Source organism: Paracoccus methylovorus, assembly GCF_016919705.1.
Lineage (GTDB): Bacteria > Pseudomonadota > Alphaproteobacteria > Rhodobacterales > Rhodobacteraceae > Paracoccus > Paracoccus methylovorus.
In genome coordinates, this window is the sequence record NZ_CP070371.1 from 1005135 (window position 1) to 1061479 (window position 56345).

The window sequence follows — 56345 nt, forward strand, 5'->3', positions numbered from 1 at the left end:
GCCAGCAAGATCGAAACCGGCCAGCGGCACGATCAGGACCTCAGGCCGCAGCACCGGCGAATCGGCCAGCGGATGGCTGGTGCCAAAGCGTCCGGGCTCCAGCCGGCCATCATGAAGGCGGAACTCAAGCGGTCGGGCCGGGCCTGTCACCACAGGCAGGCAGACCGGCCCGTCATGCGCCGCCATGGCGGGGCGCGGGTCGGCCTCGTCCCGCATCGGCCAATAGCCTGCCAGCACCTTGCCGCGATGGGGCGCCAGCGCCGCGATCAGATGACGCGTCAGCGCGGCATCGTCGCCGCCCCGCCCGCGTGCCGCCAGCGCCTGCCGCCGCAATGCGGATTTCAGATCAGGATCCACGATGCCAGACCCAGAAATGCAAAAAATCCCATCATGTCCGTCATTGTGGTCACGAAGGTCCCCGAGGCCAGCGCCGGGTCAAGCCCCAGCTTGCTCAGCGTCAGCGGCACCAGAACCCCCCCCATCGCCGCCACCACCTGATTGGCGATCATCGCCATGCCCAGCACCAGACCGATATTCAGGTTGCCCAGGATGACGGCTCCGGCCAGCGTCAGGATCACCGCAAGCCCAAGGCCGTTGAGCAAGCCCGCCACCAGCTCACGCAGGATCACCCGTCGGGCGTTGGTGCTGGTCAGTTCGCGGGTGGCCAGCGCCCGAACCGCCACGGCCAGCGATTGCGTCCCGGCGATCCCGCCGGTCGAGGCCACGATGGGCATCAGCGCCGCAAGAATGACAAGCTGCGCCAGCGTCGATTCGAATTGCGAGATCACCAGCGCCGAAAGCGAGGCGGTGCACAGGTTGATCACCAGCCACGGCAGGCGTTGGCGCGCGGTTTGGAAAGGCCCGTCCGAGACGTGGCTGTCGTCCGAGACGCGCGCCATGCGCAGAAAGTCCTCTTCGTGCTCTTCGTCCAGCACCGACATGGCGTCGTCGATGGTGATGACCCCCACGAGCCGGTCATGGTCATCGACCACCGGGGCCGAGATCAGGTGATACTTGTTAAAGGCGTAAGCCACATCCCCCTCGTCCTGCCGGGCAGAGATGGTGCGGAAACTGTCCTCGGTTATATCGCGAAGCAGCATGTCACGGCGCGAGGCCAGCAGCTTGCCCAGCGTGACATAACCGGTCGGATGACGGCGCGGATCGACCAGCACGACATGATAGAACTGGTCGGGCAGCCGTTCGTCCGAACGCAGGAAGTCGATGGCCTCGCCCACGCTCCAGTGTTCGGGGGCAGTCACCACCTCGGACTGCATCAGGCGGCCTGCCGAATATTCCGGCCAGTTCAGCGAGCGTTCGACGGCGGCCCGGTCGGTTTCGTCCAGCGCCGCCAGAATGGCCTGCTGCTCGGGCGCCTCCATATCCTCGATCAGGTCCACGACGTCGTCGCTGTCCATCTCGCGGACGGCTTCGGTCAGCACCTCGTGCGGCAACTGCTCGATGACCTCATCGCGGATGGATTCGTCGATCTCGGACAGGATCTCGCCGTCGATCTCGCCGGAATAGAGTTGCAGGAACTCGCGCCGGCGCGCGGGCGGCAACTGCTCGATCAGGTCCGCGATATCGGCGGCATGCATCGGCTCCAGCAGCGCATCCAATGCCGGGCCGTCGCCATCGTCCAGGGCTTTGCCAATCATGCCGATATCCTGGCGCGAAAGCTGGAAATCGGTTTCGGGGGTATCCGTCTCGGCTTCGCGCGGCTCGGTCATCGGCTGGCTCCTCGGAGTTCGGGTCTTGCGACGAGGATTGCGGTCAGGGCAAGTCGGTCAGGGCACCATAGGTGTCTTGCCACCGGGTCTCAATCGCCCATCAGCAGGGCTAAGGCCTCGGCATGTAATTCGTGTGACCCGGCGGCAAGAATGGTGCCGCCGCCATGCGCGGGCCTTCCCTGCCAATCCGTCACCACACCACCTGCGGCCTGCACCACGGCAATGGGCGCGACCACGTCATAGGGCTGCAAGCCCGCCTCGATCACCAGATCGACATGGCCCGCAGCCAAAAGCGCGTAGGCATAGCAATCCAGCCCGTAACGGACCAGCCGCACCTGCGCCGAAACACGGGAAAAGGCTGCGTGTTCCGCGGAGCTGCCGACCTCGGGATAGGTGGTCATCAGCGTCGCCTCGGCCAGAGAGACGCCCTGCCGGGCCTTCAGCCGGTGGGTTCCTTCACGCGAGATCAGCCGGGCATGACCCAATCCGCCCTCGAAACGCTCATGCAGATGCGGTTGGTCCACGATGCCATAGATAGGCCCTTGCGCGTCGTTGAGCCCGATCAGCACGCCCCAACTCGGCGCCCCGGCCATGAAGGCGCGGGTGCCGTCGATCGGATCAAGAACCCATGTGAGTCCGCTTCGCCCCTGCTGGACGCCGTATTCTTCGCCCACGATACCATCCTCGGGGCGTTCGGCAGCCAGAATGGCACGCATCGCACGCTCACTGGCCCGGTCGGCCTCGGTCACAGGGTCGAAGCCGGTTGTAGCCTTGTTGTCGGGACGCAACGCCGGGCTGCGAAACAGCTTCAGTGTCTCGGTGCGCGCGGCATCAGCAAGACGATGCGCCACGGCGATGATCTGCTCGGCCCCTTCGACAGGATTGGTCTTGTTCTTGCTTGTCATGACCTGCCCCCATGCATCTGCTTTGGGCGCAGGTTTAGCCGCAGTGTCCCGCAAGCGAAAGCCCCGGAACGGCGGCCTGTCCGTCAGGCCGCGTCCGAGAGCACCCGCGCAAGCTCGAATATCTGGCGCCGCTGCGCCTCGGGCATGGCGTAATAGGCGCGCACCAGTTGCAGCGCTTCCTTGTCGGCCAGGATGTCGCCTTCGACCGTATTCTGCACATGGCCGTCCTCAAGCCCTTCGAAGAAGAAGCTGACCGGCACATCCACCGCCCGCGCGATGTCCCAAAGCCGCGAAGCCGAGACGCGATTCATCCCCGTCTCGTATTTCTGGATTTGCTGGAACTTGATTCCGACTTTCTCGGCCAGCTGCTGTTGCGTCATTCCGATCATCCATCGGCGATGACGAATACGCTTTCCGACATGGACATCCACGTTATGTTTCATGGTAACACCTCACTCAATCTAAAGGCGCGCTACACCAGATTGACGCAATTTTCGAGGTCGATAATGGCCACTTGTCCAAAAAGACAATCGGCCGCAAGCACCGGATTTCTCTGGCCGAACCCTTGGGAAAAACGGAAAAAAGCGGCGCAGACGGGGCGCGCAGAGGAACGAGGGAAACATGCAGACGACTTGGAAAATGATGCAAATCAACGCCGTTTCCGATTCCCCAATCGCGGGTGAGCTGGCACTGCCGGCTCCCGGCCCGGGCGAGGTGCTGGTGGGGATGCGGGCGGCGGCGCTGAACTTCGCCGATCTGCTGATGATGCAAGGCCGCTATCAAGAAACCCCGCCCCTGCCGTTCATCCCGGGACTTGAGGGCGCGGGCAAGGTGCTTGCCTCAGGCGAGGGCGTGACGCTGGCGCCCGGAACCCGCATAGCCGTGCAAAGCCAAGGCACCCTGACGCAAGCCAACCTGTTTCCCGCGAACAGGTGCTACCCGATCCCCGACGCGATGAATTATGAGGAAGCGGCGGGCTTTCTGATCGCCTATGGCACCAGTCATTTCGCGCTGACCCTGCGCGCTGGTCTGCGTCCGGGCGAAACCCTGGTAGTGCTGGGCGCCGCCGGCGGCGTCGGCCTGACGGCCGTCGAGATCGGCGCGGCGCTTGGCGCGCGCGTGGTCGCAGTTGCTCGCGGTGCCGAAAAGCTTGCGGTGGCGCGCGCGGCAGGTGCGACGGATTGCATCGACAGTCAGGGCTGTCCCGACCTGCGTGCCGCATTGCGGGATCTGGGCGGCGTGGACGTGGTCTATGATCCGGTGGGTGATGCGCCCGGCGAGGCAGCCTTTGGCGCGTTGCGTCCCGGCGGCCGCTTTCTGGTCATCGGCTTTGCCGGCGGCAAGCCCCCGGCCCTGCCGCTGAATCACGCCTTGGTCAAGAATATCGCCGTCCACGGGTTTTACTGGGGCGGCTATCACAAGCTGGACCCCGAATTGCTGCAGCAGGATATCGCCGCTCTTTTCGGGCTTTACGATCAGGGCCTTTTGCACCCGCACGCCGGGGTCACCCTGCCGCTGGACCGGCTGGCCGAGGGTTATGAGTTGCTCAGAAGCCGACGCTCGACCGGCAAGGTGATCATTAGCATATGAAATTTTCGTTAAATGCCGCAGAATCTGGCGTCTGCGCATTGAAATATCGACACCCTTCGCCGATATTTGCGTGGATGGTGGGCCGTCCGGGCCGCACCGCGATTTTCGACCGGGGAGAACCTATGCAAGACTATAATTCGATCCGCACGGCCGGGACCGCGACGCGCTCGGCTGCAGTGGACGAGGGCCTGCGCGCCTATATGAATAAAGTCTATGGCCTGATGGCCGTGGGCATGCTGGTCACCGCCGGCACCGCTTGGGGCATGGCCGGCCTGGCCCTGTCCGACACGCCCACGCAATGGGCGCTTGGCAACGGCCATTACCTGACCGAGTTCGGCAGGACCCTCTATCTGTCGCCGTTGAAATGGCTGGTGATGTTCGCGCCGCTGCTCATGGTCTTTGCCTTCGGCGCCGCGCTGAACCGGCTGTCGGTGCAGGGTGCGACGACGCTGTTTTACGCTTTCGCCGCCGTGATGGGCGTGTCGATCAGCTGGATCTTCGCGGCCTATACGACGTTTTCGATCGTGCAGACCTTCCTGATCACCGCGATCGCCTTTGCCGGGTTGTCGCTTTACGGCTACACGACCAAGCGTAGTCTGTCAGGCATGGGCACGTTCCTGATGATGGGTCTGATCGGCCTGATCATCGCGTCTATCGTGAACATCTTCCTGCAATCGGGCGCGATGCAGTTCGCCATCTCGGCAATCGGTGTCCTGATCTTTGCCGGCCTGACCGCCTATGACACGCAGAAAATCAAGAACACCTACCTGCAACTGGCGAATTCCGATCAGGACTTCCTGGGCAAGGCCGCGATCATGGGTGCGTTGCAGTTGTATCTGGACTTCCTGAACCTGTTCATGTTCCTGCTGCAGTTCCTTGGCAATCGCGAATAATCGCTAAGAACCAGAAAAGCACCAAGGCCGGGCATTTGCCCGGCCTTTTTGTTTTCTGCACCTTCCGCGACAATATGTCACTCAATAAGTAAAATACGGGATCAAATTGTTATTAACCCTGCAAAACATACCTTAAAACACATTGCCGCGCCTGCTGATTATCTTAACAATTAATTAACCAATACAATAGGAACAGAACGGTTCGGTTTTTGAACTTGTCATGATCTGCGCAAATTTTAATTAAACCCGCGTCGGCGCCATATGACCCGATATTGAGCGTAGAAACTCCCCGCAGGTTTATTCCGGCCCGCTGGATTTGATGATTTTCCATGCCTGTCCGGGATTCAGGCACACAAAGGCAATTGATACACACAGTTGATGGTGAGTGGTAAAATGGCTTCCAATCATTCCGGCCAAGATAACGGCATCGCTTCTACCGATTGCAGCTGCGGACCTGTCGGACCGAACTGCGAAAATATGATCTTCCTTGGGAAACTGCCCGATATGGATCCCATGGAACTTGTTCCCGGCGCAGAAAAGGCGGCTGCCGTCCTGGGCGGCACAAGCTTTGGCTCATCCACGGACCCGTTGGGGCAGAAACTGGGGTCAGGACCCATTGATTTCAGCCGCGCGGCATGATTCAGGCTCCGCAAGGAGACTGGATCATGAGCAACCTTTTCTGGCTGACGGATGCGCAGATGGCCCGCCTTCAGCCGTTTTTCCCGAAGAGCCACGGCAAGCCGCGCGTCGATGACCGGCGTGTTCTCAGCGGCATTATCTTCATCAATCGCAATGGCTTGCGGTGGTGCGATGCGCCCAAGGAGTATGGTCCACCGAAGACCCTCTATAATCGTTGGAAGCGCTGGGGCGAGAAAGGCGTCTTCGCCCGGATGATGGAAGGCCTGGCCTCCGAGGCGGCCGTTCCGAAGACGGTGATGATAGACGCGACCTATCTGAAGGCGCATCGCACGGCCTCCAGCCTGCGGGCGAAAAAAGGGGGCCCGGCGACCAGAGGGGCCGCCTGATCGGCCGCACCAAAGGCGGCATGAACACCAAACTGCACGCCGTCACCGACGCTGATGGGCGGCCGATCCGGTTCTTCATGACTGCAGGTCAGGTGAGCGACTACAGCGGTGCTGCGGCCCTGTTGGGCAGCTTGCCGGCGGCAGAATGGCTGCTGGGCGACCGTGGCTATGATGCCGATTGGTTCAGAGATGCGTTGAAAGACAAGGGGATTAAGCCCTGCATACCGGGACGGAAGTCCCGTGGAAAACCCGTCAAGTATGACAAGCGCCGCTACAAACGCCGCAACCGGATCGAGATCATGTTCGGGCGGCTGAAGGACTGGCGACGGGTCGCAACCCGTTACGACAGATGCCCGAAGGTCTTCCTCTCAGCCATCGCCCTCGCCGCAACCGTCATGTTCTGGCTATGAATCGAGAACGAGTCCTGACCCTGGTCAAGGTCAGCGGCATCGACACCAACCTCGACGGCACCATCGGGGTTAATGACGGGCTGCTTGGCCTGTTGTCGGAACCTATCCGCCACGATGCAGACGGCAACGGAAGCTCTGAAACCTATAAGGTCGATTCCACATTTATCGTCCACAACACCGCAGTAACCTTTCGCAACCCGGACGGCAGCCTTGAGACCCTGCACCTGCCGGTCCGAATCATGCAGGACACGGTCGGCAATACGTTTCTCATGCCCCCACCCAAGGACGCATCGGCAGCCGAGGTCGAGGCGATCACCGGCCGGCCCATCGTCACGGTCGAATTCCCGACCAACTGGCTGAATTACGATCTTTGTCACGACCGCATCTTTACCGACAGGCACTGCTTCAATTGCTTTGCGCGCGGAACCCTGATCGAAACCGGGCATGGCGCGGTTCCAATCGAGGAACTGGCACCCGGCATGTTGGTCATGACGCGCGACCACGGATTGCAGCCGGTCCGCTGGATCGGCTCGCGCTTCGTGGATGCCGAGGTGCTTGAGGCCAACCCGAACCTGCGGCCAATCCGGATTGCCGCCAGCGCGCTTGGCAAGGACTGTCCCCGGCGCGACCTGATCGTCTCGCCACAGCACCGTATCCTGGTACGTTCGAAAATCGCGCAAAAGATGTTCGGCGCGTCCGAGGTTCTGGTCGCGGCCAAGCAGCTTTTACAGATCACCGGTATCGATATTGCCGAGGATTTGCCGGAGGTTGAGTATTTCCACATTCTTTTCGACCAGCATGAAATCGTGCTTTCCGAAGGCGCCGAAACGGAATCGCTTTATACAGGTCCAGAGGCGCTCAAATCCGTGGGTCGTCCCGCCTTGGTGGAAATATTCGCGCTTTTCCCGGAACTGCGCGAACGACCGCAATACGAATTGCCGCCGGGTGCGCGACTGTTGGCCTCGGGCCGGATGGGCCGCAAACTGGCGGTGCGCCACGCCCAGCATCGAAAAGCTCTGGTGCAGTAAGCGCCTGCCCCCGGCAGGCATTCAGGGTCGGCCTTTGGCCGGCCCTTACTTGCAGGGACCACCATATAGTATCGCATATGGCCTATTGGGCCCGACAGAAATTCATTCAGGGGAAATTCGCGGGCGCCATCGCGTCTAATGCCGCGTCGCGCAGGCGCCGAAACCGCTTCTTGGCTCCGCCCGCCCGAAGGTGAAAATGTCCAGCCATGAAAATCCGGCTGGACCGTTTCCTTTCAGGCCATGCCCAAGGCGGCCTTGTACATATCCAGAATGGCCTCGTGCTCGGCCACCTCGTCACGATCCTTTTTCCTAAGGCTGACGATCGCCCTCAGGGCCTTCTGATCGTAGCCGCGCCCCTTGCTTTCGGCATAGACCTCTTTGATCTGCTCCGAGATGTCTTTCTTTTCCTGTTCCAGGCGTTCGATACGCTCCACGAACTGCCGAAGCTCGCCTGCGGCGACGCTATAGTCAGAACCGGTATTTTCATCAGTGCTCATGATCTTTCCCCCAAGAAGGCAAAAGTGTTTTCCAATACTCACGCCTCGGAACGACTGTTCTTGGCCAAGCCCCTGTTCGATCGCCCAGACAGCAGGTTGCGCGGCCCTGAGACCGCGCCCGAAACGGCGCGTGAACCTCGCCCGCCGGCCATGCCTGTGCATCGGCGGCGGGTCTAGGCGGTCTTGCGGCCGGGTGCAATCGCCGCTAGGCCGTCGCGGGCAAACGGAGACGGGGCATGACGATCTGGGATGGGCTGATCTGGGGCGGCGCGGCGTTGACGGCGCTGGGGCTTGTGGGGCTGGTATGGTGCATCGTGACCGCGGCGCGGGCCAAGGCGCGGATCACCGACGACGCCCAGATGCGCGAGGCGATGCGCAAGGTCGTGGCGGTGAACATGGCGGCGTTGGCCGCCTCGATGCTGGGGCTGATGCTGGTGGTCCTGGGCATCATGCTGGGCAAGTGACATGCGGGCGCTGATCCAACGGGTCTCGACGGCCGAGGTCACGGTCGAAGGCCGCAGCATCGGCAGCATCGGACCGGGGCTGTTGGTGCTGGTCTGCGCCATGCGCGGCGATCCCGACGATGCGGCCGAAAAACTGGCCGCCCGGATCGCGAAACTGCGCATTTTTCGCGACGAAGCGGATAAAATGAACCGCTCGGTCCAGGATATCGGTGGCGCAGTGCTGGTGGTCAGCCAGTTCACGCTCGCCGCCGATACCCGCACCGGAAACCGGCCCGGCTTTTCGACCGCCGAGGCGCCCGAACGCGGCGAGGCCCTGTATCTGCGCTTTGCTGAATCGCTGCGCGAATTGGGCCTTCCGGTCGAGACAGGGGCATTCGGGGCCGATATGAAAGTGTCTCTGGTCAACGACGGGCCGGTAACGATCTGGATGGATTCCGCCGATCGCGCTTGACTTTCGTCGGCCCAGCCCTCATTTGCGACAAGTTGCCGCCCGCTGCCGCGTGAGTAGCCGGCGCGTTTCGCGTCAGGTCGACAACGATTTTCCAGTTTCCCATTCACGCGGGGAGGCTGCGGGCATTACCGTATCACGCCCGCCCCTCGCAACTGCCGCGCGATCTGCGCGGCCCCTGCCATGCACGCCGATACGCGGGCGACCTGGCCGAAAGACGACATGACGAACGAGACCACCCGCCCGAGCCGTTCGGGAAATTTCCGCACCCAACAAGGCGGCAAGCCGCGCTTTCACAGCGACAAGCCCAAGCCCAACACCAGTCACCGCCGGATGCGCGCCGAGCCGGAAGAAAAATTCATCCGCCGTGCGATCCCGGATATCGACACCCCTTTTACCCGCATGGGGATCGACCCGCGCGTGGCGATCAACCTGGAGGGGTTGGGCATCGAGACCCCCTCGCCCATCCAGGAAAAATCCATCCCGGCCATCGTTGCCGGTCGCGATCTTCTGGGCCTTGCCCAGACCGGCACCGGCAAGACGGCGGCCTTCGGCCTGCCCATGCTGACCCGGCTGCTGAACATCGGCCGCAAGCCCGAGCCCAAAACCTGCCGCGCGTTGATTCTGGCGCCGACGCGTGAGCTTGCGACCCAGATCGCCGAGAACATCGACAATTACGCCGTCGGCACGCCGATCCGGCAATTCCGCGTCGTGGGCGGCGCCTCGATCAACGTGCAGGTCATGCGGATGGAACGCGGCGTGGATGTGCTGATCGCCACTCCGGGCCGGCTGATGGACCTGATCGAACGCGGCGCGATCGACCTGTCGCAAACGAAATATCTGGTGCTGGACGAGGCTGACCAGATGCTGGACATCGGTTTCATCCATACCCTGCGCCGTATCGCCAAGATGCTGCCGCGCGAACGGCAGACGCTGCTGTTCTCGGCCACCATGCCGAAGCTGATGGCGGAGCTGGCGGACAGCTATCTGAACGACCCGCTGCGCGTGGCGGTAAACCCGCCCGGTCAGGCCGCGGAAAAGATCGATCAAGGCGTGCATTTCGTTAATCAGGGTGACAAGGCAACGCTGCTGGCCGAGTATCTGTCCAAACATACGGACGAGCTTGCCATCGTCTTCGGCCGCACCAAGCACGGCTCGGAAAAGCTGTCGAAGCTGTTGGAGAAATGGGGCTTCAAGGTCGCCGCGATCCACGGCAACAAAAGCCAGGGCCAGCGCGAGCGGGCACTGAGCAGCTTCCGCGCCGGGGATACCAAGGTGCTAGTTGCCACGGACGTGGCGGCGCGGGGCCTCGACATCCCGCAGGTCGCGCATATCTATAACTACGATTTGCCGAACGTTGCGGAAAACTATGTCCACCGTATCGGTCGCACCGCGCGCGCCGGACGTGATGGCCGGGCCATCGCCTTCTGTTCGCCCACAGAAATCGGCGAGTTGCGCGCAATCGAAAAGGCGATGAAGGCCAAGATCCCGGTTGTCGGCGGCGAGGAGCCCTTCGAGGTGGCCAAGATCCGCGAGCGCGGCGGCCCAGCCGGTCGCGGCGCTGCCCAGCCCGCGCGCAAGCGCCCGGCACGACGGCCCTCGCGTGCGCCGAAAACCGCGCAGCCGGCCTGATACCGACGCAAACGTGAGCCGCCGCCCCTTCGCGGCGGCTTGCCACCTTTCGGACCGCGTGGCTATTTGCCCGCATGACCAAATTTTACTTTCATTCCCCAAAGATAAGCGCCGGCAAGAGCGGGCTTTTGTGGCAAACACCCGTTGAAGGTGGTGAACGTGGCATTGCCGCGCCGGCTTCGGTTCAGATCGCCAGTCATATTCCTCTGCGCCGGTGCGATGGGTGCGTAGCGACGCGAGAAAACCTATGAAGGCGGTGAATACCCCCCGCGCCTATGGTTGGGTCGCGCGCTTTTTCCACTGGACCGTCGCCGTCCTGATCCTTGCCGCCATCGCCATCGGGCTTTACGCAGGCGGCCTGCCGCAAGGTGGGCAATCCCAGATGGAGGCGATTTTCGCCGCTTATTCGGTGCATAAGACCTTGGGCATGGTGGCGCTGATTCTTGTCGCGTTGCGGCTGCTTTGGACGCTGACCCAGACAAAACCGCGCCCCCTGCATCCCCAGCGCCGGCTGGAGAATCTTGCCGCCGAGGTCATGCATGGGGCGCTGTGGATCGGCATGATCGTGATGCCATTAAGCGGCTGGCTGCTGCATTCGGCGGCGCCCGGCGGTTTTGCCCGCATCCTCTGGCCGTTTGGCCAGCGCCTGCCTTTTATCCCCGAGGATGCCGCTTTGTCCGGGCGTTTCGCGGATTTTCACGAGGCCGGCTGGTGGCTGTTGGCCGGGCTGGTCGTCCTGCATGTCGCCGGAGCGCTGAAACATGCGATCATCGACCGCGATGGCGCGATGAGCCGCATGGCCGGCAATCCCGACCGCGCGCCCGAACCACCTTCGGCTATGACCGGCATCATGTCGCATGTGTTGGCCGCGGTCGCAGCCTGCACAATCTGGGTGGGAGCGGCGTTCCTGCCAGGCGGGTCACCGGTGCAGGAAAACGCGCCCACAATCGCCGTATTGCCTCAAGATCCCGGCACCTCGGGTTGGATAGTGGAACAAGGGGTGCTGAATATCGAGGTCACGCAGGCCGGCAATGCGGTCACGGGGCAGTTCGACCAATGGCAGGCGGACATCGCCTATGATCCTGAAAACCGCTCGGGCCGGGTGACGGTGATCGTCGATATCGCCTCGCTTACGCTGGGCGCGGTTGGCGACGCGGCCAAGGGGCCGGATTTCCTGAACGCCGCCACCCATCCGACCGCGCGTTTCGAGGCCGATATCCTGCCCCCCGCGGCGCAAGGCGAACCCCATGTCGCCCATGGTCTTCTGACCATCGCCGGGCAGACCGTCGAAGCGGACCTGCCCTTTGAGTTGACCCTTGAAGGCAATCTGGCGCGCGCCACCGGCCGGATGGGGGTGGACCGTCGCGACTTTGCGATCGGAGCGAATTATACCGATGAAAGCACGGTGGGCTTTTCCGTCGTAATCGGTTTCGATCTCACCGCCAATCGTCAGTAAGGCAAAAGGGCCGCCTTGACAGGCGGTCCTTTTTCTTTGGGTATTTTGGCAACGAAGAAATCGAACTCAGCCGACCAGTTCAAGGCCCGAGAAGTAGAAGGCGATTTCTTCCTTGGCGGTTTCCGGCGCGTCCGAGCCATGGACCGAGTTCTCACCCACGGAAAGCGCGAATTCCTTGCGGATGGTGCCCTCATCGGCCTGGGCGGGGTTGGTGGCGCCCATGACTTCGCGGTTCTTGGCAATGGCGTTTTCGCCTTCGAGCACCTGCACGACGACCGGGCCCGAGGCCATGAAATCGACCAGTTCGCCGTAGAAGGGGCGATCTTTGTGGACGATGTAGAACTGGCCAGCCTGGGCGGGCGACAGCCAGATGCGCTTTTGCGCGACGATGCGCAGGCCGGCATCCTCGAACTTGGCATTGATCTTGCCGGTCAGGTTGCGCTTGGTGGCGTCGGGTTTGATGATCGAAAGGGTGCGTTCGATGGCCATGTGGTCGTCCTTTTTCATGTTCCGGCCGCAATGGCCAGGAAATCCGCGCCCGGTTAGCACGGGCGCGGGCGCTTGAAAAGCGGCGGCGGCATTGACGCCCGCCCCGGCTTGCGCCATGCGGGGCGGCATGCTGCGCATTGATGACATATCCTATTCCATCGCCGGTCGGCCGCTGTTCGAACATGCCTCGGCCACCATTCCCGCCGGACACAAGGTCGGGCTGGTCGGCCCGAACGGTGCCGGCAAGACGACGCTGTTCAGGCTGATCCGGGGCGAGCTTTCGCTGGACGGAGGCGCCATCAGCGTGCCCTCGCGCACCCGCATCGGCGGGGTGGCGCAAGAGGCGCCGGGCACGGCGACCTCGGTGCTGGACACGGTGCTTGCCGCCGATACCGAGCGCGCCTGCCTGATGGCCGAGGCCGAAAGCGCCGCCGATCCGGCACGCATCGCCGATATCCAGACCCGTCTGGCCGATATCGACGCCTGGTCGGCCGAGGCACGGGCCGCCACCATTCTGAAGGGGCTTGGCTTTTCGACCGAGGATCAGGCACGGCCGACCAGCGATTATTCCGGCGGCTGGCGCATGCGCGTTGCTTTGGCGGGTGTATTGTTTTCCCAGCCCGACCTGCTGCTGCTGGACGAGCCGACGAACTATCTGGATCTTGAGGGCGCGCTATGGCTGGAAAGCTATCTGGCGAAATATCCCCATACCGTCATCGTCATCAGCCATGACCGCGATCTGCTGAACCGCGCCGTCGGCCATATCCTGCATCTGGAGGATCGCAGGCTGGTGCTGTATTCCGGCGGCTATGACATCTTTGCCCGGACCCGTGCCGAGAAGCGCGCCTTGCAGGCCGCCGAGGCCAAGAAGCAGGAAACCCGTCGGGCACATCTGCAAAGTTTTGTCGATCGGTTCCGGGCCAAGGCGACCAAGGCCCGGCAGGCGCAGGCCCGTGTCAAGATGCTGGAACGCATGGAACCGATCACCGCCCCCGAAGAGGCAAAGTTCCATCGGTTCAGCTTTCCTCAGCCGGACCAGTTGTCGCCGCCCATCGTTTCGCTGGACGGGGTCTCGGTCGGCTACGACGGGCGCGCGGTCCTGCACCGGCTGAACCTGCGCATCGATCAGGACGACCGCATCGCGCTGTTGGGCCGCAACGGACAGGGCAAGTCGACACTTTCCAAACTGCTTGCCGAGCGGCTGGAGCCGATGGAGGGGCGCACCAACCGCTCGGGCAAGCTGCGCATCGGCTATTTCGCCCAGCATCAGGTCGATGAGTTGGAACTGGGCGACACGCCGCTGGATCACGTCCGCAGGCTGCGCCCGGACGAGCCGCCCGCCAGGCTGCGCGCCAGGCTGGCCGGTTTCGGATTGATGGAGGGGCAGGCCGAAACCAGGGTCGGCCAGCTTTCCGGCGGGCAGAAGGCGCGGCTCTCGCTGCTGCTTGCCACCATAGACGCGCCGCATCTGCTGATTCTGGACGAACCGACAAACCATCTGGACATCGAATCCCGCGAGGCGCTGACCCTGGCGCTGAACGACTATACCGGGGCCGTGGTTCTGGTCAGCCATGACATGCATCTGCTGAACCTGGTGGCCGACCGGTTGTGGCTGGTCGATCAGGGTGGGGTCAGCCCATGGCAGGGTGATCTGGACGACTATCGCCGGATGCTTCTGACCGGCGAGGACAAGCCCGAGCCGAAAACCGAGCCAAAGCCGGCCCCGAAACGCGCCCCCCGCGAAAAGGTTCTGGAGTTGCGCGCCGAGGCCCGGCGGGCCGAGGAACGGGTCGAAAAGCTGACCGCCATGCTGGGCAAGCTTGATACGATCATGGCCGATCCCTCGACCTATGACGATGCGCTGAAAGCCGAGCAATTGGGGCGCAAGCACGCCGAGGCCAGCGAGGCCATGCTGCGGGCCGAAACGCTGTGGATGGAGGCGCTGGACCGGCTGGAAAAGGCCGAGCGGTCGTGAGCGCAACAGCCGCGGATTATTGTTTAATAATCCGGCAGACTCCGCTTGCCCTGCGCAAGCGTTCTGACGCAGGGTCCCGACCAAATCGATAAGGATTCGCCATGACCCGGATTGCCGCGCTTGCGCTTCTCGCCGCCACCGCCCTGAGCTCGCCCGCAATGGCGCAGTCGCTGGAGCTGGGCCGCGGGCTGTCGTTCGATGCCGGGCTGGGCGTGAAATACAGCCCGGAATTCATGGGCTCGGACAATCTGGATGCCTCGCCCTGGTTCATCCTGCGCAGTGCCAATGCCGATCGTGGCAAGCCCGACGGGCTCTCGATCCTGCCCTCGCTGGACTATGTCGGCAAGCGAGATGCCAGTGACTATGACGATCTACGCGGCATGGATGACATCGACCGTGCTGGCGAGATCGGCATGAAACTGTCCTGGCGCATGGGCGAATTGACCAGCTATGGCGCCATTCGCAAGGGTTTTGGCGGGCATCACGGCGTGGTCGGCGAACTGGGCGCGAAATACCGCTTCGAGGCGACCGACAAGTTGACGCTCTGGACCGGGGCCGAACTGGGTCTGGGCAATCAGGATTTCACCGGCACCTACTTTGGGGTCACATCTGGCGAATCCACTGCCAGCGGCAAACCTGTCCATGACCCGGACGGCGGCGCCTATATCGCCCGTATCAGCGTCGAGGCGCGCTATGAATTCATGCCCGATACGGCATTGATGGGGCGGCTGACCTATGGCCGGCTGCTTGGAGATTCGGGAGATTCGCCCTTGGTCGAGACGCGTAGCCAGCCCTCGATCAGCATCGGGGTGGCGCGGCGGCTGAACTTCCGCTTCTAAGCGGCTCTGGACCCCGGATGGCATAAGTCCTATATCTTTGCCAAGATTTTACAGGACACGCCGTATGAGCACCGAAAACCTCACGGAAGGCGATCCGCTGATCGCCCCCTCGACAACCGATCATCCCCTTTACGAAAGCGTGGTCGAAGCCTGCAAAACGGTCTACGACCCCGAAATTCCGGTCAACATCTTTGATCTGGGCCTGATCTATACCATTGATATCAGCGATGAAAACTCCGTGCGCATCATCATGACCCTGACCGCGCCGGGATGCCCGGTCGCAGGCGAGATGCCCGGCTGGGTCGCCGATGCGGTCGAGCCGCTGCCCGGGATCAAGCAGGTCGATGTCGAGATGACCTTCCAGCCGCAATGGGGCATGGATATGATGTCCGAAGAGGCCCGCTTGGAGCTTGGCTTCATTTGACGGCGCGCGAGGACATGCTGGCCGGCCGGCCCTATAACCCCGGCGATGGCGAGTTGGTGGCGATGCGCAAGGCCGCACAGGGGTTGATGCGCGACTACAACGCCACGATCATCGGCGACAAGACCCGCGCCCGCGCCCTGACCCAGTTGCTGGGCACATGGAACGGCGCCGTGGTCCGCACCCCCTTTCATGTCGATTACGGCAAGCACATCCATTTCGGTCCGGGGTGCTTCGTGAATTACGGCTGTTTCTTCATGGATATCTGTGAAATCCGCATTGGCGCGCGCTGCCAGTTCGGCACCGCCGTGCAATTGCTGACCGAGGATCGGCCGCGCGACCGCAAAACCCGCGCCAAAGGTGTCGAATGGGGCAAACCCATTACCATTGGCGACGATGTCTGGGTCGGCGGCGGTGCCGTCATCCTGCCCGGCGTGACCGTGGGCGACGGGGCCATCATCGGCGCCGGTTCGGTGGTGACGCGCGACGTGGCTCCGGGTGCGACGGTCGTGGGCAACCCCGCACGCCCTCTGCCGCGCAAATCCTGATCGCCTAGAAGAACATCCGATGCCGCCCGCGGCTGACCAGATGCAGCCCGCCTTGGGTCACCGGCATCTCGGCCAGACGTTCCAGCGGCAGCCCCATCGCCACCAGCCGCAGCATGCGCAGGGTTATGCCATGGGTAACGATCAACGCCGGACCGGCCAGATCGTCCAGAAACGAACGCACTCTGACCTCAAGCCCGGAAAAATGCTCGCCACCCGGTGCGCGGTCATACCAGTACAAACCGGTATCGCGGAATATCGCGGGATGGGCCGCACGCAGTTCTTCCCAAAGTTGACCACTGAAACTGCCGATATCGATCTCGTGCAGGCGGTCATCAAAGGTGACGCCCTGTCCGGCAAAGACGATCTGCGCGGTTTGCCGGGCCCGGCCTGCAGTGCTGGCATAGTACGACATGCCTGTCAGGTCGCGCACCAACCAAGCCTGCCGTCGGGCCTGTGCTACGCCAAGCGGGGTCAGCGGCGAATCCAGCCGGCCCTGCATCCGCCCTTCGGCGTTCCAGACTGTCTGACCGTGCCGCATCAGATAAAGATCCGGCCAATCCGCCATCAGACCCATTTCGCCAGCGGCGGAAGACTCATCAGCACGGCCTCGGGATCATGGCCGGTGGCTAGACCGAATTTGGTCCCACGGTCATAGACCAGATTGTATTCGGCATAGAGACCGCGATGGATAAGCTGGGCATCCTTTTCGACCTCTCCCCACGGTTGACCCATGTGTTTTTCGGTAAGCGGCAAGAAGGCGGGCAGGAAAGCTTCACCCACCGCCTTGGTAAAGGCGAAATCGGCGCGCCAATCGCCGCTGTTCAGGTCGTCAAAAAAGATGCCGCCCACGCCACGCGCCCGGCCCCGATGCGGGACAAAGAAATACTCATCCGCCCAAGCCTTGAAACGGTCATAGTAATCCGCGCCATGCAGCCCGCAGGCCGTGCGGAGCGTTTCATGAAAATGCGCGGTGTCCTCGGCATATTCCAGGCAAGGGTTCAGGTCCGCGCCACCCCCGAACCACCACGCGCCGGGGGTCCAGAACATGCGCGTGTTCATATGCACGGCAGGCGCATGCGGATTCTGCATATGCGCGACCAGGCTGATGCCGCTGGCCCAGAAACGCGGGTCGGCCTCGATCCCGGGCACGCCGCGCGCCGCCATGGATTGCCGGGCGGCGGCGGATAGTTCGCCGTGCACCGCCGACCAGTTCACGCCGACTTTCTCAAAAACCCGCCCGCCGCGCATGACCGACATCAAACCGCCGCCGCCATCCTCGCCCCGCTTCGTTTCGCGGATATCAAACCGGCCGGGTGCAGCGCCGCCCGGGCCGCGATCCTCAAGCGCCTCGAAGGCGGTCACGATCCGATCACGCAATTCCCGAAACCAGACTGCGGCTTCTTGTCGCTCATCCTGCATTTCCATGGGTTTGCCTTTGCATTCGTGAATTGCCCCGCCCTTGGGACGGGCTTATGCTTTCAGCTGGAACAACTAGAGATACCGGTCATGACCCGCAACATCCTGCTTGCCCTGATGCCTGTTCTGGTTGTCGCCGCCTGCGGCACCCCGCAAGAACAATGTATCAGTCGCAATACCCGCGAATATCGCACCGTCTCGAACCTGCTGACCGAGGTCGAGGCCAATCTGGCGCGGGGTTATGCCTGGGAAGAGCGCATGGTGATGCGCACGCAATGGGAAGATTGCCGCTTTGCCTGGGTGGACAAGGACGGCAATCGCCGGCTGGGTTATCGCCCTTGCCTGCGTGATGTTGCCGATACCGAAAGGTTCCGCGTGCCGATCGACCCCGCGGCCGAAACGCGCAAGCGCGACAACCTTTTGGCCCGCAAACAGGCGCTGGCCCCGGCCGCCCGATCTGCGGTCGAAGCCTGCAAGGCGGCGCATCCCGAGGATTAAGGCTGGCTTTCAGTAAACACCCGGCGCCCGCGGGTCGCCCAGGCTGCGGCCCCCATCGACCCGCAGGATCTGCCCCGTGACAAAGCTTGACGCCTCGCTGGCCAAAAACTGAACCGTTGCCGCCAGTTCATCCGCGCCGGCGATCCGGCCCAAGGGCGTGGCCGCCACCATGCGGTCGCGCAGGCCCGGATCCTCGCGCAGCTTCAGCTGCAGGTTGTTCGACATAATGCTGGCAAAGGCCACGCCGTTCACGCGAATCCGCTTGGGAGCCAGCGCCGAGGCCAACGAGCGCGTGGCCTGCGCCTGCGCCGCGCTGGCGATGGAATAGGCCAGCATCTGCGGCTGCGGCCAGTCGGCGGCCAGCGAAGCGACGTTGACGATCGCACCGTGCTGCAAGGCATTTTCGTCCGCCTCTTCAGCTTGGGCAATCATGCGCTTGGCAACCATCTGCGAAAGCCGCAGCCCTGAACTCATGTTCTGGCGCAGCATATCGCCCAGCAATTCGTCATTCACCGTCAGCGGGTCGCAACCCTGCACCATGCGATGCGCATTGACCAGAATATCGACCCGGTCGAAGGCGTCGATGGTGGCAGAAACCAGATTCGCCAGCGTCAGTTTCTGGCTCAGGTCACCAGAAAAGGCCCGCACGGCCCCCTCTCCCACAGCCTGCTCGCCCAATTCGGTCATCAGCGCCGCTTCGTCGCTGTCGGCGAACATGACATTGGCACCCGCCTCTTCGAAATGGCGGGCGATGGCCAGACCGATACCCCGTGCGGCGCCGGTGACGATGGCGGTCTTGCCCTGGATGGACAGGCTCATCTTCTTCTGCCTTTCGGCTGAGGGCGGCCGGCAGCAGGCCGCCGCGCACCCGAAGCTGTCAGGATCTTGAAGCGTGAATCGCCACCCAGTTCCGAGACTTCGGCAAAGCATTCCCGCAAGGCCTGCTCATAGGGAAGGTGGCGGTTGGCAACCATCCACAGCCGCCCCGCCCCGGTCAGAAGCCCTGCCGCTGCGCGGATGAAACCAGCCCCCAGCCGCGGATCGGCCGCGCGTCCTTCGTGAAAGGGCGGGTTCATGACGATACCGTTCACCGGCTCGGGCAGGTGGAAATCCCGCGCATCCGCCCAGTGAAAATGCGCGCGCAGGTCGCGGACGTTGCGCCGCGCACACTCCAGCGCCGTCGCATCGGCTTCGACCAGATGCAACACCTCGACGCCGGGACGCTTGAGGATTTCGGCAGAAAGCCACCCCCAACCCGCGCCCAGATCGACGATCCGGGTGGGCAGCTTGTCCGGCAGCGCTGCCGCCAACGCCTGCGAAGCTGGGTCCGGCCCATCGGCCGAGAATACGCCCGGCCGCGTCACCATGCCCGGGGCGACCTCATGGTCGCGCGCCGCCCAGCCCTCGGGCAGCCAATCGGCAGGTGGAGGCGTGACGCGGAAAATCTTGCCATGGGCGCGGGACTGGATCTGATCGACGGCAGCCAGACCGCGCATCTCCTTTATCACCGCATCCACGCCGTCGGTCTTTTGCCCATCGATCCAAAGCGAAGCTCCGGGCGTCAGTGATGCAGCAGCCTGGGCGATGCGCGCCCGCGCCTCTGCCCGGGCCCGGGGCAAGAACACCACGGCGCCGTCAAACTTGCCCTCGGCCTGGGTCACGGTGTCATAACCCCGCGCCTTCAATGCCTGATAATCGGGAAAATAGCCCTGAACGATCTGCACTTGTGCAGGATCGAACGGGCCAAGATCGGTCGCAGCGCCTGCGCCGATCAGCAACATACGCCCTTCTGGCGGCGTGCCGCCAAAAATAAGTTCCAGCCGTGATCCAGCCAATTTCTACTCTTTTTCCATGGTGCATTGCAGCGGATGCTGCTGGCGGCGCGCCAGTTCCATGACCTGCGCCACCTTGGTTTCGGCAATTTCGTGCGAAAACACGCCGACGACGGCCAGTCCCCTGCGGTGGACCGTCAGCATGATCTCGATCGCCTGAGCGTGGTTCATATTGAACAAACGCTCAAGCACATGCACGACGAATTCCATTGGAGTGAAATCGTCGTTCAGCAGCAACACCTTATACATCGGAGGCCGCTGCGTGCGGGGTCTGGTCTTGACCCCCAGTTCGACCTCTTCGCGGTCCCCGGGTCGGTTGGTCATCTGCGGATTGGTCACAACGCTTGTAACAGGATATGGACGGTTCTGAGACCGAATATAGAGCCTTTCCCCGCGCTTGATAAGCCCTGCCCCCTCGTTGATGCCCGAAAGCGTGGACAACCTGCGGCAGATTGCGCCGCAGGCCTGCAAACTTGCGGTTCCCGAACGCCGGAATGCATGTTATTGTCATTTTATTAACGAAGGGTCTGCATAACGAATGGACCCTCAGAGGCAGAAGAGACCGGGACAGTGAGCAGATTCGCCAAAAACGTCCGTTTGGGACTGATGATTCTATTCGCTTGGGCGCTGCCCCTGGCGGTCGCCGCAGCCCCGTTTGCGGCCTTCGTCATGGACGCACGATCCGGGCAGGAAATCTATGCGCAGAACGCGGACACGCGGCTTCATCCGGCCTCGCTGACCAAGATGATGACGCTTTACATGGCCTTTACCGCAATCGAACGCGGGCAGGTCCGTCTGGACAGCAAGTTCCTGGTGTCCAGTCACGCGGCCTCGCAACCACCATCGCGGCTGGGGCTAAAGCCGGGCCAGCGGATCGAGCTGCGTTATCTGATCCGCGCGGCAGCGGTGAAATCCGCCAATGACGCGGCAACGGTGATCGGCGAGGGGCTGGCCGGATCCGAGCCAAAATTCGCCCAGCAGATGACCCAGATGGCCAAGGCGCTGGGGATGCGCAACACCAACTTCCGCAACGCAAACGGGCTCACGGCCGAAGGGCATTATTCCACGGCCCGCGACATGAGCACTCTTGGCCGCCGCCTGTTTTATGACTTCCCCCAGTATTATTCGATCTTCTCGCGCCGTTCGGCTGATGCCGGAGTTGCCACGGTTTCCAGCACCAACAAGCGTTTTCTCGACAGCTATGAAGGCGCGGATGGTATCAAGACCGGCTATACCCGCGCGGCAGGCTTCAACCTGACCGCCTCGGCCAAGCGCGGTTCCAAGCGGATCATCGCCACCGTTCTGGGCGGCACATCGACAGCGCATCGCAATCAGGTGATGGCCCAACTGCTGGATACCGGCTTCGGGAAGGCCCCCACCCGTGTGCGAGAGGTAAAACCAGCGCCACCGCAACTGGTGGCCGAAAAGAAAGTGGTGCGCCGCACCGTGCAGGTTGCGCGCGCAGAGCCTGCCCAGACAACATCCAATATTCAGCTTTCCGCTTCGGACCGACCCGTGGCGCGCGCCTCCACCGTCGCAGTGGTGACACCTGCCGCGATTTCGGCCGCAGTCTCGCGGGCACAGGCCGCCGCGGTGCCGGTCCCCGTCAGAAAAGGAGATACGCTTAGCGCCAGTGCCCGCCCGGCGCGCAAACCGGGCACTGGACAGCTTGCCAAGGCAGCGGTGGACCCAGAGTTGCTGGCGCATGCGGCCCGCCCCGAGGCACGTCCGGAAGAGGGTGACGCAGCAGAGACAATCTCTCCGCCGTTGAATGCCGCCCGCCCGGCGCCTGCACCACGTGGCGACCGGGCAGCCAGCCTGCCCGCCCCCGCCGGCTCGCCCTCGCTTTTCATCCAGTCAACCGAACCGCAGCAGGAAAGCATGGCCTTGCTCAACGCCCCTGCTCCGGCGCAACGGTCTGAGACCATCATCCTCGCCTCGCTTGAGCCGGAAGACGAAGCCGCTCCCGAGAATGTCGAGATCGTCGCGCGGGGATCGGGTTCGGGCGGGAAAAGCTGGGGGGTTTCGCTGGGATTGTTTCGGTCCCAGCGCGAGGCCGAGCAGATCCTGCTGAAAACCGCCCTTCAGGAAAGCGGCGCGCTTGGCAGTGCCCTGAGCCGCGTTGCCAATACCAAGCGCGGTTTCGAGGCGAACTTCGTCGGCATGAACCAGGAAACCGCTGAACTTGCCTGCGGCCGGATTTCGGCACGGCAGCAGACCTGCCGCATCATCGGTCCCTGAAGCGGTTCCCGACACCCATCGCCGTAGTCCGTCAGCAATGTCTTCGGCGTCATGCCATGCGACGTCATCCCCCATCACCTGGCGTGTAAACGGCAATCATTTGCCCGGCGGAACGCCGCATGCCGGTGCACCGTCTCAAGGTTCACCGGCATCACGCCACTATTCATTAGTCCGACACGCTAAAGCGGCCCCGGCCGCCGCTCCTCCGATAGCATGACGTTTGCTTCGACCTGTCCGACACCGGGCAGGGTCATAATGCGACGTCGCAGGATGCGCTCAAAATCAGCAATGTCGCGGGCATGGATACGTAGCCGATAGTCGAATTGGCCCAGCACATGTTGCACCGTCTGCACTTCGGGAATTGCAGTCACCGCGCGCTCGAAATCCTCCAGACTTACCCGGCCTTTTGCCGCCAGCCGGATGCCCAGAAACACCGTAACGCCAAAACCCAGTGCTGCTTCGTCCACCACCACGCGGCGGCCAGCGATGACGCCGGTTTCGGTCAGACGGCGGATGCGGCGCCAGGTGGCGGGCTGGGTCAGGCCAAGCCTTCGACCGATTTCAGCCGCACCCAGGGTCGCATCCCCTGCCAGGCACCGCAGAATAGCAAGATCTGTAGCATCCGGTGTCAGCGTAGTCACAACGGCAACTCCTGCAAATCTTTGATGGTCGAGATCAACATCAGCGCATCGCTGTCGGAAACATGCGGCAAAGTCAGGATGCTATCGCGATAGACCTGTTGCCAATGCGCCATGTCGCGGGCAATCACCGACAGCCGCAAGTCCACCGAACCTAAAAAGGTCTGGATCTCGGTCACCTCTGGCACGTCTCTGGCTGCAGCGATGAACTCATCGAAGGCGCGCGGGTGGGTCTTGTCCAATGTGAACCGCAGACTGACCTGCACCTCATAGCCCAGCTTTCGCCAGTCGATCTTTGCCTCGATGGCGCGGATAATACCGGTTTGCTGCAAACGCTCCAGCCTGCGCCAGAGGCTTGCAGGCGTCACCCCAGCCCGCTCCGCCAGTTGCGCGTTAGTAATCTCGGGATCAGCCAAAAGCTGGCGCAGAATGCGGCGATCTGTGGCATCAGGCATGAATATCTCGATTTATTGCCAATTATGACATGATCTTTTCTAAAGTGCCAGAGATTCCGCGAAAATTGCACAGAACTGAGATCCTGCTCCTGCTAATACTCTTGCATCGAAAATGAGGGAGACTCCGATGCGTGTCTATTATGATCGCGACTGCGATGTGAACCTGATCAAGGACAAAAAGATCGCCATGCTGGGCTATGGCAGCCAAGGCCATGCCCACGCGCTGAACCTGCGCGATTCCGGCGCGAAGAATGTCGTGGTCGCTCTGCGCGAAGGCTCGGCCTCGGCCAAGAAAGCCGAAGCCGAAGGGCTGAAGGTCATGGGCATCGCCGAAGCAGCCGCTTGGGCTGACCTCATCATGTTTACCATGCCCGACGAACTGCAGGCCGAGACCTATAAGAAATACGTCCATGACAACCTGCGCGAAGGTGCCGCAATCGCCTTTGCCCACGGGCTGAATGTGCATTTTGGTCTGATCGAGCCGAAACCGGGCGTCGATGTCATCATGATGGCGCCGAAAGGTCCCGGTCATACCGTGCGCGGCGAATACACCAAGGGCGGCGGCGTGCCCTGTCTGGTTGCGATCCATCAGGACGCGACCGGCAAGGCGATGGATCTGGCGCTCAGCTATTGCTCGGCCATCGGCGGCGGCCGCTCGGGCATCATCGAGACCAATTTCCGTCAGGAATGCGAAACCGACCTGTTCGGTGAGCAGGCCGTGCTGTGTGGTGGTCTGGTCGAACTGATCCGCATGGGCTTTGAAACCCTGGTCGAGGCTGGCTACGAGCCGGAAATGGCCTATTTCGAATGCCTGCACGAGGTGAAGCTGATCGTGGACCTGATCTACGAAGGCGGTATCGCCAACATGAACTACTCGATCTCGAACACCGCCGAATACGGCGAATATGTCAGCGGCCCGCGCATCCTGCCTTACGAGGAAACCAAGCGCCGCATGAAGGAAGTTCTGAGCGACATCCAGACCGGCAAGTTCGTGCGCGATTTCATGCAGGAAAACACCGTCGGCCAGCCCTTCTTCAAGGCGACCCGCCGCATGAACGACGAACATCAGATCGAAAAAGTCGGCGAAAAGCTGCGCGCCATGATGCCTTGGATCTCCAAGGGCAAGATGGTGGACAAAGAGCGCAACTAAGCGCGTCTCAAGGAAAGCCCCGCCATCGTGCGGGGCTTTTTCCTTGGCGACATGCACCACATCCTTTCATGAGGATACGCCCGCGAAATCATCCGCGGGGGTGGCGGATCACTCCTCCAGCACCTCCAGCACGCCGGGTATGACGCGCAAGGCCTGGCGGGCCGGTGTAGTCAGCGGCGCATCTTCGGTAATCTCGATATCCACCAGATCCGCACCATCCTTGAGCCGCAACGCGATGGGTCCGCGGGCACGGGCAGGCGCGTTGAATTCGGACTGGATACGCGCCAGCGCCTCGGCGATGGCGGGCACGGCATCCAGCCCCGCGATCTCGACCGCCAGACGGTTCGCGCCGGCATCGGCCACCGCCTGATCCAGCGGCATCACCGAACGCGCAAGCAGCTTGACCTGATCGCCAGACGGTTCCACCTGCACCTGCAATACCACGTTTTCGCCCGGTTCCAGATGCTGGCGATGCGCGTCCAGCGTGTCCGAGAACACCGTGACCTCGTAAAGCCCGGTCGGATCGGAAAGACCGACAAAGGCGAAACGGGTCCCGCGCGCCGATTTCTTCTCCTGCCGTTGCGACACCGTGCCCGCAAGCTGCGCCACCAGCGCACCTTCCTGAGCTGCCAGCGTCACCTCGGCCAAGGTCTGCACCCCTTTGCGGCGAAGCGCCGGCTGATAATCATCCAGCGGATGACCAGAGAGATAGAACCCCACCGCGGCATGTTCCTCAGCCAGCTTTTCCGTGGGCATCCAGACAGGCGCTGCGACCGGGCGCGGCGGGGGCAAATCCTCCCCCCCTCCGAAAAGCGAGGTCTGGCTGGAGGCCGCGGCTTCCTGCACCGCCGCCGACCAAGCCACCAACCCATCCAGCGCCTTCAATACCCTCGCCCGGTTTGAATCCAGCATGTCGAAGGCGCCGGCGCGGGCCAGCATTTCAAGCGGGCGCTTGCCCACGCGCCGCATATCAACGCGACGGGCAAAGTCGTGCATATCGACAAAGGGGCGTTCGCCACGTGCCTGGACAATCAGCTTCATCGCCTCGATACCGACGCCCTTCAGCGCACCCAGTGCATAGAGAACCTTGCCGTCCCGCACGCTGAAACTCGCATCGGACCGGTTCACGCAGGGCGGCACCGTCTCGATCCCCATCCGGTCGGCTTCGCGTTTGTAAACAGCAAGCTTGTCGGTCAGATGGATATCGCAGTTCATCACCGCAGCCATGAATTCGACCGGATGGTTCGCCTTCAGCCAGGCGGTCTGGTAGCTGACCACCGCATAGGCTGCCGCATGCGACTTGTTGAAGCCATAATTTGCGAATTTCTCTAGAAGGTCAAATACTTCCCCGGCCTTCTTCGCGTCGATTCCCTGTGCTTTGCACCCCTCGACGAACTTTGGTCGTTCTTTGGCCATTTCTTCGGCGATCTTCTTGCCCATGGCGCGGCGCAGTAGGTCGGCGCCGCCCAGAGAATAGCCCCCCATGACCTGAGCGATCTGCATCACCTGTTCCTGATAGACGATGATGCCCTGGGTTTCAGCCAGAATATCGTCAATAGAAGGGTGAATGGATTCAAGGGGTCGCAGGCCGTTCTTCACCTCGCAATAGGTGGGGATGTTTTCCATCGGGCCCGGGCGATAGAGCGCGACAAGCGCGACGATATCCTCGATGCAGGTGGGCTTCATGCGTCGCAGCGCGTCCATCATGCCCGAGCTTTCAACCTGGAACACCGCTACCGTCCGGGCGCTGGCGAACAGCTCGTAGCTTGCCTTGTCGTCCAGCGGGATGGCGTTGATCTGGTTTTCCGCTCCGCTGGCCGGCTCATAAAGCTGCTTTCCGTCGGCGGTGACATGCAAAGGGCGACCGCCCGCGTTGATCAGATCGACCGCGTTCTGGATGACCGTCAGAGTCTTGAGGCCGAGGAAGTCGAACTTGACCAGACCCGCCTGCTCGACCCATTTCATGTTGTACTGCGTTGCCGGCATGTCCGACGCCGGATCGCGGTAAAGCGGAACCAGCCGGTCCAACGGCCGGTCGCCGATCACCACACCCGCGGCGTGGGTCGAGGCGTTGCGCAGCAACCCTTCGATCTTTGCGGCATAATCCAGCAGGCGACCGACCACCTCTTCCTTGGCGGCTTCGCGCAGGCGCGGCTCATCCGTCAGCGCCTTGATGACGCTGACCGGCTTTACCCCTTCGACAGGGATCATCTTGGACAGCCGGTCCACCTGACCAAAGGGTAGTTGCAGCACGCGGCCCACGTCGCGCACCGCCGCCTTGGACAGCAGCGCACCGAAGGTGATGATCTGGCCCACCTTGTCGCGGCCATATTTCTCTTGCACGTATTGGATCACCTCTTCACGGCGATCCATGCAGAAATCGATGTCAAAGTCCGGCATCGAGACCCGTTCCGGGTTTAGAAACCGCTCGAAGAGCAGGCTGTAACGCATTGGGTCAAGGTCGGTAATCGTCAGTGCATAAGCAACCAGAGAGCCGGCGCCCGAACCCCGGCCCGGCCCGACGGGGATGCCGTGTTCCTTGGCCCATTTGATGAAATCGGCCACGATCAGGAAATAGCCGGGAAAACCCATCTGCTCAATGATGCCCAGTTCAAAGCGCAGCCGCTCTTCATACGCCTCGACCGTGGTCGAATGCGGGATCACCGCCAACCGCGTCCGCAGGCCGTCCCAGGCTTGCCGGCGCAACTCCTCGATCTCGTCATCGGCAAAGCGTGGCAGGATCGGCTTGCGCTTGCTGACGGCAAAGGCACAGCGGCGAGCGATTTCGACGGTGTTCTCGACCGCCTCGGGCAGGTCGGCGAACAGCGTCGCCATTTCGGCGGCGGATTTGAAGTAATGCTGCGGCGTCAGCCGGCGGCGCGGCGCGGTCTGATCGACATAGGCGCGTTCGGAAATGCAGATCAGCGCGTCATGCGCGTCGTAAAGGTCCGGTTTCGGGAAGTAGACGTCATTGGTCGCTACCAGCGGCAGCTCCAGCGCATAGGCGATGTCGATCATGCCGCCTTCCGAGCCCGCCTCATCCGGGACGGGCTGACCCTCGGCGTCGTGATGGCGCTGTAGTTCGACGTAAAGCCGGGTCGGAAAAGCCGCCGCCAATCTTTGCGTCAGATCGCGCGCCTCGGTGGTTCGACCTTGCAGCACCAATTGGCCGATCGGGCCGCCAGCGCCGCCGGTCAGGCAGATCAACCCTTCGGCATGGGCCTCCAACTCCTCGGGCGTCACATGCGGCAAGGCATGATCGTCGCGAAGATAAAGACAGGTCGAAAGCTCCATCAGGTTCAGCCAGCCAGCCTCGTTCTGGGCCAGCAGCACCACGGGACCCGTCGCGTCGGCCTGCAACGTCACCTGGCAGCCGACAATCGGCTGAACGCCTGTGTCCTGCGCCTTGACCGAGAACTCCAACGCTGCGAACAGCGCGTTGCTGTCTGTCAGCGCCACGGCAGGCATGCCGTTTTGTGCCGCAAGATCAGCAAGTTTCTTGACGGGCACCGCGCCTTCCAGCAACGAATGTTCAGAATGTGTGCGCAGATGAATGAATCGGGGGGATTTTTCCAGCATGCGCCCAATCTACGGACGACCTGCCCATCTGTGCAATTGCTCCTCGGCGGAAAACCGCTAATCTTGAAACAAAAAGCAGCGAGGCGCGCGACAGTGACCAATGTTTTCCGGGCCGAGGGCCTGGGCAAGACCTATCCCGGCGTGCGCGCCAACGACGACATCTCTTTCGCGGTCGAGGCCGGCGAAATCCATGCCCTGTTGGGCGAGAACGGCGCGGGCAAGTCAACGCTCGTCAAGACGATCTACGGTCTGGTGCGGCCGGACGAAGGGCGGATGTTCCTGCTGGGCGCCCCGCACGAGCCACAGGACCCGCGTGCGGCCCGGGCGGCCGGTGTGGCCATGGTGTTCCAGCATTTCTCGCTTTTCGATGCGATGACGGTTGCGGAAAACGTCGCGCTGGGAATGGAGAATCCGCCGCCGCGCGCCGAACTGTCGCGCCGAATCGCCGAACTGTCCCAAGGTTATGGCCTGCCCCTGAACCCAGCCCGCCGCATCGCCACGCTTTCGGCAGGCGAGCGGCAGCGGGTCGAGATCCTGCGCTGCCTGCTGCAAAACCCCCGGTTGCTCATCATGGATGAGCCAACCTCGGTACTGACCCCGCAAGAGGCCGAGATCCTGTTCGCCACCCTGCGCCAACTGGCCAAGGGTGGCACGTCGATTCTGTATATCAGCCACAAGCTTGAGGAAATCCGCAGCCATTGCGACCGCGCCACCATCCTGCGTCAGGGCAAGGTTGTCGGCACGGTGCATCCCAACGCCCATTCCGCCCGTGAACTGGCGGCGATGATGGTAGGGGCCGAGATGCGGGTGGTGGATCGTTCGGGCCGTAAGCCGGGCGTCCCGGTGTTGGAGATCCGCGACCTTTCGACCCCACCGGGCGGCGAAAGCGTGGCGCTGAAGAACATCGCGCTGACGCTGCGCAGGGGCGAGATCCTCGGCATCGGCGGCGTCGCCGGAAACGGGCAGGAGGAATTGCTTTCCGCACTCTCGGGCGAGACGATGACAGCCCCCGGCACCATCGCACTGGAGGGCCTCGACCTGTCCGGGCTTGGTCCCGAGGCACGGCGCAAGGCCGGGCTTCTGGCCGCGCCCGAGGATCGGCTGGGTCACGCCGCCGTGCCTGAATTCAGCCTGGCGGAAAACACGCTGCTGACCGCCGGCGCACGTCAGGGTCTGGTCCGCAGCGGCCTGATCGACCGCCGCGCGGCGACCGCTTTCGCGCAGCAGGTGATCAAGGCCTTCGACGTGCGCACTCCCGGCCCGGATACGACTGCCGGCGCGTTGTCGGGCGGGAACCTGCAAAAATTCGTCATCGGCCGCGAGGTGCTGGGCCGGCCGCATGTGCTGGTGGTGAACCAGCCGACCTGGGGCGTCGATGCCGGCGCTGCGGCGGCGATCCGGCAGGCGTTGCTGGACCTTGCCGCGCAGGGAGCGGGGCTGATCGTCATCAGTCAGGACCTCGACGAACTGCTGGAACTGTCGGATCGGTTCTGCGCCCTGAACGAAGGGCGGCTTTCCAGCCCCCGCCCGACCGAGGGGCTGACGGTGGAAGAGATCGGACTGATGCTGGGCGGCGCGCATGGCATGGAGGTGGCGCATGTTCCGGCTTGAACCCCGCGCCTCGGCACCGCTGATCTGGCAGGTGGTCACACCGATCCTCGCCGTCCTTGCCACCATGATCGTCGGCGGCGGGCTTTTCGCCGTCATGGGCTTCGACCCGGTAGCCGCGATCCGCACCATCTTCTGGGACCCGCTTTTCGGACCCGCCGCCAGCTATTCCCGGCCGCAACTGCTAGTCAAGGCCGGCCCGCTGATCCTGATCGCCTCGGGTCTGGCGCTGGGCTTCCGGGCGGGCATCTGGAACATCGGTGCCGAAGGGCAGTACATCATCGGCGCGATCTGCGGTGCGGCGGTCGCGCTGGCCGCCTATCCCATGGACGCCTTCTGGATATTCCCGGCGATGATCCTTGCCGGCGCGGCGGGCGGCTGGGCATGGGGCATGGTCCCCGCGCTGCTGCGCAACTGGTTCGGGGCCTCGGAAATCCTCGTCTCGCTGATGCTGGTCTATGTCGCGCAGCGCATCGCCGCATGGATGGCCTTTGGCCCGATGAAGAACCCCGAGGGCTTCAATTTTCCCGGTTCGCGCAATCTTCAACAATACGAGCCCGCGTCGAACCCGGAACTTTTCGCCAATTCCGGCCTGCATTGGGGCGGCGTCGCCGCAATTCTGGCGCTGGCGGCGATCTGGTTCATCATGTCGCGGCATGTGCTGGGCTTTCACATCCGCACCGCTGGCGCAGCGCCCCGCGCCGCCCGCTTTGCCGGGGTCCGCCCGGAAAGGCTGGTGGCGTTCTGTCTTGGCGTCTCGGGCGCTTTGGCGGGGCTTGCGGGTCTGTTCGAGGTCGCAGGCCCGGCCGGCCAGATCACCGAAAGCTTTGGTTCCGGTTATGGCTTCACGGCGATCATCGTCGCCTTCCTCGGGCGGCTGCATCCGCTGGGCATCCTGCTGGCGGGGCTGTTGCTGGCGCTGACCTATATCGGAGGCGAGCTGGCGCAGATGATGCTGAACCTGCCGGCCGCGACGGTCCAGGTATTTCAAGGGATGCTGCTGTTCTTTCTGCTCGGCTTTGACGTGCTGACCCGCTATCGCATCCGGAGGCGCACATGATCGATCCGATGTCCGTATTCATCCTGCTGCTGGGCGCCGCCACGCCAATCCTGTTCGCGGCACTTGGCGAATTGGTGGTCGAACGCGCGGGCGTGCTGAACCTGGGCGTCGAGGGCATGATGATCACCGGGGCACTGGCCGGCTTTGCCGCCGCCTATGCCACCGGCAGCCCCGCCGTGGGTTTCGCCGCCGCCGCCCTGGCCGGGGCAGCCGTGTCGATGAGCTTTGCCGTGTTGACGCAATTCCTGCTTTCGAACCAGGTGGCTACGGGGCTGGCGCTGACGCTTTTCGGGCTGGGCCTGACCGCGATGTTCGGCAAGCCTTATGAAGGGTTAAAGGCACCGGCCATGATGCCCGGCCCGTTGCGCCTCAACTGGATGATCTGGCTGGGGATCGCCTTGGTCCCGATCGTCTGGTGGTTTCTTGCCCGCACCCGTGCCGGGCTGATCCTGCGCGCCGTGGGTGAAAACCACGATGCCGCGCATGGTCTGGGCTATCCGGTCAGGTGGGTCCGCATCCTTGCCATCGGCTTCGGCGGCGCGCTGGCGGGAATGGGCGGGGCCTATATCTCAATCGCCACGGTGCTGCAATGGACCGAGGGGATGACCGCCGGCGCGGGCTGGATCGCATTGGCCATCGTGGTTTTCGCGCAATGGAACCCATGGGGCGTGCTGGCGGGCGCCTGGCTCTTTGGCGGCGTCACCGTATTGCAGTTGCGGCTGCAAGCGGCCGGCGTTGCGGTGCCGGTGCAACTGCTGTCCATGGCGCCCTATCTGGCCACCATCTTTGTGCTGGTGCTGATCTCGGCCCGCCAGAAATTTGGCCGCTCGGGGGGCGGCGCAGCGCCTGCCAGCCTCGGCCGGCCTTTCTATGCACTGAAATAAGACCCAACCCGCAAGGAGCATGACATGAAACGCAGAACCCTTCTTGGCAGCGCCGCGGCGCTCGTGGCCTGTTCGGCCCTGCCCGCCTTGGCGCAAGAGGAAAAACTGAAGGTGGGCTTCATCTACGTGGGCCCCGTGGGCGATGGCGGCTGGACCTATCAGCACGATCTGGCCCGTCAGGCGGTAGAGCGGGAATACGGCGACCGCGTCGAGACCACCTATATCGAATCCGTGCCCGAAGGGGCGGATGCCGAACGCGCCCTGACCCAGTTGGCACTGGCTGGCAACAAGCTGATCTTTGCCACCAGCTTCGGCTTCATGGATGCGGTGATGAACACCGCCAAGAAGTTCCCCGACGTGAAGTTCGAGCACGCCACCGGCTATAAACGCGCCGACAACGTCGCCACCTATGATGCCCGGTTTTACGAAGGGCGCGCGGTGCTGGGCACCATCGCCGGCCGCATGACCAAATCGAACAAGATCGGCTATATCGGCGCTTTCCCGATCCCCGAGGTCGTGCAGGGCATCAACTCGGCCTATCTTCACGCCAAAAAGGTGAACCCGGATGTCGAGATGAAGGTGGTCTGGGCCTATACTTGGTTCGACCCCGCGAAAGAGGCCGATGCCGCCGCGGCCCTGATCGCCGAGGGCGTCGATGTCTTCATGCAGCACACCGATTCCACCGCGCCGCTGGCCAAGGCGCAGGAAGCCGGCGCCTATGGCTTTGGTCAGGCATCCGACATGGCGAATTTCAAACCGACGCCGCGTATCTCTTCGATCATCGACAACTGGGAACCCTATTACATCCGGCGCGTCGGCGAGGTGCTGGACGGCACATGGGAATCGCATGGCGTCTGGCTTGGGATCGGTGACGGAGAGGTCGTGATCGGCGAAATCACCGATGCGGTGCCGGCTGAGGTCAAGGCAGAGGCCGAGGCGTTGCGCGACAAGATCGCCTCTGGCGAGCACCACCCCTTTACTGGGCCGCTGAACAAGCAGGACGGCTCGGTCTGGCTGGCCGAGGGGCAAACGGCCACCGACGAGGAGCTGTCCTCGATGAACTTCTATGTCGAGGGGATCACGGCGCCGATGCCGAAATAAGCCGCAGGCCGACAAAAAACCGGGGCCTTGGCCCCGGTTTCCTGTTCTAAGCAAAAACCTGCAGCATTTCGGCAATTCGTTGAATCGCAACGGTGTTGCAGATGTTTTTACGCATTTCCCGGCGCAAAACCGGCATGCAGTTTTGCGGGAAGCGCGTTATTCCAGATGGCTTTCCAAGAACCACAGGTCCTTGTCCGCCGTGCGTGACGCGCCGGTGAACAGATCGGCCGTATCGGCATCGCCCGCCTCATCCGTCGCATCAATGGCGGCGCGGACCTTTTCACCATAATCGCGCATGCGTTCGCACACCGCCTTGATGTGATCCTCGGCCTTGGTCAGATCCGTGGGGTATTCCTGCAGCGTGCTGGTCTTGGCGACCTTCTCGACCGTGCCGACAGCAACGCCATCCAGCACCTGCACGCGCTCGGCCATCATGTCCACATGCTCATCCAGCCGCGCCTTGACCGTGTCGAAAAGCTCATGCACCGCGATGAAATTACGTCCCTTGACGTTCCAATGCGCCTGCTTGATCGCCGCCGACAATGCCAAGGCATCGGCCAGACGGGCATTCAGCTCAGCAATCGCGGTCTTGCGGGCATTGTCGCTAAGCCCTTTGACATTCACAGCCATGAAACTCTCCTTCTTCGGGTTCGCAGAGGAAACCAAGGCAGTGCCGCGGCGGTTCCCCACAACGCTGGGTCAAACTGCCGCAGGCAAAGAAAAAGGGCGGCGCTTTCGTTGGAAAGCACCGCCCCGAAACCTCTCAGAGCAGGATCAGACTGCGCCCTGGATGAATTTCACCGCATCGCCAAAGGTCTGGATCGTTTCGGCGGCGTCGTCCGGGATTTCGATACCGAACTCTTCCTCGAACGCCATGACCAGCTCCACGGTATCCAGCGAATCGGCGCCAAGATCGTCGATGAACGAGGCGGTTTCCGTCACCTTCTCCTCATCGACACCCAGGTGCTCGACGACAATTTTCTTCACGCGATCAGCGATATCGCTCATGTCTCTTCCTCGTTTTCGCGGGCAATCCGCCCAGATGTTCCAGCGATTGCCGGTCACAGCCCAGGGCGGTACCCCTGCAGCCTTGCTTGCCGGATATAGCACGCAGACGTGATCTTGCAACCCGCATAAACTGCGATCAGATCATCGCCATGCCGCCGTTGACATGCAGCGTGGCACCTGTGACATAGCCCGACTCCGGGCTGGCCAGATACAGCACAGCCGCGGCGATTTCCTGGGCTGAGCCCATGCGGCCCGCAGGAATCTGCGCCAGGATCCGCCCCTTCTGCTCTTCGTTCAGCTTGTCGGTCATCGCCGTCTCGATAAAGCCCGGGGCCACGCAGTTCACCGTGATACCGCGCGATGCGACTTCATAGGCCAGGCTTTTCGACATGCCGACCAGCCCTGCCTTGGCAGCGGCGTAATTGCCCTGTCCCGGATTTCCGGTGGTGCCGACGATCGAGCTGATATTGACGATCCGTCCCCAGCGCGCCTTCATCATGCCGCGCAGTACCCCCCGGCACAACCGGAAGCTTGACGTCAAATTGACCTCCAGCACCTGTGCCCATTCCTCGTCGGACATGCGCATGAACAGGTTGTCGCGCGTGATCCCGGCATTGTTGACCAGAATATCGACCGAACCCATGGCCTCGACCGCCGCCTTGGGCAAAGCCTCGACGGCTGCCGCATCGCCAAGATTCGCCGTCACCACATGGGCGCGCGCACCAAGCTTGTCGGCCAGTTCCCGCAGCGGCGCCTCGCGCGTGCCCGACAAAGCCACCGTGGCACCGGCCGCATGCAGAGCCTCGGCCACCGCCCCGCCGATCCCGCCAGATGCCCCGGTTACAAGGGCATTCCTGCCCGTCAGATCAAACATGCCAAAGCCCTTCTTTCGTGTCCAAATATCCCGGGGGACGCCTCATCGGCCCGTCTTGGGGCCGGTGAGGCGGGGGGCAGCGCCCCCACCGCCCTCTCAGCCCCTCAGCGCCGCAATATCCGCAGGGGCACCGACATTGCGCACCACGACGTCCTTGGCAATGCGCTTGATCATGCCCGACAAGGCCTTGCCGGCGCCGATCTCCCAGAACTCATCGACACCGGCCGCCGCCAGAAACTCCACCGATTCACGCCAGCGCACAGCGCCGGTCACCTGCTCGACCAATAGCCGCCGGATCGCGCCGGGCTCGGTCACCGGCTCGGCACGGACGTTGGCGACCAGCGGCACCGCCGGCGCAGAGATCTCCACCGCCGCCAGCGCCTCGGCCATCACCGCCGCCGCCGGCTGCATAAGCGCCGAATGGAACGGGGCCGAAACCGGCAGCATCAAAGCCCGCTTGGCGCCGCGCTCCTTGGCCAGCACCGCTGCGCGCTCAACCGCCGCCTTGTGACCCGAGATCACCACTTGCGCCGGATCATTGTCATTGGCGGCCTGACAGACCTCGCCATCGGCCGCATCGCGGGCGATCTGGTCCACCGCGGCGAAATCAAGCCCCAGAATCGCCGCCATCGCGCCTTGCCCCACGGGCACCGCCTCTTGCATGGCCTGGCCGCGCAGGCTCAAAAGCCGTGCGGTGTCGGACAGGCTCAGCGCGCCTGCGGCGCAAAGCGCCGAATATTCCCCCAACGAATGACCGGCGACGAAATCCGCGTCCCCGATGCCGAAACCTTCCGCTTCCAGCGCCCGCAGGGCAGCGATGGAGGTCGCCATCAGTGCCGGCTGGGCATTCCGGGTCAGGGTCAAGGTCTCGATATCCCCGTTCCAGATCAGGTTGGACAGGCTTTCTCCCAGTGCCTCGTCCACCTCGGCAAAGACCTCGCGCGCCGCCGGATAAGCCTCGGCCAGCTCGCGCCCCATGCCGACGACCTGAGCGCCCTGCCCCGGAAATACGAATGCCCGCATCGCGGAATCCCCTTCTGTCTTATGTCTTTGTGACAGCCTTAGCTCGCGACGTTGCGTCCCGCAACCGCGCCGCTCAGCGTGGAATGACGATCTCGGCCCGCAATCCGCCCAGCCGTTCACCCTCTCCCAAGCGAAGCTGGCCGCCATGAGCGCGGGCGATGTCGGCGGCGATGGACAGGCCCAGACCCACGCCTTGCCCGCGGTTCTGGTTGCGCGCGGGGTCCAGTCGGGTAAAGGGCTTCAGCGCCTCTTCACGCTTGGCAGCCGGGATACCCGGACCGTCATCCTCGACCGAGATGCGGAAATAGCTGGGGCCCAATGCCGCCTCGACCTCGGCGCGGTCGCCATAGCGCACGGCGTTGCCGATCAGGTTCTCGACGGCGCGGCGCATGCTGTCACTGCGAAAAGTCGCCCGCCCTGTCTCGTCCCCCGCCACCGAGTGCAACATGACCCTCTGCCCGCCGCGTTGCGCATCCGCGACGATACCGCGCACGAAATCCAGCGCCGGCACCAGTTGGGGGGGCGCATCCTGCGCCGCATCGCGGGCATGATCCAGAAAGGCATCGACCATCGTGCCCATCGCCGCCACATCGCTTTCCAGTGCTGCGATCTCCTCGCGCTCGGGCGGATAATCGGGGCTGAGCATCGACAGCCCCAGCCGCAGCCGGGTCAGGGGTGTCCTCAGGTCGTGACTGACGCCCGAAAGCATCTGCTTGCGCTGTTCGTTCTGACGCTCGATGCGGGCGCGCATCTCAAGAAAGGCGGTGCCGGCGCTGCGGATCTCGATCGCGCCGCCGGGGCGATAGGGAATGATCCGGCCCTTGCCATATTCCTCGGCCGCGCGCGCCAGCCGCCTGATCGGGCGCAACTGGTTGCGCAAAAAGATCGTCGCAATCGCCGTCATCAGCAGCGAGGTGCCGATCATTAGAACCAAAAGCTGGTGCGGGTTCGAGGCACTGACGCGAAGGCGCGGAAAATCCAGCCGATAATCGCCCCACCGCCCCTGCAGCGTCACCCGTACCTCGCGTCGCTGGCTCAGGTCGACGGCGCGGACGGCCGGCACACGGTCGTGCAATTCGGAAATCACAAGGCGCCCCGACAGATCGAAAGGGGCACGCCAGTCGGCACCCGGATCGGCGGGCAGGGTCAGTTCCAATCCCAGTGGCCCGGCGACCTCGCGCGCCGATGCGCGCGCCGTCTCAATATCGGGGGCCGCCTCGATCCGCGCTGCGACCAGCGCAACCTCGCGCGCCATGCCCGAGGTCATCTGCCGCGTCACATCCTCGAAATGGCGTTGCAGGAACATGATGGTGACCACGACGGTCACCACCACGACCGGCAGGAACAGGATCAGCGCCGCCCGTCCGTAAAGCCCGCGCGGCATAACCCGTTTCAACCAGTCGAAATTCATGCCTCTTGCCCCATCCGGCCCTTGGAAACCGGGCCTCATGACGACTAGGTTAGCCTCATGACAAGCGCCAAGAAAGCCCTGCGGATCATCACCGCCGACAATCCCTCGCCCTTTACCGGGCCGGGCACCAATACTTTCCTGCTGGGACACGAACAGGTCGCGGTAATCGACCCCGGCCCCGACCTTGCCGCGCATCGCCACGCGATTCTGGCCGCTGCGGGTCCCGGCCGCATCAGCCATATTTTCGTGACGCATGCGCATCTGGATCATTCCGGCGGCGCCCTCGCGCTTTCGCTCGCGACAGGCGCCCCGGTTCTGGGCTTCGGACCGGCGGAATCGGGCCGCTCTGCGGTAATGGAGCGGCTGGCGCAGGAAGGCGCAATCGACGGTGGCGAGGGGCTGGACCGCGACTTTCTTCCCGATATTTCACTGGGCGACGGCGCGGTGGTCGAAACAGACGAGTGGCGGTTGAGTGCGTTGCATACGCCGGGCCATTTCGCCGGCCACCTGGCCTTTCTCCAGGACGAGACGATCTTTTGCGGCGATGTGGTGATGGGTTGGGCGTCGACCCTTATTTCACCGCCCGACGGCGATCTGGCGGATTATTTCCGCTCACTGGCGCGGCTTGATTCAGCCGGAGCGCAGGTGCTGCTGCCTGCGCATGGCGAAGCGGTGCGCGATCCCGCGGCGCGGCTGGCAGAACTGGCTGCGCATCGGCGCGAGCGCACGGTGCAGATCCTTGCCGCGCTTCGCGACGGCCCCGCCACCGCCGAGGCGCTTGCGCGGCGAATCTACCAGATCCCCGCGGCAATGATTCCTGCCGCCAAGCGCAATGTGCTGGCGCATCTGATCGCGCTCTCCGAGCTTGGCGCGGTCTCGACCCCCGCTCCGATCGTCTCGGATTCGGTCTTTTCCGCCCATTGAGCGCGCCTGCGCACCTGAGCTGCGAGGATTTTCAAAATGGGTGAAAAAAAAGCGATAACCCCTCTGGACGACCCTGAACAGCGAGGCTATACACCGCCCCGTGTTCCGGCGTAGCTCAGCGGTAGAGCAGTTGACTGTTAATCAATTGGTCGTAGGTTCGATCCCTACCGCCGGAGCCAAAAATCCTTAGATTTCAGCTACTTAACGCACAACCGTTGGTTGTGCGTCCGACCGTTGTAGCGTGCCACGCAAATTGGCAGAGTTTGCCACGCAAAATGTCAGCACGACGTTTTCGTTAAACACCCCTTAAACACTCCGTTCAAAGCCGGCTGATGCCGACCGCCGTGGCGGCTCTCGCTGGAGGATCAGCCGGCAATGCGGGCTTCAGTCTGAAGGGTGTGGCAGGCCTCGATCACAGCCAGGGCGCGGCGGGCGGATCCAAGCGCGTATTCCGTTCCTCCATGGGCAATGTTGCCGTGCCCGGCAGCAGCCTCGGCGGCTTCCTGAAGGCTGGCTGCCGCCTCATTCAAAAGCTCCGCAGCGCGGGTCAACGAGGCTTGGAAGATCTGGTCCATGTCGGTCTCCTGGTTGGTGTCAGACAGATGGAGCAGGTGCGCAGGTAGTGAAGTCCTGTGGCACGCGATCCGGGAAAAAATTGCCGCTGGCTATGACGGCCTCTTTTCATGACGCCTGTGGCGGCGGACTAGCTTTGGCAGGATGATGCACTAGCTTTGGCAAGAAAATTTTTCGAGCCATCGCCTCAGATGTCCCTTGATCAGAGCGACCGGTGCTCGAGACGAGGCGACGGCACAAGCACCGGCCAGTCATGACCCTTAACTACGGCATCGATTATGGTCCGGAGATCGCTATATCGCGCGGTGGCGCTCTCGGCGCGGGAGACAGCCACAACCATCGTGTTTCCCGTCGGCACGGTCACCAGCAGAGCGGCGTTGTAGCATTTGCGTCCAAGTGTGCCAGACTTCCCGCCAAGAACATCAGCATTGGAAACCATGGGCACGGTATGCCGAATGGTAATGTGGCGAGCCTTTTTGCCCTGCACTTCGACGACGTAACGGCGTCGGCGCCATGCTTTCATGATCTCCGGCTGCGCTGCCGCTGCAATCATGAGCGCCGAGATATCCTTCATTGTCGTGACCTGGCCAGCTGCGCCAAGCCCGGACGGATTCTTGAACCGCGAGTCGCTCATCCCCAAATCTTCCGCCACGCGATTCATCTCTTTCACAAACCGATCAACTGGTGAGCCGCCACCTTCGAGCAGACCACCGAAGACTCTCGCTATGAGCATGGAAGCATTATTGCTCGACGGCATCAGCATGTACTTCAGTGCGTCACCGAAGGATAGAATGTCGCCATCCACGATGCGGCTTCCAGAACCACCGACCTCATCTTCAGCTTCGATTTTCAAAAGCTCACTCGTGCTGACCCCAGCAGAAGCAGCTACGCGCAAGGCAACTATCGCGGTAAGAACCTTGGTCAGCGAAGCCGGCGCGACCGGTGCCAGCGGGCGCCGTTTGAACAGAACCGTGTTGGGAAATCCGGGCATCGCACCCAAATGCACGCAAATGGCTGCGTATGCTCCAATCTCGGGTGGCGTGTAGGGCGTTGGCAACAGCATATCGCTGGTCACAGCTCGAACGATATCGGCACCATAAAACGTGACGTGCGCATCAGCTGGTCTGGAGACGACCTGCATGGAGACCTTGGCCGTCAAGGCGGAACCCGGTGCCCCGAATATGGCCGTTCGAAAGCTCGGGACCGAACCAATGCAATCTGCGCCGATTTGCTGCGCCTCGATCAGCCTGGTTCCAGCCTGATCGGAATACCAGTTCACCATCAATCTGACTGTGCTGGCATTCGAGCCGGAGATCGCACCACCCCATGCCGATGCTGCATAGGATCGCCCGCAGAGAACCTCGAATGGCTGCCCGAAAACCTCTTTCATCGTCAATTACCTCGCAGACCCGATCATGCCTTAACTCAGTGGTGTAAATTTGCGCAATACTTCAATCGATTGCGTGCGCTACTGTCGCAGTTGCGGGATCAGGACGGGCCAATCGACGCCGTCGGCGGCGGCGGTAAATACCGCATCCGCATCGGCGTAGCGTATGGAATCGGACGAGGCTCCGAAGCCGACATAATAGTACCGGCTGCCTCCGGGCGCGATCACCTGGCACAGCATGCAGTTCTGCGCCCCCGTAGTGGTGCCGGTTTTGCCCCAAGTCACGCGCGGGTCACCGTATTCGATAAAATCAACCGAATGCCCGATGGAGGTGATCCGCGCATTTGGGCCGCCGATTTCCAGATCCCACGTTGGCTGCGACCAGATGCGCTGGAATTCAGGGTGTTCCTGATCGGCGATCTCGCAGAGCAATGCCAGATCCTCGGCGGTCGTCCAGACACCGCCCCCCGGCCCATCCAGACCAGAAGCGTTGCCCCATGTGCTGGCGATCATCCCAACCCGTGCACTCTCGGCGTTCATCGCTGCGATGAAGCGGCTGTAGGCATCGCCCGTTGCAGCCTCGTGGTCGAGGATCATTTGCCCGATGGTGCGCGCCCATACAGTCGTGGTCACATTGCTGGACGGCAACCCCATATTCGCCATCGCTCCATCGACATCCAGCGTATCGCCCGCCGTCAGGTTGTTACCCGATCCGCTTGTGGCGTCGCCCGGCTGGCATTCGAAAACCGTGTCCATTGCATCAAGCTGCTTGAGCCAGCGCAACCCGGTGTAGGCTGTCACAAGCTTGGTCATCGAGCCGGGCCGCAGGACCTCGATGCCCGCTTTCGCCCAGATCACTGCGCCGACCGTGCCCGCTACCGGTTTGGACCGGATCATGGCGGCGACAGAGGAGATCTCCGGCTCAACCCAAGAGGACCCGTCATTTGCTGCTGCACTCGTAAAGCTTTCCCGCAGCCAGGCGCGGATCAGATCGAGCTCACCATCGGCGGCCGCCCGATGCAGGCACAGAACCCGCCCCATGGTCTGACCCGCGCCAACGGCCGACGGATGGCGCAGCAGGGTCGTTGTCGTCTGTGCGATTGTGGTCGGGCGGCTAAAGGTGTCGATCAGCACGCCGTTGCGCCAGAACTGGCTTTGCTTTTCGCCGGATCGCAGGATCAGCACGAAGTCAGCCCACTGTCCGATTGGGTGTGGCGCGGCAGCGATCATGCCGCCAGATCCCGCACCATCGACAACGCCGGCGATGAAGACCTGCATCCAGCCGTCAGCCACGACAGGGACAGCCCCATTGAAACGCACATTGGCGGATATCTGCGTCCGCCCCGTAACCCCTACCAGGTGCTGCCAGATCATGGCCTTGTAGCCGGATGTATCCGTCCGTTGGCTCCAGGCCAGAACACAATCGGCCGTTTCAGGGATTAGCGGAACTGGCCTGTTCAGCTGATCGGTGCTGTCGATCGAGCGCAGGGTGAGCCTGCCGCTGGAAAGTGCGGCCTTTGGAGCCGTGCCGCTGACGACAAGGCCTGTCCCGCCGAGCATGTCGGTCACGGCCGAGGGAACACTGGAAACTGACGCAATGCCAAGGGCCTGCCTGTCAGTGAAGTCGTAGATGGCGCCGCCAGAACCGTCGAGGAACAGGGCCGCCGGGTCACCGGCCGCGCGTTGCAGGGCGCTGTCGGCGCGCATGCCCTGCGCGGCGGTCGCGACAGCATCCGAGGCGAGAATTTCCGCCCAGCCCTCCCACTCGCCAGTGGAAGTTCGGTAGCGCCGGAACTCCCGCGAAGGTGTTCCAGAGGCGGTTTGCTGCGTGCGGCCAACCTGCCACGCCCTGCCGCCGCTGCCCTCAATATGCGTCAGGGCGATTTGCAGGTTGGCTACCGGGGTGCCGGTGGCATTATAACCACGATAGGATCCGCTCTCCGTGATTACGTCGAAGTTGCCGATCCCAAGGGCTTCGCGATCCATCTTCGCGGCAAGCTGCGCGGTGGTCAGGGCGGTCTGCGGCAAGGCTGCAAATCGGGACCAGCTTCCACTGCCGGCAGCGCCTGTCTTGCGATACTGCCCGCGCCACGCCTCATTCGGATCACCCCAGACAGTGCCTCTGCTGCCCTCTGGCCAGTCGAGATCGGCATAGAGTTCGGCCCGGGTCTCATAATTCGGCCCGGGTGCCTCAGCCGCCACCCAGGCGGCGAACATCGCCGCCGGAATGCGGCGTGTATTGCCCTGCCAGTTGACGATCACATCGTCGATCAGAGGAGCAACAGGGAGATTTGCGGTCGCAGTCATCAGATCACCTCAAGGATGAAGGGACCTGCCACCGGGCCGGGCAATCCATCGGAGGTCTGCGGTTCGAGCCACAGGTAATGGGTGCCCTGCGCAAGACAGGCCGGGGTTTCGAGAAAGACAGAGATGGCTTCGAGGCTGCCGTCGAAGGATGCGCCGGCGGCGAGCGTGAAGGCGTTGTTGCCGGGGACGGCCTGCAGGCGGGTACTGCGAGGACCATTTCCGGCAACGCTGGGGCCGGAAACCTCCGTGCTGCCAGTCAGGCGCGGTGTCACGCCGCCAGCGGTGCGGCCAGACACAGTATAACCGATGCGATACCAGCGTCCGGCCTGCATGCTGATGGGCTGGGACAGATCGCCCGATTCGCCGGGTGCATGCGTGGCGATGCCACCCGAGACCGACCAGCCCGACCCGGCGGTTTCGACCCAGGCATTGTTCTTGATGAGATTTTGCCGCGTGGTGTCGCCGACGGTGATGGAATGGGACTGCGACGGCGAAACCGCGACCGGCTTGCCGGACTTATCGGTCTCGCGGTCCAGTGTCGCGGACATTGACCGATAGAGCTGCACCTGCGCGGTGCCGGCATCCGGGCCGGTGGCAAAAAGGATCAGCCCGCCGCCGAGCAGTGCGGTGACACTGACGCTGTCGGCATCGAGCGCATCGGGAGGGTTGAACTCCGCGCCCACCGTATAGGTAACGGTCGGGCCGTATGGTCCCGGCACATCGGCCGGTGAGACGGCGCGGGCGCGCATCTCGATCACCTGCCCCTGGATATATCCGGCAATCGTGCCGCCGCCGTTGGCGGCCGGGACGGAAAGCACGGTCCAGCTGGCCGCGCCCTGCAGGCGATGTTCAACCTGATACCGGGAAGTGCGGATGGCGCCGGAACCCGGCTCGAGCAGGTACTCAACGCGCCAGACGGTCAGGTTGATGCGCGATGTGGCGATCTGCGTCCAGCGCGGGGCTGAAGGCTCGATCAGGTCGGCTTCTATCACGGTCCCGACGCGGCTGGACCAGTCCGGGACCCTGGTGGCATCGGTGAGCGTGTCGATCTCGGGCGCGGCATCGACACAGCGCAGGATCGTGCACATGTCCTCGGTCGCCTCGGTCTGGGTGACGATGACGCGGGCGCTCTCCTGGCCGGCGATGCCGAAAAGGATCAGGTCGCCGGCCTCCGGCATCGGCCCGTCGCCGGAAAGTGTCAGGATATTCGTGGTGCCAGCTTCGGTGACGACATTCCTGACATCCGACGAGCCGATGGTGTCGGCTGCCGAAAAGCGGCGGAAGCGGACGCCGTAGGACTTGCCCGCAACCATGGTGACATCGTCATCGAGCAGCACCCGTGGGCCTGTCACGTCCTTGACCCGCGCCGCCTTCTGCACCGTCGAGAGCACGTCATGGCTGATGACGATGGTGTCGCCGCGCGTGGCGACCCGGGCGGCGCCGTCCTGGGTGACCTCGTAGACGTCCGGGCGCAGCATGGCCTCGTACATGCGCCGGGTGGCCTCGCGGAAGATGATGTCGGGGTTGGTGATGCCCGGCAGGTCCAGCATCTCGGTCAGGTCGATAGAGCCCTCATGCCCCGGCCATGGGATGACGCGCTGGTTTTCCTTGAAATCGTCGGTCTCGTCCTGGAAACGGACGATGAAGCCGTGCGGGCGTTCGGCATAGACGCGGCGGCAGGAGAAGTTCCAGCTGTTGCGCGGGCTGACATGGTCGACGATCAGCTCCGAGGGCCGGTCGATGACCACGCCCCATTTCAGGCCGTCATGGCGCGGGGTGGCACGGCCAGCGGCGGCGATTTCGGTCAGCACGTCGCGCAGGCTGGTGCCGGTCTGGTCGAGGACGCGGTTGTAGGCCAGCCCCTTCAGCCGGCAGAAATCGTGCCAGTCCTGAAGCTGCTGCAGGTCGATCCCGCCGTTCGGCACCGCCTTGGGGTTCGAGGGGTGCTGCAGCACCAGCCGATAGAGCGAGGCCGGGTTTGATGTGGCGCGCGTCACCCATGTCCCGGTCTCATGGTTCCAGTCCGGGCAGACCCGGCTGGCCAGCGCAGTAAAGTTGTCGAGCGCCCCGGACAGCTGATGCGTGGCCTTGACGCGCACCGAGACCAGCGTCAGCGGCCGGTCATAGGCGATGGGATATTCGGGACGGATGGTCTGCAGCGCCGCCCAGGCGGTGCGTTGCTGGACCTTGCTGTCCTCGGTCTCGTCGGTGAGCATGGTCAGCCGGATGTCCCAGCGTCCGCGCGCCGGCAGCGCCCATGTGTGCTGGCGGTAGAACGCCTCCTGCCGTTTGGCCGAGATATTGAGGGTGGTGACCGTCTGCCAGTCCCCGCTGCCGGCGCGGCACTGCTCGACGCGGATCCGCACCGTGACCGTATGCCGGTTGCCGTCATCGGTGAACTGGATCAGCCCGGCCGGAAAGGCGAGGATGATCGAGGCGCTTTTGGCATCGCTGCCGGTGGTGCGGGTGATCGGGGTTTCCCGGGCCGGCTGACCGTTGATTACCTCACCCCGGTCATCACGCGGCAGCGGCCGCACCAGATCGACGCCCACCGTCTCCTCGACGATCTGCTGCGGATAGAGGCTGCAGGGCAGATCATCGGCCAGTCCCCGGCGGATCTCGGTCTGCACTTCGTCGAATTCCGACAGCGGCGTGTCGCCGATGCGGAAATCGCTCAGGTTGAGCCGGCCCTCGCCGAACAGGAAGATGCAGCGGAGATACTGCCAGTCGCCGACGATCTCGGTGTAGGGTCGGGCCGCGAAGGGCGGCGCATAGCGCAGCGAGCCCAGCACGAAGGGCACCGCCCCGTCGGGATCGAGCCGGTTGCGCCAGCCGCTGATCGAATAGGTGTTGCGGACCTTCTCGGTGTCGGGCTTCACCGGTGGCACCAGGGCGTTGATCAGCAGGTTGCCGATCAGGTTGACACCCATACCGATCACGCCCATTGCCGCGCCGATGGCAGCGGTACTGGCGCCCCAGCCCAAGGCACCGGCAAGGGCCGGGGCAAAATAATAGGCGAGAGCGACAGCGGCGATGGCAACAACAACGGAAAGCACAGCCCGCAACGCACCCTTACCGGGCACCAGCCGGATCACCACCCGCGCACCCGGTTTCGGGCGCACCGCATGCCAGAGTGCGGGCGCGATGATGCTGGAACCAGCCGGGCTGACCAGTGCAACCCGGATGCGCTTCAGATCCTCCGCCGTCGCCCCCGGCAGCGCCTGACGCACGATCTGCGCCACCGTCAGCCCCTCGGACAGCACGATCTCGACGCGGCCGGCGCCGGGGTCGAACTGCGAGGCAGCAAGAACGGGTATCATACCCTTTTGCGTCATCGCCGGACCTCCGAGACGATCTGAACCGGGTGTTCAACCGCCCGTGAAACGTGCCTGTAATGGCCCTCGAAACGGTGCATCCACGGGCCGGCGGCGTAGCTTTCCACCTTGGCGCAATCGTCCTCGCGCATGTGGATCATCAGCCCGTGGCGGATGGTGATGCCGACATGGGTGTTGAGCCGCCCGCGCCGGAACAGCGCGATGTCAAACGCCACGGCCGGCCCGGCAACCGGGACCCAGAGCGGCGAAACCCGGTCGCGGTCGATCAGCGCCGCGACCTCGCCCAATTCCTCGGGCGAGGCGTAATCGCCAAGGTAGTCCAGCAGCGAGATGCCCAGTTCCTCGCGATAGATGATGCAGGCCAGCCCCCAGCAGTCGCAGCCCTCGCGCGACCTCCCGAAATCCTCGTAGGGGGTGCCGACGTAACGATCCGACCAGCTCATAGGTGCAGCCCCGGAAACCGGTGCCGCGTCAGGCGGCCGGACGGGAACGGCTCCAGCTCGATCTCGTCGCGCGACAGCGACAGGACGATTTCGCCGGCGGTGATCTCGGCCGAGACGATCTGCAGGCCGGTGGCTTCCATCTCGACCTTGTTCGGGGACGAGGCCAGAACCACGGCCATTGAGACCGTGGCCGGATCGGTGAAGGAGCGCACCAGCTCGACCATCCCGGCGTCGAGGTTTTCCAGCACCAGCGTGGCCTGTGCCGGCGCGTCCTCGGCTTCACCCGGCAGCACCACCGAGGCCACGACCCAGAGCCACGGATCCTCTGCATAGCGCGCGCCCTTCCAGGTCGAGAGCGTGCCGTAGATCTCGGGGTCCACGGAGATCCTGACGGCGTTATCGGTGGAAAGCCGGATCGGTGCCTCCAGCTCGGGATGCTCGATCAGGATCAGCGCCACCTCGATCTCGCCGGAATATTCTTCCTCATGCGCAAGGCGGGCATTCATCGACAAACGGCGGCTCATGGCAGCACCCAGATTTGAAAGGATTTCAGAAATTTGACCTGATCGACGACGGTCTCGGTCGGCAGCTGATCGCCCCAGGCGCAGAGCCAGCGCTCGCTGAGCAGCAGCGGCTCTTTGGTCTGGGCATTGACCAGCAGACCGACGCCGGCGGCATTGGTCAGCGCATCGAGCAGATCCAGCTCCATGACCTTGGCCACGCTGAAGGCGACGGCATGTTCCTCGGGTTCGACGTCCTCAAAACTGAAGGCCGGGCGCAGGCCCTTGTTGCGCAGGAACCGGCTCGCCTCTGGCGGCGGGCCGGGGTTGAAACTGTAGCCGGGACGGTCACGCGGATCGCTCACCGCACACCCCCCGGAAATCCGGCGCAGGGGCGGGACAGGCCGGCCAAGGGTGCCCATGGCTGCAAATGGCCGTGACCCCGTTTAAAAATGCCGGAAAACCGTTTAAACGGCGAAGCTTGCCCGACATGCCCGGTGGCAGGTTCAGCCATCGCGCTGATCGCCCAAGACGCGGCCCTTGAACATGCCCTTCACCAGCGTCTGGACCGCCAGACCGGTGGGCATATGCGCCAGCGCCTCGGGCAGGCGCTGCAGCACATCCTCATAGCTGGAAGCGCCATCCATGACGGTGGCGATCGCCGCCTGCAATTCGTCACCGAGTTCCTGCCAGTCCTCCAGCATGTCGCGCGGCAACCGGGAAGGCCGAACCCCAGATCCGGCAGCTGTCAGCATGGAAGGCGAATTCGTCCAGCAGCAAATGCCGCCAAAGCGCGCGCCGCATCGGGAACGGTCACACCCGGCACGGCGGCAGGCAGCGGAATCGGCCCGTCGGAGGGGCCGGTATAGCGACCGCTGCTAATGGCCGCCCGTGGCCGCACGCACCTTCGCGAGGTGTTCAAGTGCATCCGGACCGCGAATCTCAGCCAGCATTTCAGATAGGAACGCCGCGCGCTTGCCCTCGGGCATATCGCCCAAGGCTGAGCGGGCGATTTCACGGAAGTCATAAGCGGGTTTTCATGAAGAGTTCCTCCGGTGAAATATCTGCTGATAGGGATGGCTCAGGCCACCCGACGTTGCCCCCATTGCGGGAAGGGATCGGGCAACTTCGCCCAGGCCTGCGGCGTGAAATCCAATACTTCGACCAAGGCGGCATCCAGCCGTGCGGTCAACGCCGCCTTGTCCATGCCCGCCCCGATAAAGACCAGTTCCTGCCGGCGGTCGCCCCAGGGCTCTTCCCAGTTCATGTCGACTTCGGCGAGGCTGTCGGGATGGGTCGGCCAGCGCTCGCGCGGGACCGACGCCCACCAGCCGCCCAGGGGCGTGACGCTGGACATTGCCCCGGCAAGCGAGAACTCCACCGCCCAGTTCGGGCGGCTCGCGATCCAGAAATGCCCCTTGGCGCGGATCACGCCCGGCAGGTCGCCGTTCAGCAGATCGTGGATCTTCCTCGGGTGGAACGGGCGCCGCGCGCGATAGACGAAAGAGGAAATGCCGTATTCCTCGGTCTCGGGCACATGGTCCTCGAAGCCGTAAAGCTCCTTGGCCCACATCGGATGCAGATGCGCCTTGTCGAAATCGAAGAGGCCGGTGTCGAAGATCGCCTCCGCCTCCACCCGGCTGAAATCGGTCTCGATCAGCTTCGCATCCGGGTTCAGGGCGCGGACGATCTTGCGCGCCTGATCCAGCCGCACCGGACCGGCTTCGGTCGCCTTGTTCAGCACAATGACATCGGCGAATTCCATCTGGTCGGTCAGCAGGTTCACCAGCGTGCGCTCATCCTGCTCGCCAAGGCTCTCGCCACGGTCGGCGATGAAGTCATGGCTGGAGAAATCACGGGTCAGGTTCACCGCATCGACCACGGTCACCATCGTATCCAGCCGCGACACATCCGAGAGGCTTTCGCCGTTGGAGTCGCGGAAATCGAAGGTGGCGGCCACCGGCAGCGGCTCGGCGATGCCAGTCGACTCGATCAGCAGATAGTCGAAGCGACCCTCTTCCGCGAGCCGTCGGACCTCGGTCAGCAGGTCGTCGCGCAGCGTGCAGCAGACGCAGCCGTTGGTCATTTCGACCAGCTTCTCCTCGGAACGCGACAGTTCGGCCCCGTCCCGCACCAGATCGGCGTCGATGTTCACCTCGGACATGTCGTTGACGATGACCGCCACCCGGCGGCCTTCGCGGTTGTTCAGGATATGGTTCAGAAGCGTCGTCTTGCCCGCTCCGAGAAACCCCGAGAGGACGGTGACGGGCAGGCGCTTGTCGCGCGGTTGCTGACTGGCTGGCATGGCATCCTCGAAAATGTAATGTTATTACATCTCCTAATTAGCGAGAATCATGAACAGCCGCAATGCCGAAGTTTTCCCAGGTCTTTCCGCCGCCTAGATCGAGGGGGGCGATAATCTGGCACCGAAGCTCAACACTCCTGGTCTGATGGGGATAAGGCCTGTCACCTTGCCCACATTGACGATTATGCTGAAGAGATTGCCGCCCGCACTGCGACAGGTGGTACGTGCCGCCTTCGTCTCATCCTCAGAGCGTCCAAGTCGGCATTGGGCATTCTGGCCATGGGTAATCTTTTCCTGCAGGGGCCCAGCGAAATGGCACCGCTTGCAATACGCTAGAACTAAAAGTTATTGCGGCGCACCACCCGCCAGAGACCGAAGCGTTAAGAGAGCCTTGTGTTGGACAGCCCTGTGCTGGATATGGTCGGATCAAGTGTTGGTAACAAGTCTGTCAAGTTAGAGAAACGTGATCGAGCATGGTCTCCGAGAATGATGTGTGGCGGCGCTATGCGTCCATGATTCCGGGGGTGCTTGCTGCACGACCCACCTTCCGGCCTGAGCACGGGAACGGCGAGGTCGTCGCGCAACCCGACTATTACACTGAACTGGCGCGCAGCGTTTCTGGTCTGGACCAGCTTCTGGATAGCCTACGGCTTTTTGACGGGCCAGACCTTGCGGACCCGGAACTTGCTGGCATCTCTACTCATCTGCTGTGCGAACTGATGGCCTTGGGCGATCCCGTAGACCGGTTGGTGTCGAACTTCTCGGCTGCCTACTATCTGGAGCAGCACAGCGACATTGCGCGGGCGCAGATGAACCCGCTCGACCACTATCTGCGGTGGGGATACCTTGAAGGGTGGCGGCAAACCCTGTCCCCCCTTCGCCGCCGGCTGGCCCTTGGCGGCGGGCGTAAGCCGAATGTGGCGTCGGCGGTGGCCATACTGGCCGCAGATCCCGATGATGCCGACACATCCGAAGTGCTGGTTGCGCTCGCCGGGGCGCTGGACCGGGACGGGTTCAACGTGATCCTGTTGACCGAACGCAGCGGGGGTACGCGACCACAGTTGAATCGCCTGCTGACCGCGACCCTGCCCCCCGAAGGGGCGAGTTGGATCCTTCGCTACCTTCTGAACCTCGAACTGGCGGCCATCGTCTGTCTCGACACGGACACGGGGGAGTTTGCCGGTGTCCTGCGCCATGCGGATGTGGCGGTGCTAGATGTCCAGTCCGGCTTTCCGGATACGCGGCCGCTGTCCGAGCGGCATTTTGCGCAGGTGCCGCTGTTTGCCTGCTGCCATTTCGCCAGTGCCGATATCGCGGCCGCTTGGGAAAACCTATTCCGGGATCACGGCGTGGAACCCGGCGCCAGCAAGGTCTTTGAATACTTCGCCCTGCCACGCTGGTCCGAGACCCGCGAGGGCACGGGAGACTTGCAGGCAATGCTGGAGCGGCAGTTCGGGTCGGGGCAGCGCACACGCGCACTGGTTCTCTCCAGCGGCCGCACCGACACCGATGCGGGGTTTGGCCTGTTCCGTGCTTTGGCCGCCATTGCCGCGGGCAGGAAACTCCCGGTTGATTTCCTGTGGCTTGCCGATCATGGCGGTGCGTCAATTCCGCCCCTTACCTGGCCGGGCGTCTCCGGGCTCGCCGTCTGGCACCGGACCGCCTCGCTGCCGGGGCTCATCGAGGTTGCCGATTGTTATGTTGATCTCGGCCCTGCGGAACGCCCATCAAAGGAAGCGATTCTAGCCGTTGGCATGGGAGCCACCGCCATCTGCTTTGAGGGCAGCCGGACTCTGTCGGCGCGGGACGCGCATCCCCGCCTGGCCGGACAGTTCATCGCAGTCCCGGACGGTGATCTGAATCAGGTTCTGGCCGCAATCCCACGTCGGGCCGAGAGGGGGCGACGCGTGCGATCCCTCGGGGCCAGCGGTCTCGAAGGGTTCTGCGAAACCATCATGGACAGCGTGACTGCAGCAATCAAAATGCAGCAAGCCCGTGACCTCGATACGCCGGGAAGGCTGCTGCAAGGCCCGCGACAGGCGGGGACTCCGACGGCCTGGTTGAGCATGGGCGAGCTGAAGTCGCGGATCCGGACGTCAGCCCATCCTGCGCACACCGGGATCGAGATCCACGAAGCCCTCGCCAATGTCGACCTGACCAGCGCACCCTTCAGCATCCATTACCACGTCCACGACCCGGGGAACGACATCTGCGAGGACTTCCAAAGCCTAAGCACGGCCTTTCGTTTGGCCCGTGAGACAGTCTTCACTGTCACCAGCCGCACAGGCGCCGAGCTCTTGGCGGCCTTGGCGGAAAAAAGCGAGGGTGTCTTTCGTATCGAGCAGGTTCCCAATCTGGGCCGGGATATCCTGCCGTTCCTGCAGGTCCCGCGCGACGCCTTTCTGGCCGAGCCAGACATGTGGTGGTGCCATGTTCATCAGAAAAAATCACGCCACCTGATCAATGGCGACGATTGGCGCCAACGCCTGTTTCGGTCGCTGCTGGGTGGGGGAGCCGAAGGCACAGCGGGAGTCCGACTGGACAGGGCCGATCTGGGGCTCGTTGCGCCTGTCGACCGGTTCGGACGCCGTTGGAGACGTTCGCACCGGTTGCGGGACCGGATCGCCAGCCCACTAAACCAGCCGCTGCCCGATGAGCCGCTCATGTTCCCGGTGGGCAATATGTTCTTCTGCCGGGCTCGCCTCGCCACCGCGATGCTGGACCTGTTCGGCGCGCATTATCCCTGGCCCGAGGAGCCCATCCCCATCGACGGGACCGAGTATCATCTGATCGAACGGCTTTGGCCGCTGGTTGCACAGCGTTCGGGGCTGCGGTCGGGGTTCTTTGGAAATCTGTCCTGAGCACGGACGAAACGGGATCGCCCGTCCGGGTCTTGCCCCCCGGGGAGTTGCCCGTATCCTTGCCGCTTACAATCGTTTTGGGATTGATCTGGCCAATCCCGTCGTGCCCCGTTCAAAGCTTGCGGCATGGGATTAGAGGGTGTTAAACGGCATCGTCCGCATCGCAAGGGGCACATATCATTTCCATTACCACCGTCGACCAGACCCTTTATCCGGACAGCAAAGGCGATACTCCTGCAGTCTGGACCGGCGTGCAGTGTCCGATGCCGGCACCCCAAAAACCTGAGCGGCGCGTGATCACCCACGGCGCGCCGATGCTGCCGGACCCGATCCGGCTGGCCACCCTGATGCAAGAGGCGATCGCCGTAAGCTGGTTCTCGAATGGCGGTCAGTTGCACCAGCGTCTGGAAAGGGCCCTTGGCGACATGGCCGGAGACGGGGCCCTGGCGCTGGTTTCGTCGGGCACAATGGCGTTGATGCTGGCTTTGCGGCTAGGGGACCTGCCCGAGGGATCCGAGGTCATCACATCTCCGCTTAGCTTTGCCGCCACTGTGCAGGCCATCGCCTGGTGCGGTTTTCGACCGGTTTTCGCCGATGTCGAGCCCGCGACACTGACCCTTTGTCCGCGCGCTGTCGAAGCGGCCATCACGCCACGGACCGCTGCCATTCTGCCGGTGCATTTTCTGGGCGTGCCTTGCGATGTCGCCGGACTGGCGGATGTGGCGCGGCGACACGGGCTGTGGCTGGCCTATGATGCCGCGCATGCTTTCGGGGTAACGCTGGGCAATCAGCCCATTGCGGCATTCGGGGATGCGAGCGCCTTTTCTCTGCATGCGACCAAGGTGCTTCACACTGGCGAGGGGGGCTTTGTCGCGACCGGGGGCGACAAGGTTTTGGCCAAGCTGCGGCGGCTGAAGAACTTTGGGCTTGAGGGCGGGCGCATGACCGGGCTTGGCATCAACGGCAAGCTTTCCGAGGCGCAGGCGGCTATGGGGCTGGCACTGTTGCCGGACCTGCCTGCCGAGATCGCGGCCCGCCATGCCCTGCGCACACGCTATGACGCGGCGCTGGCTGGGCTTCCCGGAATTCGTCCGGGCCCGGGGCGGAAAGGGGCCAGCCCCGCGCTGACGACTTACGCCCTGCGAATGGCCCCGGGCTTGCGCGCCCGTCTGCACTTGGCACTGGCCGAAGAACGCGTGCTGGCGCGGGATCATTTTCCGCTGCTCTGCGGGTCGGGCTCCCCTTGGGCTGATGTGCCGATTGTGACCGCCGATGGTGCGCCGATCGCGCCGCGGGTCGGACCAGAGGTGCTGTGCCTGCCTTTCCATGGCCGAGTCGCAGACGAGGATGCCGACAGGATCTGCATGATCATCCGGCGTGTTGCATACGAGGAGGGACAGGCATGAAATCCACAACCGAATTTAATAAGATAACCGTTTTTGGCGCACGGGGCCACAGCCTGATGATCCTGCGCGGACTGCAGGAATATTGGCGGGGTCGGGTCAAGGTCCGCGCCCTGATCGACGATGTCGATAATGGCCATACCCATCCCGGCTTGGGAATCCCGGTGATTTCATCTGATCAACGGTTAAGCGACTATCCCGATCTGCCGGTTCTGGTGACGCCGGGCAGCGGCAGTCTGCGCGCCCAGGTCATTGCCCGGCTGGCTGGCGAAGGCGCAACACTCGCAACCGCAATCTGCCCCGATCAGGTACATGTCGATCCCGAAGTGACTTACGGATTTGGCAGCATTGTCACAGCCCATACCCGTCTCGGGCCAGCGGTTCGGATCGGCGATGGGGCTCAGGTTCTTGCCACCATGATCGCGCATGATGTCGAAATTGGTGCGTTCAGCAATCTGAATGTACATTCCAGCGTTCTGGGCCATGTAATCATTGGGCGCGAGGTGAATATCGCCCCCTATGCGGTGATAGGCAATGGCACGCGCGAACGTCCGCTGAGGATCGGTGACGGAGCGGTGATCGGTGTCGGCGCGGTCGTCGTTCGCGACGTGCCCGAAGGGGCGCGCATGGTTGGTAATCCGGCAATGAGCGTCGAACGTTGGAAAGCGCTCAACCGTCTGATTGACGGGACATGAAACGCTCCACCAAGGCATCGACATAGGGCGCGAAGGCGGTTTCGGCTTTGATATGGTGCCGTAGCGCGCGCCGACCTGCATTGCTCGCCGATGTTGCCATGCGTAGTGCCGCCGAGACAAAAGCCTCGATATCCCCGGACGCCACAAAATCACCGAACCCTTCGGTCATGCCAATGATACCGATATCCGCCACGTAACCGACAAATGGCGTGCCGACAGCCGCAGCATGGATTGCGGTCGTCGGGCCCGGATCCTGACGCGAGGTCAGCAGATAGACATCCGCCGCCCGATACCAGGCCAGGGAGTCCGCCACGAAACCCGGTAAGGTCAGGTCCAGCCCCTTGGCCAAAGCTTGATCCGCCAACTCGCGCGCCCACCCATCCAGCGCGCCCAACCAGATGAAACGCGCATCTGCATGAGCTTCGCGCAGCCGCGCGGCAGCTTCCAAAAACAGATCGAACCCTTTGCGCCGGTCTGCATGACCTGCGCCGATGAACACCGGCCCGTCTTGTTGCCGTCGCCACTTCTGCGTGCGACGGAAATCCCGCAACGACGTTTCTGGTAGGGTGACGCCAGGGCGCAGCACCTCCAGCGCACCAAAGCCATCTGCGAGTGCCGCGGCCATACGCGGCATGGAGGGGATCAGCCGCGCTCCGTTGGACTGTGCGGCCTTGAGATGAGGCACGAACCCTTGTTCGTGTATGTATTCCGCCATTTCATGGATCAGGACGAGGCAGGGATGCCCCGCGCCGGCAGCAACCGCCGCCATATCCGCTGCGGCGGCAGTGTTCACGATGACCGGGGTTTTTGCGGCAAGCCCTTCGGCCAACCCCTGCCGGTCCCAGCCTTCCGCGATCATCAGGGTGGGGCCCAGCCTGCGAAACCTGTCGATCAGCGGCCCGCCCCGGCCCAAGACGAAAACTGGCTGCCAGCCCTGCTCCACGAAAGCCGCTGCAAGGTCGAGGGTCAGGATCGGGACTCCGGCCTGTTGTGCATCATGAACGCAAAACAAGACCGGCTGCGACAGACCTTTGGTTGCTGCCGCCATCGCAGTTCGAGACTGCTGCCTGTCACGAGGGTTAGGGGTGGGCAGGTATCCAAGACTTTGGCCGGTGGTTACAAAATGCCGGAACGGATGGCGCTGTTCCAGTGCGAGATAGCATCGCTGGTAGAAACCGGCGTCGAACCCGGCCGAGGGGCTGCGTAACTCTGCATCCCCATGGCTAACGAAATGCAGCGCGGCCCGTGACCCAAGTTCGACCAGATCGGGATACCGGGCCAGGTAGAAGTCTGGGTCGATCAGAGGATGAGGCTGGCGGGACTCGCCCCTATGCATTCGGGCCATAAAGTCGCCGACTGCAGTGGTCGCACCCTGTGCGCGCCAATCGGGATACCGGCCCTTGTAGAACTGGGTCGAGAAATAGGGGCTCGGGTCCAGCCCCATGGCGTCACCCACCGCGACGAAATGCGCGGAGGTCGCATCATCCTTCAGGTCATAAACGGTCCGGTAGAAATCTGCATCGAACAGGCTGTCGTTCATTGGATTTTCCTGCCAGCAACGCTGCCCCGAATATCTTTTCTGGCGACGGGCAGTGCAATCCAGATTATGTAGAGACCCCAAACCCGCATGCGCTTGGCATGCACAATGCTGGACGGAGACGTTCCTGAGAAAGCGGAAACGGTGTCGGCCACCTCCGGGTAAGTTGGCCGACCGGCCGCACTCACATCTCGGCATCGTTCAGCAAACAAACGATCAGTGCCGCTATTCCACCTGCGCCAGAATGGCCCGGGCCCGGATGCGTACAGGTTCGTCTACCATTGCCCCGTCCACCAAAACCGCACCCTCGCCCGAGGCAATTACGCGCCGCGCCCAGTCGACTTCACCCTCGCCAAGGGCAAAGGCGCGTTTCACCTCGGCGACCTGCTTGGGATGGATGCAGAGTTTTCCGGTCATACCCAGCGCGCGGGCATGCGCCGCGTCGTCATGGCTGATGATCAAGTCGTCGAGCTGCACTGTCACCCCGTCCATCGGCGCAGGGATCCCGGCAAGGCGCGAGGCCAGCACAAGTTCCGATCTTGCGGGCAACAATACCTCGCGCAGATGCGCACAGGCCAGATCGGCGCAGAAATCGACCGAACCAAAGGCAAGCCGCACTACTCCGGGCGCTGTTGCAATACGCCGGGCATTCGCCAGACCGCGTGCGGTTTCAACCAGCGCAATGACCGGCAGGCGCAGCGCATCCGCCACCTGCGCCACGGTCTCCGGTTCCTCAGCCTTGGGCAGAATCACTGCCGCCGGGCGCAGCGTCATGGCAGCCGCGACATCGGCATCGTGCCACGGTGTGCCATAGGCGTTGATGCGGATAATTACCGGAAGCTGGGTGAAATCGGTGGCAAGCATAGTGCGGGCCTGATCCTTCGCATCCGCCGAAACGGCATCCTCAAGGTCAAGGATCAAGGCATCGGTGCCCGAAGCTGCAGCCTTGG

The 56345-nt window shown here is 63.2% G+C and carries 53 protein-coding genes and 1 tRNA gene (2 of these 54 cut by a window edge); 24 read left to right on the forward strand and 30 right to left on the reverse strand.

Features of this window, described 5'->3' with window-relative positions; all coding sequences use genetic code 11:
- From JWJ88_RS18195 to JWJ88_RS18210, 4 genes are all read right to left on the reverse strand, one after another.
- On the reverse strand, positions 1–357 hold the 5' portion of the coding sequence (locus JWJ88_RS18195) for a 5-formyltetrahydrofolate cyclo-ligase (RefSeq protein ID WP_205295847.1). Its footprint begins 228 nt before the window's first position; only the first 357 of its 585 coding nucleotides appear in the window; it begins with the start codon at positions 355–357; the stop codon falls past the left edge of the window.
- Positions 342–1727 (reverse strand): magnesium transporter, encoded by a 1386-nt coding sequence (gene mgtE / locus JWJ88_RS18200; RefSeq protein WP_205295848.1) that lies wholly within the window; start codon positions 1725–1727, stop codon positions 342–344. The genes JWJ88_RS18195 and mgtE overlap by 16 nt, the downstream gene beginning before the upstream one ends.
- Positions 1728–1816: 89 nt before the next feature.
- Entirely contained in the window at positions 1817–2632 is an 816-nt protein-coding gene (gene hisN / locus JWJ88_RS18205; RefSeq protein WP_205295849.1) for a histidinol-phosphatase, read from the reverse strand.
- 83 nt (positions 2633–2715) lie between these two features.
- Positions 2716–3075 carry a helix-turn-helix domain-containing protein gene (locus JWJ88_RS18210; RefSeq protein ID WP_205295850.1) on the reverse strand — a complete coding sequence of 120 codons (360 nt, stop codon included), beginning with the start codon at positions 3073–3075 and terminating at the stop codon, positions 2716–2718.
- A gap of 178 nt (positions 3076–3253) precedes the next feature.
- On the opposite strand from JWJ88_RS18210, the gene JWJ88_RS18215 reads away from it, so the two are divergent.
- The 4 genes from JWJ88_RS18215 to JWJ88_RS18230 all read left to right on the forward strand — a co-directional run bounded on the left by JWJ88_RS18215 (position 3254) and on the right by JWJ88_RS18230 (position 7578).
- Positions 3254–4222, forward strand: a complete 969-nt coding sequence (locus JWJ88_RS18215) for an NADPH:quinone oxidoreductase family protein (RefSeq protein WP_205295851.1) — start codon at positions 3254–3256, stop codon at positions 4220–4222.
- A 122-nt stretch (positions 4223–4344) separates the two neighbouring features.
- Positions 4345–5115, forward strand: a complete 771-nt coding sequence (locus tag JWJ88_RS18220) for a Bax inhibitor-1/YccA family protein (protein WP_205295852.1) — start codon at positions 4345–4347, stop codon at positions 5113–5115.
- A 665-nt stretch (positions 5116–5780) separates the two neighbouring features.
- Positions 5781–6550, forward strand: a protein-coding gene (locus JWJ88_RS18225) for an IS5-like element ISPak1 family transposase (RefSeq protein ID WP_240200102.1) whose coding sequence is annotated in 2 segments (ribosomal slippage) — positions 5781–6117 and positions 6117–6550 — 771 coding nt in all. Because the reading frame shifts where the segments join, the coding sequence is not laid out codon by codon here.
- Positions 6547–7578, forward strand: a complete 1032-nt coding sequence (locus JWJ88_RS18230; protein ID WP_240200284.1) for a Hint domain-containing protein — start codon at positions 6547–6549, stop codon at positions 7576–7578. Before JWJ88_RS18225 ends, JWJ88_RS18230 begins: the two co-directional genes overlap by 4 nt.
- Positions 7579–7811: 233 nt before the next feature.
- On the opposite strand, the gene JWJ88_RS18235 is transcribed toward JWJ88_RS18230, so the two are convergent.
- Positions 7812–8075: a DUF2312 domain-containing protein gene (locus tag JWJ88_RS18235; protein ID WP_205295854.1), complete on the reverse strand. Its 264-nt coding sequence runs from the start codon at positions 8073–8075 to the stop codon at positions 7812–7814.
- A gap of 236 nt (positions 8076–8311) precedes the next feature.
- Between JWJ88_RS18235 and JWJ88_RS18240 the strand changes: the two genes are divergently transcribed.
- From JWJ88_RS18240 to JWJ88_RS18255, 4 genes are all read left to right on the forward strand, one after another.
- Positions 8312–8539 carry a hypothetical protein gene (locus JWJ88_RS18240; protein ID WP_205295855.1) on the forward strand — a complete coding sequence of 76 codons (228 nt, stop codon included), beginning with the start codon at positions 8312–8314 and terminating at the stop codon, positions 8537–8539.
- A 1-nt stretch (position 8540) separates the two neighbouring features.
- Positions 8541–8990: a D-aminoacyl-tRNA deacylase gene (gene dtd / locus JWJ88_RS18245; protein ID WP_205295856.1), complete on the forward strand. Its 450-nt coding sequence runs from the start codon at positions 8541–8543 to the stop codon at positions 8988–8990.
- 219 nt (positions 8991–9209) lie between these two features.
- Positions 9210–10619 (forward strand): DEAD/DEAH box helicase, encoded by a 1410-nt coding sequence (locus JWJ88_RS18250; protein ID WP_240200285.1) that lies wholly within the window; start codon positions 9210–9212, stop codon positions 10617–10619.
- 247 nt (positions 10620–10866) lie between these two features.
- Positions 10867–12075: a cytochrome b/b6 domain-containing protein gene (locus JWJ88_RS18255; RefSeq protein WP_205295858.1), complete on the forward strand. Its 1209-nt coding sequence runs from the start codon at positions 10867–10869 to the stop codon at positions 12073–12075.
- 66 nt (positions 12076–12141) lie between these two features.
- Here JWJ88_RS18255 and ndk read toward each other — a convergent pair whose 3' ends face one another.
- Positions 12142–12564: a nucleoside-diphosphate kinase gene (gene ndk, locus JWJ88_RS18260; RefSeq protein WP_205295859.1), complete on the reverse strand. Its 423-nt coding sequence runs from the start codon at positions 12562–12564 to the stop codon at positions 12142–12144.
- 127 nt (positions 12565–12691) lie between these two features.
- Here ndk and JWJ88_RS18265 point away from each other — a divergent pair, with 127 nt between their 5' ends.
- The 4 genes from JWJ88_RS18265 to JWJ88_RS18280 all read left to right on the forward strand — a co-directional run bounded on the left by JWJ88_RS18265 (position 12692) and on the right by JWJ88_RS18280 (position 16347).
- Positions 12692–14539: an ABC-F family ATP-binding cassette domain-containing protein gene (locus tag JWJ88_RS18265; protein ID WP_205295860.1), complete on the forward strand. Its 1848-nt coding sequence runs from the start codon at positions 12692–12694 to the stop codon at positions 14537–14539.
- Between the two features lie 101 nt (positions 14540–14640).
- Positions 14641–15378 carry a MipA/OmpV family protein gene (locus JWJ88_RS18270; protein WP_205295861.1) on the forward strand — a complete coding sequence of 246 codons (738 nt, stop codon included), beginning with the start codon at positions 14641–14643 and terminating at the stop codon, positions 15376–15378.
- Positions 15379–15442: 64 nt separating this feature from the next.
- Positions 15443–15802, forward strand: a complete 360-nt coding sequence (locus tag JWJ88_RS18275) for an SUF system Fe-S cluster assembly protein (protein WP_205295862.1) — start codon at positions 15443–15445, stop codon at positions 15800–15802.
- Positions 15799–16347, forward strand: coding sequence for a sugar O-acetyltransferase (locus JWJ88_RS18280; RefSeq protein ID WP_205295863.1), 549 nt, complete (start codon positions 15799–15801; stop codon positions 16345–16347). Before JWJ88_RS18275 ends, JWJ88_RS18280 begins: the two co-directional genes overlap by 4 nt.
- Positions 16348–16351: 4 nt before the next feature.
- On the opposite strand, the gene JWJ88_RS18285 is transcribed toward JWJ88_RS18280, so the two are convergent.
- Positions 16352–16912, reverse strand: coding sequence for a histidine phosphatase family protein (locus JWJ88_RS18285; protein ID WP_240200286.1), 561 nt, complete (start codon positions 16910–16912; stop codon positions 16352–16354).
- Positions 16912–17772: an oxygen-dependent coproporphyrinogen oxidase gene (hemF, locus tag JWJ88_RS18290; protein WP_205295865.1), complete on the reverse strand. Its 861-nt coding sequence runs from the start codon at positions 17770–17772 to the stop codon at positions 16912–16914. Before hemF ends, JWJ88_RS18285 begins: the two co-directional genes overlap by 1 nt.
- Before the next feature lie 81 nt (positions 17773–17853).
- Here hemF and JWJ88_RS18295 point away from each other — a divergent pair, with 81 nt between their 5' ends.
- Positions 17854–18261, forward strand: coding sequence for a putative periplasmic lipoprotein (locus JWJ88_RS18295; protein ID WP_205295866.1), 408 nt, complete (start codon positions 17854–17856; stop codon positions 18259–18261).
- A gap of 9 nt (positions 18262–18270) precedes the next feature.
- On the opposite strand, the gene JWJ88_RS18300 is transcribed toward JWJ88_RS18295, so the two are convergent.
- From JWJ88_RS18300 to clpS, 3 genes are read right to left on the reverse strand one after another with little or no spacing between them, the layout of a single operon-like run.
- On the reverse strand, positions 18271–19080 hold the full coding sequence (locus tag JWJ88_RS18300; RefSeq protein WP_205295867.1) for an SDR family NAD(P)-dependent oxidoreductase: 810 nt from the start codon (positions 19078–19080) through the stop codon (positions 18271–18273).
- Positions 19077–20096: a class I SAM-dependent methyltransferase gene (locus tag JWJ88_RS18305; RefSeq protein WP_205295868.1), complete on the reverse strand. Its 1020-nt coding sequence runs from the start codon at positions 20094–20096 to the stop codon at positions 19077–19079. The genes JWJ88_RS18300 and JWJ88_RS18305 overlap by 4 nt, the downstream gene beginning before the upstream one ends.
- A gap of 3 nt (positions 20097–20099) precedes the next feature.
- On the reverse strand, positions 20100–20417 hold the full coding sequence (gene clpS / locus JWJ88_RS18310; RefSeq protein ID WP_205295869.1) for an ATP-dependent Clp protease adapter ClpS: 318 nt from the start codon (positions 20415–20417) through the stop codon (positions 20100–20102).
- Positions 20418–20762: 345 nt separating this feature from the next.
- Between clpS and JWJ88_RS18315 the strand changes: the two genes are divergently transcribed.
- Positions 20763–22334 carry a D-alanyl-D-alanine carboxypeptidase family protein gene (locus JWJ88_RS18315; protein ID WP_205296908.1) on the forward strand — a complete coding sequence of 524 codons (1572 nt, stop codon included), beginning with the start codon at positions 20763–20765 and terminating at the stop codon, positions 22332–22334.
- Between the two features lie 179 nt (positions 22335–22513).
- On the opposite strand, the gene JWJ88_RS18320 is transcribed toward JWJ88_RS18315, so the two are convergent.
- The gene (locus tag JWJ88_RS18320) at positions 22514–22975 is read right to left on the reverse strand and encodes an Lrp/AsnC family transcriptional regulator (RefSeq protein WP_205295870.1); all 462 of its coding nucleotides are present in this window, start codon (positions 22973–22975) and stop codon (positions 22514–22516) included.
- Entirely contained in the window at positions 22972–23427 is a 456-nt protein-coding gene (locus tag JWJ88_RS18325; protein WP_205295871.1) for an Lrp/AsnC family transcriptional regulator, read from the reverse strand. Before JWJ88_RS18325 ends, JWJ88_RS18320 begins: the two co-directional genes overlap by 4 nt.
- Before the next feature lie 127 nt (positions 23428–23554).
- On the opposite strand from JWJ88_RS18325, the gene ilvC reads away from it, so the two are divergent.
- Entirely contained in the window at positions 23555–24577 is a 1023-nt protein-coding gene (ilvC, locus tag JWJ88_RS18330) for a ketol-acid reductoisomerase (RefSeq protein ID WP_205295872.1), read from the forward strand.
- Positions 24578–24685: 108 nt separating this feature from the next.
- On the opposite strand, the gene dnaE is transcribed toward ilvC, so the two are convergent.
- Positions 24686–28156: a DNA polymerase III subunit alpha gene (dnaE, locus tag JWJ88_RS18335; RefSeq protein WP_205295873.1), complete on the reverse strand. Its 3471-nt coding sequence runs from the start codon at positions 28154–28156 to the stop codon at positions 24686–24688.
- A 93-nt stretch (positions 28157–28249) separates the two neighbouring features.
- Between dnaE and JWJ88_RS18340 the strand changes: the two genes are divergently transcribed.
- Genes JWJ88_RS18340 through JWJ88_RS18355 form a run of 4 tightly spaced genes read left to right on the forward strand, consistent with a single transcriptional unit; the run spans position 28250 to position 32809 of the window.
- Positions 28250–29767 (forward strand): ABC transporter ATP-binding protein, encoded by a 1518-nt coding sequence (locus JWJ88_RS18340; RefSeq protein WP_205295874.1) that lies wholly within the window; start codon positions 28250–28252, stop codon positions 29765–29767.
- Entirely contained in the window at positions 29754–30824 is a 1071-nt protein-coding gene (locus JWJ88_RS18345) for an ABC transporter permease (protein WP_205295875.1), read from the forward strand. The genes JWJ88_RS18340 and JWJ88_RS18345 overlap by 14 nt, the downstream gene beginning before the upstream one ends.
- The gene (locus JWJ88_RS18350) at positions 30821–31708 is read left to right on the forward strand and encodes an ABC transporter permease (RefSeq protein WP_205295876.1); all 888 of its coding nucleotides are present in this window, start codon (positions 30821–30823) and stop codon (positions 31706–31708) included. Before JWJ88_RS18345 ends, JWJ88_RS18350 begins: the two co-directional genes overlap by 4 nt.
- A gap of 24 nt (positions 31709–31732) precedes the next feature.
- Entirely contained in the window at positions 31733–32809 is a 1077-nt protein-coding gene (locus JWJ88_RS18355) for a BMP family ABC transporter substrate-binding protein (RefSeq protein WP_205295877.1), read from the forward strand.
- Positions 32810–32965: 156 nt separating this feature from the next.
- On the opposite strand, the gene dps is transcribed toward JWJ88_RS18355, so the two are convergent.
- The 5 genes from dps to JWJ88_RS18380 all read right to left on the reverse strand — a co-directional run bounded on the left by dps (position 32966) and on the right by JWJ88_RS18380 (position 37125).
- Positions 32966–33439, reverse strand: coding sequence for a DNA starvation/stationary phase protection protein Dps (gene dps / locus JWJ88_RS18360; RefSeq protein WP_205295878.1), 474 nt, complete (start codon positions 33437–33439; stop codon positions 32966–32968).
- A 144-nt stretch (positions 33440–33583) separates the two neighbouring features.
- The gene (locus JWJ88_RS18365; RefSeq protein WP_011748063.1) at positions 33584–33817 is read right to left on the reverse strand and encodes an acyl carrier protein; all 234 of its coding nucleotides are present in this window, start codon (positions 33815–33817) and stop codon (positions 33584–33586) included.
- 136 nt (positions 33818–33953) lie between these two features.
- Positions 33954–34691, reverse strand: a complete 738-nt coding sequence (gene fabG, locus JWJ88_RS18370; protein WP_205295879.1) for a 3-oxoacyl-ACP reductase FabG — start codon at positions 34689–34691, stop codon at positions 33954–33956.
- Positions 34692–34787: 96 nt separating this feature from the next.
- Positions 34788–35714 (reverse strand): ACP S-malonyltransferase, encoded by a 927-nt coding sequence (gene fabD / locus JWJ88_RS18375; RefSeq protein ID WP_205295880.1) that lies wholly within the window; start codon positions 35712–35714, stop codon positions 34788–34790.
- Between the two features lie 73 nt (positions 35715–35787).
- The gene (locus tag JWJ88_RS18380) at positions 35788–37125 is read right to left on the reverse strand and encodes an ATP-binding protein (protein WP_205295881.1); all 1338 of its coding nucleotides are present in this window, start codon (positions 37123–37125) and stop codon (positions 35788–35790) included.
- 57 nt (positions 37126–37182) lie between these two features.
- Between JWJ88_RS18380 and JWJ88_RS18385 the strand changes: the two genes are divergently transcribed.
- Together JWJ88_RS18385 and JWJ88_RS18390 are read left to right on the forward strand one after the other, a co-directional pair.
- Complete coding sequence (locus tag JWJ88_RS18385) at positions 37183–38049, forward strand: MBL fold metallo-hydrolase (protein ID WP_205295882.1); 867 nt, start codon at positions 37183–37185, stop codon at positions 38047–38049.
- Positions 38050–38153: 104 nt separating this feature from the next.
- Positions 38154–38228, forward strand: a tRNA-Asn gene (locus JWJ88_RS18390).
- A gap of 186 nt (positions 38229–38414) precedes the next feature.
- Here JWJ88_RS18390 and JWJ88_RS18395 read toward each other — a convergent pair.
- The 9 genes from JWJ88_RS18395 to JWJ88_RS18435 form a co-directional block, all read right to left on the reverse strand.
- A complete protein-coding gene (locus tag JWJ88_RS18395; RefSeq protein WP_205295883.1) occupies positions 38415–38624 on the reverse strand; it encodes a hypothetical protein in 210 nt (69 codons plus the stop codon).
- Positions 38625–38824: 200 nt separating this feature from the next.
- Positions 38825–40012 (reverse strand): D-alanyl-D-alanine carboxypeptidase family protein, encoded by a 1188-nt coding sequence (locus JWJ88_RS18400; RefSeq protein WP_205295884.1) that lies wholly within the window; start codon positions 40010–40012, stop codon positions 38825–38827.
- 78 nt (positions 40013–40090) lie between these two features.
- Positions 40091–42037 carry a D-alanyl-D-alanine carboxypeptidase family protein gene (locus tag JWJ88_RS18405; RefSeq protein ID WP_205295885.1) on the reverse strand — a complete coding sequence of 649 codons (1947 nt, stop codon included), beginning with the start codon at positions 42035–42037 and terminating at the stop codon, positions 40091–40093.
- 278 nt (positions 42038–42315) lie between these two features.
- Positions 42316–45636, reverse strand: a complete 3321-nt coding sequence (locus JWJ88_RS18410) for a host specificity factor TipJ family phage tail protein (RefSeq protein ID WP_240200287.1) — start codon at positions 45634–45636, stop codon at positions 42316–42318.
- Between the two features lie 11 nt (positions 45637–45647).
- Complete coding sequence (locus tag JWJ88_RS18415; protein WP_205295887.1) at positions 45648–46094, reverse strand: NlpC/P60 family protein; 447 nt, start codon at positions 46092–46094, stop codon at positions 45648–45650.
- Complete coding sequence (locus JWJ88_RS18420) at positions 46091–46618, reverse strand: hypothetical protein (protein ID WP_205295888.1); 528 nt, start codon at positions 46616–46618, stop codon at positions 46091–46093. Before JWJ88_RS18420 ends, JWJ88_RS18415 begins: the two co-directional genes overlap by 4 nt.
- Positions 46615–46959 carry a hypothetical protein gene (locus JWJ88_RS18425; protein WP_205295889.1) on the reverse strand — a complete coding sequence of 115 codons (345 nt, stop codon included), beginning with the start codon at positions 46957–46959 and terminating at the stop codon, positions 46615–46617. The genes JWJ88_RS18420 and JWJ88_RS18425 overlap by 4 nt, the downstream gene beginning before the upstream one ends.
- Positions 46960–47100: 141 nt before the next feature.
- Positions 47101–47349, reverse strand: coding sequence for a hypothetical protein (locus JWJ88_RS18430; protein WP_205295890.1), 249 nt, complete (start codon positions 47347–47349; stop codon positions 47101–47103).
- Positions 47350–47675: 326 nt separating this feature from the next.
- Positions 47676–48899, reverse strand: a complete 1224-nt coding sequence (locus JWJ88_RS18435; RefSeq protein WP_205295891.1) for a GTP-binding protein — start codon at positions 48897–48899, stop codon at positions 47676–47678.
- Positions 48900–49372: 473 nt separating this feature from the next.
- Between JWJ88_RS18435 and JWJ88_RS18440 the strand changes: the two genes are divergently transcribed.
- The 3 genes from JWJ88_RS18440 to JWJ88_RS22085 all read left to right on the forward strand — a co-directional run bounded on the left by JWJ88_RS18440 (position 49373) and on the right by JWJ88_RS22085 (position 53858).
- Complete coding sequence (locus JWJ88_RS18440; RefSeq protein ID WP_205295892.1) at positions 49373–51760, forward strand: rhamnan synthesis F family protein; 2388 nt, start codon at positions 49373–49375, stop codon at positions 51758–51760.
- 263 nt (positions 51761–52023) lie between these two features.
- Complete coding sequence (locus JWJ88_RS18445) at positions 52024–53166, forward strand: DegT/DnrJ/EryC1/StrS family aminotransferase (protein WP_205295893.1); 1143 nt, start codon at positions 52024–52026, stop codon at positions 53164–53166.
- Positions 53163–53858, forward strand: a complete 696-nt coding sequence (locus JWJ88_RS22085) for an LbetaH domain-containing protein (RefSeq protein WP_205295894.1) — start codon at positions 53163–53165, stop codon at positions 53856–53858. Before JWJ88_RS18445 ends, JWJ88_RS22085 begins: the two co-directional genes overlap by 4 nt.
- On the opposite strand, the gene JWJ88_RS18455 is transcribed toward JWJ88_RS22085, so the two are convergent.
- Both JWJ88_RS18455 and JWJ88_RS18460 read right to left on the reverse strand, forming a co-directional pair.
- Entirely contained in the window at positions 53833–55398 is a 1566-nt protein-coding gene (locus tag JWJ88_RS18455; protein WP_205295895.1) for a glycosyltransferase, read from the reverse strand. The genes JWJ88_RS22085 and JWJ88_RS18455 overlap by 26 nt on opposite strands.
- 222 nt (positions 55399–55620) lie before the next feature.
- On the reverse strand, positions 55621–56345 hold the 3' portion of the coding sequence (locus JWJ88_RS18460) for an HpcH/HpaI aldolase/citrate lyase family protein (RefSeq protein ID WP_205295896.1). 64 nt of this gene lie beyond the right edge of the window; the window shows 725 of its 789 coding nt (coding positions 65–789); its start codon lies beyond the right edge, outside the window — the gene reads right to left on this strand; it ends in the stop codon at positions 55621–55623.

What these genes read in the sequence shown, in the direction of transcription:
- JWJ88_RS18410 (WP_240200287.1), bottom strand. Translation starts at nt 45,636, where the DNA reads ATGATACCCGTTCTTGCTGCCTCGCAGTTCGACCCCGGCGCCGGCCGC.
- hemF (WP_205295865.1), bottom strand. Translation starts at nt 17,772, where the DNA reads ATGGAAATGCAGGATGAGCGACAAGAAGCCGCAGTCTGGTTTCGGGAA.
- JWJ88_RS18430 (WP_205295890.1), bottom strand. Translation starts at nt 47,349, where the DNA reads ATGCTGACAGCTGCCGGATCTGGGGTTCGGCCTTCCCGGTTGCCGCGC.
- dtd (WP_205295856.1), top strand. Translation starts at nt 8,541, where the DNA reads ATGCGGGCGCTGATCCAACGGGTCTCGACGGCCGAGGTCACGGTCGAA.
- clpS (WP_205295869.1), bottom strand. Translation starts at nt 20,417, where the DNA reads ATGACCAACCGACCCGGGGACCGCGAAGAGGTCGAACTGGGGGTCAAG.
- JWJ88_RS18435 (WP_205295891.1), bottom strand. Translation starts at nt 48,899, where the DNA reads ATGCCAGCCAGTCAGCAACCGCGCGACAAGCGCCTGCCCGTCACCGTC.
- JWJ88_RS18455 (WP_205295895.1), bottom strand. Translation starts at nt 55,398, where the DNA reads ATGAACGACAGCCTGTTCGATGCAGATTTCTACCGGACCGTTTATGAC.
- fabD (WP_205295880.1), bottom strand. Translation starts at nt 35,714, where the DNA reads ATGCGGGCATTCGTATTTCCGGGGCAGGGCGCTCAGGTCGTCGGCATG.
- JWJ88_RS18345 (WP_205295875.1), top strand. Translation starts at nt 29,754, where the DNA reads ATGTTCCGGCTTGAACCCCGCGCCTCGGCACCGCTGATCTGGCAGGTG.
- fabG (WP_205295879.1), bottom strand. Translation starts at nt 34,691, where the DNA reads ATGTTTGATCTGACGGGCAGGAATGCCCTTGTAACCGGGGCATCTGGC.
- ndk (WP_205295859.1), bottom strand. Translation starts at nt 12,564, where the DNA reads ATGGCCATCGAACGCACCCTTTCGATCATCAAACCCGACGCCACCAAG.
- JWJ88_RS18240 (WP_205295855.1), top strand. Translation starts at nt 8,312, where the DNA reads ATGACGATCTGGGATGGGCTGATCTGGGGCGGCGCGGCGTTGACGGCG.
- JWJ88_RS18365 (WP_011748063.1), bottom strand. Translation starts at nt 33,817, where the DNA reads ATGAGCGATATCGCTGATCGCGTGAAGAAAATTGTCGTCGAGCACCTG.
- JWJ88_RS18415 (WP_205295887.1), bottom strand. Translation starts at nt 46,094, where the DNA reads ATGAGCTGGTCGGATCGTTACGTCGGCACCCCCTACGAGGATTTCGGG.
- JWJ88_RS18300 (WP_205295867.1), bottom strand. Translation starts at nt 19,080, where the DNA reads ATGAGCCTGTCCATCCAGGGCAAGACCGCCATCGTCACCGGCGCCGCA.
- JWJ88_RS18270 (WP_205295861.1), top strand. Translation starts at nt 14,641, where the DNA reads ATGACCCGGATTGCCGCGCTTGCGCTTCTCGCCGCCACCGCCCTGAGC.
- JWJ88_RS18220 (WP_205295852.1), top strand. Translation starts at nt 4,345, where the DNA reads ATGCAAGACTATAATTCGATCCGCACGGCCGGGACCGCGACGCGCTCG.
- ilvC (WP_205295872.1), top strand. Translation starts at nt 23,555, where the DNA reads ATGCGTGTCTATTATGATCGCGACTGCGATGTGAACCTGATCAAGGAC.
- JWJ88_RS18215 (WP_205295851.1), top strand. Translation starts at nt 3,254, where the DNA reads ATGCAGACGACTTGGAAAATGATGCAAATCAACGCCGTTTCCGATTCC.
- dnaE (WP_205295873.1), bottom strand. Translation starts at nt 28,156, where the DNA reads ATGCTGGAAAAATCCCCCCGATTCATTCATCTGCGCACACATTCTGAA.
- JWJ88_RS18420 (WP_205295888.1), bottom strand. Translation starts at nt 46,618, where the DNA reads ATGAGCCGCCGTTTGTCGATGAATGCCCGCCTTGCGCATGAGGAAGAA.
- JWJ88_RS18275 (WP_205295862.1), top strand. Translation starts at nt 15,443, where the DNA reads ATGAGCACCGAAAACCTCACGGAAGGCGATCCGCTGATCGCCCCCTCG.
- JWJ88_RS18235 (WP_205295854.1), bottom strand. Translation starts at nt 8,075, where the DNA reads ATGAGCACTGATGAAAATACCGGTTCTGACTATAGCGTCGCCGCAGGC.
- JWJ88_RS18255 (WP_205295858.1), top strand. Translation starts at nt 10,867, where the DNA reads ATGAAGGCGGTGAATACCCCCCGCGCCTATGGTTGGGTCGCGCGCTTT.
- JWJ88_RS18250 (WP_240200285.1), top strand. Translation starts at nt 9,210, where the DNA reads ATGACGAACGAGACCACCCGCCCGAGCCGTTCGGGAAATTTCCGCACC.
- JWJ88_RS18380 (WP_205295881.1), bottom strand. Translation starts at nt 37,125, where the DNA reads ATGAATTTCGACTGGTTGAAACGGGTTATGCCGCGCGGGCTTTACGGA.
- JWJ88_RS18295 (WP_205295866.1), top strand. Translation starts at nt 17,854, where the DNA reads ATGACCCGCAACATCCTGCTTGCCCTGATGCCTGTTCTGGTTGTCGCC.
- JWJ88_RS18400 (WP_205295884.1), bottom strand. Translation starts at nt 40,012, where the DNA reads ATGAAAGAGGTTTTCGGGCAGCCATTCGAGGTTCTCTGCGGGCGATCC.
- JWJ88_RS18285 (WP_240200286.1), bottom strand. Translation starts at nt 16,912, where the DNA reads ATGGCGGATTGGCCGGATCTTTATCTGATGCGGCACGGTCAGACAGTC.
- hisN (WP_205295849.1), bottom strand. Translation starts at nt 2,632, where the DNA reads ATGACAAGCAAGAACAAGACCAATCCTGTCGAAGGGGCCGAGCAGATC.
- JWJ88_RS18230 (WP_240200284.1), top strand. Translation starts at nt 6,547, where the DNA reads ATGAATCGAGAACGAGTCCTGACCCTGGTCAAGGTCAGCGGCATCGAC.
- JWJ88_RS18440 (WP_205295892.1), top strand. Translation starts at nt 49,373, where the DNA reads ATGGTCTCCGAGAATGATGTGTGGCGGCGCTATGCGTCCATGATTCCG.
- JWJ88_RS18385 (WP_205295882.1), top strand. Translation starts at nt 37,183, where the DNA reads ATGACAAGCGCCAAGAAAGCCCTGCGGATCATCACCGCCGACAATCCC.
- JWJ88_RS18265 (WP_205295860.1), top strand. Translation starts at nt 12,692, where the DNA reads ATGCTGCGCATTGATGACATATCCTATTCCATCGCCGGTCGGCCGCTG.
- mgtE (WP_205295848.1), bottom strand. Translation starts at nt 1,727, where the DNA reads ATGACCGAGCCGCGCGAAGCCGAGACGGATACCCCCGAAACCGATTTC.
- JWJ88_RS18315 (WP_205296908.1), top strand. Translation starts at nt 20,763, where the DNA reads ATGGACGCACGATCCGGGCAGGAAATCTATGCGCAGAACGCGGACACG.
- JWJ88_RS18350 (WP_205295876.1), top strand. Translation starts at nt 30,821, where the DNA reads ATGATCGATCCGATGTCCGTATTCATCCTGCTGCTGGGCGCCGCCACG.
- JWJ88_RS18355 (WP_205295877.1), top strand. Translation starts at nt 31,733, where the DNA reads ATGAAACGCAGAACCCTTCTTGGCAGCGCCGCGGCGCTCGTGGCCTGT.
- dps (WP_205295878.1), bottom strand. Translation starts at nt 33,439, where the DNA reads ATGGCTGTGAATGTCAAAGGGCTTAGCGACAATGCCCGCAAGACCGCG.
- JWJ88_RS18395 (WP_205295883.1), bottom strand. Translation starts at nt 38,624, where the DNA reads ATGGACCAGATCTTCCAAGCCTCGTTGACCCGCGCTGCGGAGCTTTTG.
- JWJ88_RS18210 (WP_205295850.1), bottom strand. Translation starts at nt 3,075, where the DNA reads ATGAAACATAACGTGGATGTCCATGTCGGAAAGCGTATTCGTCATCGC.
- JWJ88_RS18445 (WP_205295893.1), top strand. Translation starts at nt 52,024, where the DNA reads ATGCCGGCACCCCAAAAACCTGAGCGGCGCGTGATCACCCACGGCGCG.
- JWJ88_RS22085 (WP_205295894.1), top strand. Translation starts at nt 53,163, where the DNA reads ATGAAATCCACAACCGAATTTAATAAGATAACCGTTTTTGGCGCACGG.
- JWJ88_RS18325 (WP_205295871.1), bottom strand. Translation starts at nt 23,427, where the DNA reads ATGCCTGATGCCACAGATCGCCGCATTCTGCGCCAGCTTTTGGCTGAT.